Source organism: Raoultella sp. (assembly GCF_039594335.1).
GTDB lineage: Bacteria > Pseudomonadota > Gammaproteobacteria > Enterobacterales > Enterobacteriaceae > Klebsiella.
In genome coordinates, this window is the sequence record NZ_JBCNNS010000013.1 from 1 (window position 1) to 57,671 (window position 57,671).

Annotated in this window: 44 protein-coding genes and 6 pseudogenes (1 of these 50 running past the window's edge); 24 read left to right on the top strand and 26 right to left on the bottom strand. The window is 55.7% G+C overall.

All coding sequences use genetic code 11. The features are described from left to right. The 3 genes from ACZAHD_RS03510 to ACZAHD_RS03520 form a co-directional block, all read right to left on the bottom strand. Positions 1-624: glucose PTS transporter subunit EIIB (locus ACZAHD_RS03510; RefSeq protein WP_462455552.1), on the bottom strand; the 624-nt coding region annotated here is incomplete at its 3' end. Beyond that, positions 611-2,296: a glycoside hydrolase family 13 protein gene (locus tag ACZAHD_RS03515; RefSeq protein ID WP_462455553.1), complete on the bottom strand. Its 1,686-nt coding sequence runs from the start codon at positions 2,294-2,296 to the stop codon at positions 611-613. The genes ACZAHD_RS03510 and ACZAHD_RS03515, both read right to left, overlap by 14 nt. 45 nt (positions 2,297-2,341) lie before the next feature. Further along, positions 2,342-3,340 (bottom strand): LacI family DNA-binding transcriptional regulator, encoded by a 999-nt coding sequence (locus ACZAHD_RS03520; protein WP_462455554.1) that lies wholly within the window; start codon positions 3,338-3,340, stop codon positions 2,342-2,344. Positions 3,341-3,649: 309 nt separating this feature from the next. Here ACZAHD_RS03520 and ACZAHD_RS03525 point away from each other — a divergent pair, with 309 nt between their 5' ends. After that, positions 3,650-3,916: a putative hemolysin gene (locus ACZAHD_RS03525; protein WP_462455555.1), complete on the top strand. Its 267-nt coding sequence runs from the start codon at positions 3,650-3,652 to the stop codon at positions 3,914-3,916. Here the strand turns inward: ACZAHD_RS03525 and hslJ are convergent. The 3 genes from hslJ to ACZAHD_RS03540 all read right to left on the bottom strand — a co-directional run bounded on the left by hslJ (position 3,913) and on the right by ACZAHD_RS03540 (position 6,076). Further along, complete coding sequence (hslJ, locus tag ACZAHD_RS03530) at positions 3,913-4,335, bottom strand: heat shock protein HslJ (RefSeq protein WP_462455556.1); 423 nt, start codon at positions 4,333-4,335, stop codon at positions 3,913-3,915. The genes ACZAHD_RS03525 and hslJ overlap by 4 nt on opposite strands. Before the next feature lie 125 nt (positions 4,336-4,460). Further along, the gene (locus ACZAHD_RS03535; protein WP_462455557.1) at positions 4,461-5,450 is read right to left on the bottom strand and encodes a 2-hydroxyacid dehydrogenase; all 990 of its coding nucleotides are present in this window, start codon (positions 5,448-5,450) and stop codon (positions 4,461-4,463) included. A 146-nt stretch (positions 5,451-5,596) separates the two neighbouring features. Continuing rightward, a complete protein-coding gene (locus tag ACZAHD_RS03540) occupies positions 5,597-6,076 on the bottom strand; it encodes a DedA family protein (RefSeq protein ID WP_462455589.1) in 480 nt (159 codons plus the stop codon). A 233-nt stretch (positions 6,077-6,309) separates the two neighbouring features. Between ACZAHD_RS03540 and ACZAHD_RS03545 the strand changes: the two genes are divergently transcribed. From ACZAHD_RS03545 to ACZAHD_RS03555, 3 genes are read left to right on the top strand one after another with little or no spacing between them, the layout of a single operon-like run. Beyond that, the gene (locus tag ACZAHD_RS03545) at positions 6,310-8,949 is read left to right on the top strand and encodes a YdbH family protein (protein WP_462455558.1); all 2,640 of its coding nucleotides are present in this window, start codon (positions 6,310-6,312) and stop codon (positions 8,947-8,949) included. Continuing rightward, complete coding sequence (locus tag ACZAHD_RS03550; RefSeq protein WP_434645242.1) at positions 8,946-9,131, top strand: YnbE family lipoprotein; 186 nt, start codon at positions 8,946-8,948, stop codon at positions 9,129-9,131. Before ACZAHD_RS03545 ends, ACZAHD_RS03550 begins: the two co-directional genes overlap by 4 nt. A gap of 7 nt (positions 9,132-9,138) precedes the next feature. Then, a complete protein-coding gene (locus ACZAHD_RS03555; RefSeq protein WP_462455559.1) occupies positions 9,139-9,462 on the top strand; it encodes a YdbL family probable chaperone protein in 324 nt (107 codons plus the stop codon). Between the two features lie 92 nt (positions 9,463-9,554). On the opposite strand, the gene ACZAHD_RS03560 is transcribed toward ACZAHD_RS03555, so the two are convergent. The 3 genes and pseudogenes from ACZAHD_RS03560 to ACZAHD_RS03570 all read right to left on the bottom strand — a co-directional run. After that, positions 9,555-9,989, bottom strand: coding sequence for a PTS sugar transporter subunit IIA (locus tag ACZAHD_RS03560; protein ID WP_462455560.1), 435 nt, complete (start codon positions 9,987-9,989; stop codon positions 9,555-9,557). Continuing rightward, positions 9,979-11,444: pseudogene (locus ACZAHD_RS03565) on the bottom strand (sugar porter family MFS transporter). The gene ACZAHD_RS03560 and the pseudogene ACZAHD_RS03565 overlap by 11 nt, the downstream one beginning before the upstream one ends. Before the next feature lie 980 nt (positions 11,445-12,424). Next, positions 12,425-12,658 (bottom strand): annotated as a pseudogene (locus tag ACZAHD_RS03570) (helix-turn-helix domain-containing protein); the annotation flags it as partial. A 75-nt stretch (positions 12,659-12,733) separates the two neighbouring features. Between ACZAHD_RS03570 and ACZAHD_RS03575 the strand changes: the two are divergent. The 3 genes and pseudogenes from ACZAHD_RS03575 to ACZAHD_RS03585 all read left to right on the top strand — a co-directional run. Further along, a complete protein-coding gene (locus tag ACZAHD_RS03575) occupies positions 12,734-13,462 on the top strand; it encodes a hypothetical protein (protein WP_462455592.1) in 729 nt (242 codons plus the stop codon). Between the two features lie 122 nt (positions 13,463-13,584). Beyond that, a complete protein-coding gene (locus ACZAHD_RS03580) occupies positions 13,585-14,475 on the top strand; it encodes an oxidoreductase (RefSeq protein ID WP_462455590.1) in 891 nt (296 codons plus the stop codon). A gap of 156 nt (positions 14,476-14,631) precedes the next feature. After that, positions 14,632-14,919, top strand: a pseudogene (locus ACZAHD_RS03585) (LbetaH domain-containing protein); the annotation flags it as partial. Positions 14,920-14,944: 25 nt separating this feature from the next. On the opposite strand, the gene ACZAHD_RS03590 reads toward ACZAHD_RS03585, so the two are convergent. Together ACZAHD_RS03590 and azoR are read right to left on the bottom strand one after the other, a co-directional pair. Then, positions 14,945-15,280 carry a hypothetical protein gene (locus ACZAHD_RS03590; protein ID WP_462455561.1) on the bottom strand — a complete coding sequence of 112 codons (336 nt, stop codon included), beginning with the start codon at positions 15,278-15,280 and terminating at the stop codon, positions 14,945-14,947. Between the two features lie 141 nt (positions 15,281-15,421). Next, on the bottom strand, positions 15,422-16,027 hold the full coding sequence (gene azoR / locus ACZAHD_RS03595) for an FMN-dependent NADH-azoreductase (RefSeq protein ID WP_100685176.1): 606 nt from the start codon (positions 16,025-16,027) through the stop codon (positions 15,422-15,424). A 201-nt stretch (positions 16,028-16,228) separates the two neighbouring features. On the opposite strand from azoR, the gene hrpA reads away from it, so the two are divergent. Beyond that, positions 16,229-20,131 (top strand): ATP-dependent RNA helicase HrpA, encoded by a 3,903-nt coding sequence (gene hrpA / locus ACZAHD_RS03600; RefSeq protein WP_462455562.1) that lies wholly within the window; start codon positions 16,229-16,231, stop codon positions 20,129-20,131. Positions 20,132-20,232: 101 nt separating this feature from the next. On the opposite strand, the gene ACZAHD_RS03605 is transcribed toward hrpA, so the two are convergent. Further along, positions 20,233-20,892 carry an O-methyltransferase gene (locus tag ACZAHD_RS03605; protein ID WP_462455563.1) on the bottom strand — a complete coding sequence of 220 codons (660 nt, stop codon included), beginning with the start codon at positions 20,890-20,892 and terminating at the stop codon, positions 20,233-20,235. A 292-nt stretch (positions 20,893-21,184) separates the two neighbouring features. Further along, a complete protein-coding gene (locus ACZAHD_RS03610) occupies positions 21,185-22,459 on the bottom strand; it encodes a Glu/Leu/Phe/Val family dehydrogenase (RefSeq protein WP_462455564.1) in 1,275 nt (424 codons plus the stop codon). 393 nt (positions 22,460-22,852) lie between these two features. Here ACZAHD_RS03610 and ACZAHD_RS03615 point away from each other — a divergent pair. Continuing rightward, positions 22,853-23,440 (top strand): annotated as a pseudogene (locus tag ACZAHD_RS03615) (hypothetical protein); the annotation flags it as partial. A 323-nt stretch (positions 23,441-23,763) separates the two neighbouring features. Continuing rightward, positions 23,764-24,564, top strand: coding sequence for a YdcF family protein (locus tag ACZAHD_RS03620; RefSeq protein WP_462455565.1), 801 nt, complete (start codon positions 23,764-23,766; stop codon positions 24,562-24,564). An 88-nt stretch (positions 24,565-24,652) separates the two neighbouring features. Here the strand turns inward: ACZAHD_RS03620 and gap are convergent, their stop codons facing one another. Further along, on the bottom strand, positions 24,653-25,651 hold the full coding sequence (gene gap, locus ACZAHD_RS03625) for a type I glyceraldehyde-3-phosphate dehydrogenase (protein WP_462455566.1): 999 nt from the start codon (positions 25,649-25,651) through the stop codon (positions 24,653-24,655). Positions 25,652-25,901: 250 nt separating this feature from the next. Between gap and ACZAHD_RS03630 the strand changes: the two genes are divergently transcribed. Beyond that, the gene (locus tag ACZAHD_RS03630) at positions 25,902-26,237 is read left to right on the top strand and encodes a gamma-glutamylcyclotransferase family protein (RefSeq protein ID WP_462455567.1); all 336 of its coding nucleotides are present in this window, start codon (positions 25,902-25,904) and stop codon (positions 26,235-26,237) included. Positions 26,238-26,304: 67 nt separating this feature from the next. On the opposite strand, the gene ACZAHD_RS03635 is transcribed toward ACZAHD_RS03630, so the two are convergent. After that, positions 26,305-27,333: an LLM class flavin-dependent oxidoreductase gene (locus ACZAHD_RS03635; protein ID WP_462455568.1), complete on the bottom strand. Its 1,029-nt coding sequence runs from the start codon at positions 27,331-27,333 to the stop codon at positions 26,305-26,307. Positions 27,334-27,634: 301 nt separating this feature from the next. On the opposite strand from ACZAHD_RS03635, the gene ACZAHD_RS03640 reads away from it, so the two are divergent. The 4 genes from ACZAHD_RS03640 to ACZAHD_RS03655 all read left to right on the top strand — a co-directional run bounded on the left by ACZAHD_RS03640 (position 27,635) and on the right by ACZAHD_RS03655 (position 31,738). Continuing rightward, on the top strand, positions 27,635-28,489 hold the full coding sequence (locus tag ACZAHD_RS03640) for an AraC family transcriptional regulator (protein WP_462455569.1): 855 nt from the start codon (positions 27,635-27,637) through the stop codon (positions 28,487-28,489). A 54-nt stretch (positions 28,490-28,543) separates the two neighbouring features. Then, entirely contained in the window at positions 28,544-28,954 is a 411-nt protein-coding gene (locus tag ACZAHD_RS03645; RefSeq protein ID WP_462455570.1) for a DUF2000 family protein, read from the top strand. A 384-nt stretch (positions 28,955-29,338) separates the two neighbouring features. Beyond that, positions 29,339-30,145 (top strand): M14 family metallopeptidase, encoded by an 807-nt coding sequence (locus ACZAHD_RS03650; RefSeq protein WP_462455571.1) that lies wholly within the window; start codon positions 29,339-29,341, stop codon positions 30,143-30,145. 903 nt (positions 30,146-31,048) lie between these two features. Then, on the top strand, positions 31,049-31,738 hold the full coding sequence (locus ACZAHD_RS03655; protein ID WP_462455572.1) for a VIT1/CCC1 transporter family protein: 690 nt from the start codon (positions 31,049-31,051) through the stop codon (positions 31,736-31,738). 129 nt (positions 31,739-31,867) lie between these two features. On the opposite strand, the gene ACZAHD_RS03660 is transcribed toward ACZAHD_RS03655, so the two are convergent. Beyond that, positions 31,868-32,923 carry an SDR family oxidoreductase gene (locus tag ACZAHD_RS03660; RefSeq protein WP_462455573.1) on the bottom strand — a complete coding sequence of 352 codons (1,056 nt, stop codon included), beginning with the start codon at positions 32,921-32,923 and terminating at the stop codon, positions 31,868-31,870. A gap of 97 nt (positions 32,924-33,020) precedes the next feature. Here ACZAHD_RS03660 and ACZAHD_RS03665 point away from each other — a divergent pair, with 97 nt between their 5' ends. Continuing rightward, the gene (locus tag ACZAHD_RS03665; RefSeq protein ID WP_462455574.1) at positions 33,021-33,908 is read left to right on the top strand and encodes a LysR family transcriptional regulator; all 888 of its coding nucleotides are present in this window, start codon (positions 33,021-33,023) and stop codon (positions 33,906-33,908) included. A gap of 45 nt (positions 33,909-33,953) precedes the next feature. Here the strand turns inward: ACZAHD_RS03665 and ACZAHD_RS03670 are convergent. The 5 genes and pseudogenes from ACZAHD_RS03670 to ACZAHD_RS03690 all read right to left on the bottom strand — a co-directional run. Beyond that, positions 33,954-34,292 (bottom strand): annotated as a pseudogene (locus tag ACZAHD_RS03670) (DUF1294 domain-containing protein); the annotation flags it as partial. Positions 34,293-34,595: 303 nt separating this feature from the next. Then, positions 34,596-34,868: a hypothetical protein gene (locus ACZAHD_RS03675; RefSeq protein WP_032717374.1), complete on the bottom strand. Its 273-nt coding sequence runs from the start codon at positions 34,866-34,868 to the stop codon at positions 34,596-34,598. Between the two features lie 88 nt (positions 34,869-34,956). Further along, positions 34,957-35,133: a YnfU family zinc-binding protein gene (locus ACZAHD_RS03680; protein ID WP_462455575.1), complete on the bottom strand. Its 177-nt coding sequence runs from the start codon at positions 35,131-35,133 to the stop codon at positions 34,957-34,959. Positions 35,134-35,414: 281 nt separating this feature from the next. Further along, positions 35,415-43,997 carry a GH36-type glycosyl hydrolase domain-containing protein gene (locus tag ACZAHD_RS03685; RefSeq protein WP_462455576.1) on the bottom strand — a complete coding sequence of 2,861 codons (8,583 nt, stop codon included), beginning with the start codon at positions 43,995-43,997 and terminating at the stop codon, positions 35,415-35,417. Between the two features lie 157 nt (positions 43,998-44,154). Then, positions 44,155-44,319: a YnfU family zinc-binding protein gene (locus ACZAHD_RS03690; protein ID WP_462455577.1), complete on the bottom strand. Its 165-nt coding sequence runs from the start codon at positions 44,317-44,319 to the stop codon at positions 44,155-44,157. A 557-nt stretch (positions 44,320-44,876) separates the two neighbouring features. Between ACZAHD_RS03690 and cybB the strand changes: the two genes are divergently transcribed. The 4 genes from cybB (at position 44,877) to ACZAHD_RS03710 (ending at position 47,504) form a co-directional block, all read left to right on the top strand. Next, positions 44,877-45,404, top strand: coding sequence for a cytochrome b561 (gene cybB, locus ACZAHD_RS03695; protein ID WP_462455578.1), 528 nt, complete (start codon positions 44,877-44,879; stop codon positions 45,402-45,404). A gap of 102 nt (positions 45,405-45,506) precedes the next feature. Then, the gene (locus ACZAHD_RS03700) at positions 45,507-45,980 is read left to right on the top strand and encodes a GNAT family N-acetyltransferase (RefSeq protein ID WP_462455579.1); all 474 of its coding nucleotides are present in this window, start codon (positions 45,507-45,509) and stop codon (positions 45,978-45,980) included. A gap of 105 nt (positions 45,981-46,085) precedes the next feature. Beyond that, positions 46,086-46,361, top strand: a complete 276-nt coding sequence (locus ACZAHD_RS03705; protein ID WP_004861424.1) for a metal/formaldehyde-sensitive transcriptional repressor — start codon at positions 46,086-46,088, stop codon at positions 46,359-46,361. A 24-nt stretch (positions 46,362-46,385) separates the two neighbouring features. Further along, entirely contained in the window at positions 46,386-47,504 is a 1,119-nt protein-coding gene (locus ACZAHD_RS03710; RefSeq protein WP_462455580.1) for an S-(hydroxymethyl)glutathione dehydrogenase/class III alcohol dehydrogenase, read from the top strand. 84 nt (positions 47,505-47,588) lie between these two features. Here the strand turns inward: ACZAHD_RS03710 and ACZAHD_RS03715 are convergent, their stop codons facing one another. From ACZAHD_RS03715 to pcaH, 4 genes are all read right to left on the bottom strand, one after another. Beyond that, positions 47,589-49,961 (bottom strand): membrane-bound PQQ-dependent dehydrogenase, glucose/quinate/shikimate family, encoded by a 2,373-nt coding sequence (locus ACZAHD_RS03715; protein ID WP_462455581.1) that lies wholly within the window; start codon positions 49,959-49,961, stop codon positions 47,589-47,591. 319 nt (positions 49,962-50,280) lie between these two features. Further along, positions 50,281-51,204, bottom strand: coding sequence for a LysR substrate-binding domain-containing protein (locus ACZAHD_RS03720; protein ID WP_462455582.1), 924 nt, complete (start codon positions 51,202-51,204; stop codon positions 50,281-50,283). A gap of 169 nt (positions 51,205-51,373) precedes the next feature. Further along, the gene (pcaG, locus tag ACZAHD_RS03725) at positions 51,374-51,994 is read right to left on the bottom strand and encodes a protocatechuate 3,4-dioxygenase subunit alpha (protein WP_462455583.1); all 621 of its coding nucleotides are present in this window, start codon (positions 51,992-51,994) and stop codon (positions 51,374-51,376) included. Further along, positions 51,991-52,731: a protocatechuate 3,4-dioxygenase subunit beta gene (pcaH, locus tag ACZAHD_RS03730; RefSeq protein ID WP_462455584.1), complete on the bottom strand. Its 741-nt coding sequence runs from the start codon at positions 52,729-52,731 to the stop codon at positions 51,991-51,993. The genes pcaG and pcaH overlap by 4 nt, the downstream gene beginning before the upstream one ends. A 242-nt stretch (positions 52,732-52,973) precedes the next feature. Here pcaH and hglS point away from each other — a divergent pair, with 242 nt between their 5' ends. After that, positions 52,974-54,317, top strand: coding sequence for a 2-oxoadipate dioxygenase/decarboxylase HglS (gene hglS, locus ACZAHD_RS03735; protein WP_462455585.1), 1,344 nt, complete (start codon positions 52,974-52,976; stop codon positions 54,315-54,317). Positions 54,318-54,373: 56 nt separating this feature from the next. Beyond that, positions 54,374-55,882: a carboxylesterase/lipase family protein gene (locus tag ACZAHD_RS03740; protein ID WP_462455586.1), complete on the top strand. Its 1,509-nt coding sequence runs from the start codon at positions 54,374-54,376 to the stop codon at positions 55,880-55,882. On the opposite strand, the gene ACZAHD_RS03745 is transcribed toward ACZAHD_RS03740, so the two are convergent. Further along, a complete protein-coding gene (locus tag ACZAHD_RS03745) occupies positions 55,869-56,717 on the bottom strand; it encodes a LysR family transcriptional regulator (RefSeq protein WP_462455587.1) in 849 nt (282 codons plus the stop codon). The genes ACZAHD_RS03740 and ACZAHD_RS03745 overlap by 14 nt on opposite strands. A 185-nt stretch (positions 56,718-56,902) precedes the next feature. Between ACZAHD_RS03745 and ACZAHD_RS03750 the strand changes: the two are divergent. Together ACZAHD_RS03750 and ACZAHD_RS03755 are read left to right on the top strand one after the other, a co-directional pair. Beyond that, a pseudogene (locus ACZAHD_RS03750) lies at positions 56,903-57,122 on the top strand (hydrolase); the annotation flags it as partial. 284 nt (positions 57,123-57,406) lie between these two features. Beyond that, a protein-coding gene (locus ACZAHD_RS03755; protein ID WP_462455588.1) for a methionine aminotransferase crosses the window boundary here: on the top strand, positions 57,407-57,671 show its 5' end (the start). 905 nt of this gene lie beyond the right edge of the window; only the first 265 of its 1,170 coding nucleotides appear in the window; its start codon is at positions 57,407-57,409; its stop codon lies off the right edge, out of view.

Consider the following 57,671-nt stretch of genomic DNA (forward strand, 5'->3'; position numbering starts at 1 on the left):
CGAGGTATGTCCATACGCCACGTCATAGGCATTGGGGAGTGCCGGAGAGACCAGCATCAGGCCAATGAGAAAGCCGATAATCGGCGTGCCGCCAAATTTCTTGAAGGCCGACCAACAAATAAATGCGGCGAGAAAAGCAAACGCGGTGTCGCACAGTACCGTCGTCAGGGTCTTGAGATAAACGGGAATATCCTGCACGCTACTGCCAAAAAGAGACAGCACGGTATCATTAAACATGACCCCTTTCAGCCCCAGAAACAGCCCGGTGGCACCCAGTATCGGCACGATGGGAACAAAGACGTCAGAAAGGTTTCTGATCCCTCGCTGTAGTCTCCCGGCGTGCTGTCGGGTCATTTCGTCTTTACTGACCTCCGCCACCTGAAATTCGGCCATAAATGCCTGATAAACTTTATTGACGATGCCGGTACCCAGGATGGTCTGATACTGGCCGGAATGGTAAAAGACACCTTTCACTTCACTAATATTACGTATTTTTTCATCATCAATACTCTGGCGATCCTTTACCTGTAAGCGCAAACGTGTCGCACAGTGGGTCGCCGAAGCGATGTTATCCTTGCCAATCGTATTGACGATATCAGCAGCGATATTTTTATATTTGCTCATTTTTAGCATGTACCTTAATGAGAAGGGTCTGGTAGGGTTGCAACGGAGAAGTCATATTGTCGTTATTGCTGAGTAAAATTTCGCCGTCAGGTAAGGCAAACGGCTGCGCTTTGCTGCTCAGATTAGTGATGCACAGAATACGCGCGTCGGCGGAACATCGCTCATAAGCGATAATGTCATCGGCAACGTTGTTCAGCGGTGTAAACTGGCCATAAATAAGCGTCTCGGGAAACGCGATATTTCTCAAGGCAATCATGCGCTGATAAAACGAAAAAACGGAGTTTTCCCGCGAGGTCTGCTCTTGCGCATTCAGCGAAAAATCGTCGGATGTAAACGCCAGCCACGGTTTAGCCCCTTGATTAAACCCGCCGTTGCTGCCGTTGGACCACGGAAATGGCGTGCGCGCATTATCCCGCGAACGTTGGTTAATAAACGCCATTGCCTCATCTGCACTAAAGCCTTCCGCCAGAGAACGGGAGTAGTTGTCGAGGCTGGAAATATCATCAAATTCGCTAATATCTGTGCGGCTGAAGTTTTTCATCCCCAGCTCCTGCCCCTGATAGATAAAAGGCGTGCCGTGCATAAAAAAGTACATCGCCGCCAGCGCCATGGCGCCGGTGTCATTCTGGTAGTTAACGTCCTTGACCAGCTTAGACAGAGCGCGAGGCTGGTCATGATTTTCGATAAACGAGGTACCCCATCCCGCGCGGATAAACGCAAGCTGACTGGCGAACAGGGTTTCTCTGAACTCTTTGACACCCCAGTCGCATTGCCGGAACCATTCAGAACCATTTTCCACGTCGATATCGGCGGCATGAAAATCAAAGATCATGTCGAAATATCCTTCGGGCCCGATAAAGCGCTCGTACTCATCCAGCGGCACGCCAGGCGCTTCCCCAACGGTTACGCAATGATATTTTCTGAAGGTTTTTTCTTTTAGCTCGTTCAGGAAAATCTCAATTCCCGGTCTGTTACGGGTTTTATTTTTGATGGAGACGAGGCCATCGATACCATCCGCCGGAAGAGAGCCGAAATCCTGGTCCTTTTTGATAAAGGTGATTGCATCGATGCGAAAACCCGCGATCCCTTTATTCAGCCACCAGTTAATCATTGCATAGATATTTTCACGTAATGCCGGATTTTCCCAGTTCAGGTCAGGTTGCTTTTTATGGAAAACATGGAGGTAGTACATCGCTTCGCCGGGGACTTTTTCCCACGCGCTACCGCCAAAAATGGAACGCCAGTTATTGGGTGGTGCGCCGTTAACCTCGGGTTTAAAGATGTAATAGTCGCGATAGGGTGAATTAGGATTTGCCAGCGCCTGCTGAAACCAGGCGTGCTCGTCGCTGGTATGATTGACGACCAGATCAATCATCACTTTTATGCCCATTTCTCCCGACCGGGCGATCAGTTCATCGACATCCTCCATGCTGCCAAAGTCAGGGTTCACAGCAAAATAATCGGCAATATCGTATCCGTTATCCGCCATCGGCGAGCGATAGAACGGTGATACCCAAATCACAGTGATACCTAGCGTCTTGAGATAAGGCAGTTTCTCGATGATGCCGCGAATGTCGCCGACCCCATCATTGTTGCTGTCATAAAAACTCTTTGGATAGATCTGATAGATGACAGATTCCTTCCACCATGCGGATTGCCGGGGAATATTCATAACTTCTCCTTGATATGAAATCGATACCATATTGAGATAAAAAAATTAAGCGGACGCTCTGATAATCAATTCAGATTGCAGATCTTTTTCATCGTACTGATAACGCGTGCCGTTAATGAGCGAAAGCAGACGCTCAATCGAAATTCGCCCCAGCTGCTCCACAGGCTGGCTGACGGTGGTGAGAGGGACGTTAATCATTTCCGCGATCGGTAAATTATCGAAACCCATTACCGCAAGATCGGTCGGAACCTTAATACCCCTGGCGGTCAGATTGGCAATTAAACCGCACGCCACCTCGTCACTGCCGGCAAAGATGGCATCGGGACGTTTATCGATATCCATCTGCATAATGTTATCGGCAAGACGCTGCCCGTCTTTATAGGTATGCATCTGGCGGAAAATCAGCGCGGGATCAATAGTCAGCTTGCCCGCCTGCATGGCTTCACTAAAGCCGTTATTTCTTCTGCTGCCGTGACCTTTTTGTTGAAACGCGCCGCCGGTGGAGTAGGCGATTTTTTTATAGCCTTTGTTAATCAGGTACATCACAGCGTTATAGGTCGCCTGGCGATCGTCAACTTTTACTACCGGCAGGCTGATATTATCAACGCTGGTATTACACAGCAGGATCGGGCCATATTGCTGATATTTTTCCAGCACATTTTTATCGTTTTCGACGGCGCATAAAATAAGGCCATCGATAATTTTCTTCTTCAGCAGATCGAGGCAATTCTTTTCTTCACCCGCGCTGTCGTGGTTTTGCACGATCAGTACCGAATAGCCGTTTTTGCGCGCGGTGACCTCCAGCGCGTCGACCAGGCTTGCGAAAAACGGGTTAGTGATCCGCGAGATAAGCACGCCGATACGGTATGTTTTTACCCCACGCATCTGCTGGGCAACAGTACTCGGCTCGTAATCAAGCGCCTTCATTGCCGCCAGAATCTTCTCTTTTTTATCATCGGAGATATAGGGATGATTATTCAGGAAGCGGGAGACCGTCGTGACGGATAGTCCTGCTTTTTCTGCTACGTCTTTTATCGTTGCCATATGAATTTATGAAATCGTTATCATAGTGTCGTAAGCTATTTTCAGCAGTTGATTAAGTCAACAACCTTTTTTAAAACATGATCGGCTTCACAACAAAATTCACGCTGCGGGTCTCTACGATAGCCGCTCATCTTCGACGCGTTTTCTGGAAACGGGTTAGCCCCCGACGAGATCAACATTTGGGCGGAAAATTTGCTAAAAAATGTTAACAAGACGCATAAATACGTACTTCGCCTCTCGACGCGGCGCGCTGAGCTGCCTATTATCCCTAGGCTTGTTCATTTTAAGATATATCTGAGGGGAGAGACGATGCGAGCTGCGTTTTTAGTAGGGTGTGCCGCGTTATTATTGTCGGCCTGTAGTAGCGAACCTGTTCAACAGGCGACAGCGGCACACGTGTCGCCGGGAATGCGTGCCGCGATGAGCAGCTCAGGGCAGGCGAACTGCGCGATGATTGGCGGCTCATTGTCCGTGGCACGACAGCTTGACGGTTCGACGATCGGCATGTGCGCGTTACCTAACGGCAAGCGCTGCAGCGAGCAGGCGTTAGCGGGTGGAAACTGCGGTAACTACTAGTTAACCAGGTCGGCGAGTTTATACACCAGGGTCCGATCGGCAGTGGCCAGCGTCAACTGATTTTCCGTCAGATCAACCTGTGCGCCATCATGCAGCATTTTGCTCAGCCCATTATCCAGCGTATTCAGCTGAGAATCGGTGCACAGCATACGGGTCATCGCCAGCGTTTTGACCTTCAGCTCGCCGCCGTTGATTTTGCCTTTACCGCTAAAGTGGTTGCACATATTCCCTGACACATACATATCTTCGCCAAAACTCAGCTCTAGCGGTTTGGTTCCCGCCTTCAGGGCCTGGCCATTCACGCTGGTCAGGACGAAACGATGGTGCTGAAGTTGCTCCGCGCCGGTGGAGACCTTGCTGTTGTAGACGCAGCCAGATAACAGTACTCCTGCCGCCAGCAGTGCAGCATACTTGTTCATTTTTCCTCCAAAACTATTTATCACATCTGTTAAATACGCACAGTTTAACTTTACTGCAGGCAATTTCTGTGGGGGTTATCTGAATGTGCCCCCCGTGGAAGGAGGGCACAAAAGGGGAAGAACGATCAGACCAGCGCGTTCGGGCAGGTTTCGCCAGCATCGACCTGGCGCAGGTTATCCAGGGTCGTTTGCGAAATGCTGATCAGCGCTTCGGCGGTGAGGAATGCCTGGTGCCCGGTGAACAATACGTTATGGCAAGCAGAGAGGCGACGGAAGACGTCATCCTGAATCACGTCATTGGACTTGTCTTCGAAGAACAGATCGCGCTCGTTCTCATATACGTCCATACCCAGCGCCCCGATTTTCTGGTGTTTCAGCGCATCGATCGCCGCCTGAGAATCAATCAACGCTCCGCGACTGGTGTTGATCACCATCACACCGTCTTTCATTTGCGCAAATGCCGCATGATTCAGCAGATGGTAGTTCTCTTCCGTCAACGGACAGTGCAGAGAGATAACATCGGACTGGGCATACAGCGTCGGCAAATCGACATATTCCACGCCAATATCCAGCGCTGCGGCGCTTGGATAGGGATCGAACGCCAGCAGGCGCATGCCAAACCCTTTCAGAATACGCAGCGCGGCAACGCCGATTTTGCCGGTCCCGATCACCCCGGCGGTTTTACCGTGCATGGTAAAGCCGGTTAAGCCTTCCAGTGAGAAGTTAGCATCGCGGGTACGTTGGTAGGCGCGGTGAATGCGGCGGTTCAACGACATCATCATGCCGACAGCGTGTTCAGCCACGGCCTCCGGCGAATAGGCGGGAACGCGGACAACGCGCAGACCCAGCTCTTTGGCCGCATCCAGATCGACATTGTTAAAGCCGGCGCAACGCAGGGCGATGTACTTCACGCCGTGTGCTTTTAGCTCTTCCAGGACCGGGCGGCTGCCGTCATCGTTGACAAATATGCACACGGCTTCACAACCGTTGGCCGTTTTCGCGGTTTTTTCAGTTAACAGGAAGTCGAAAAATTCGAGTTCAAAGCCATATGTATTATTAACATGCTGAAGGTACTTTTTATCGTACTGCTTTGTACTATACACAGCGATTTTCATAAGACTTTTCTCCAGTGATTATACCGTCACGGTAGCATATTTAAAATAATCGTACAAATTTTAAAAAATATTTTAACCTGGCGGATATAACATTAATTCTAGAGCATATCGCTGGGTTGAGGTATCTCTTTAAAACACAATGTATTTTACCAAAAACTGAAGCTGAAAGCACCGGGAGCCAGCAGGAGCAGCGGCCAGAGAAGCCCCGAGCTGACATTGGCCAGTTGAAAACGCCAGAATGGGGTGCCGCTGACGCCACTGACCAGCGGAAGGGTGGCGCGAAGCGGAGAGAGAAAACGTCCGAAAAATACCGCCCATTCGCCGTGGTGATGGAGAAATGCCAGGCTACGAGCCAGTCGCTCGCCACGCAGCCAGCGAAGCCGTAGCAGACGATGCTGGTGGCGCTGCCCCAGCCACCAGGAGATCCAGAATCCGCCGATTGCCCCCAGACTGGCGCTGAGCCACATAAATAAGAAGTGATTCAGGCTGGCGGAGGCGAGCGGGCCGAGCATCAGCAGTCCGGATGTGCCTGGCACCACCAGGGAAATCAGAGCACAGGATTTGCTGAAGGTCAGCAGGAAGACCAGCAGCAGCAGGAATGAATAGTGGCGCTGGGCATAGTCCATAAGTGAAACCAAAAATTCCACGAGATCCCCCTACTTGGTTGATCGATTCCGGCGAGTGTGACAGGGGCTGGCTAAATGGCGGTTAAATAAGCGAATGGCAAAAATTCACCCTAACGATGATGTCGCAGCAACTATTCTTAGGCAGGATAGAAACTTTCACTCACTGGTCGAACGTGCCACAATACACGCCACTTTCGGCTTTTACTTTTGTTGAATCAGGATATTAACTGCCCATGAAGGGTAAATATAAAGCCGCCATCGCGCTATTGTTAGCATTCATTCTGCTACCGCTGGCCTTGTTGTCGACGCTTACCCATTGGGTTCCTACCCTGGCAGGGATCTGGCTGCCTGAGGGAACCCGCATTGCGCTGCATGACAGTCCGCGCCTGACGCGTTCTGCGCTGCGCATTCCCGATTTACGCTATCTGGTTGGCGACTGCGAGCTGGCCCGGATAACCAACGCCCGGCTCTCCCATCCCAGCCGCTGGCGGTTGCAGGTTGACGAACTTGATATCAACAGCGCCTGCCTGAGCAAGCTGCCTGAAAGCGAACCGGCGTCCGGCGCGCCGCGCACGCTGGCGGAATGGCAGTCCATGCTCCCCTATAGCTGGTTAACGATTGAGAACCTGCGTCTCTCACCGTGGGAAAAGTGGCAGGGGCGGCTGGTCATGTCCTTAACTCCGCAGCAGCAGGATATCAGCTACAGCGGTAAAGAGCTGACACTCCAGGCGCGCCTGCGTGGCCAGGCGCTGACGGTGAGCGACTTTTCCGCGCAACTGATCGAAGGACAGGCGCCGGTGCAACTGGTGGGCGAGTTTCATATGCCGCTGGTGCCGGACGGTTTGCCGGTCGATGGCCATCTGACTGCCACGCTCGAATTCCCGCAGACGGCAGGGCTGGTTGATGCGGAACTGGAGTGGCAGAAAAACCGTGGACAGCTGCTGGTTACGCCGCGCGGCGATGTTCAGCCGATGCTCGATTTGCCCTGGGAAATCACCCCGGACCGTATTGCTATCAGCGATGGCCGCTGGAGTACCGAATATGCCGGGTATCCGCTAAGTGGCCGCGTCGCACTTTCGGTGGGCAACTGGCAACAGGGTACCGAGCAGATGCAGGTCAGTGGTCGTCTCAACGTTCTTACCCACGGGGATGCCGGGAAGGGGAACGCCGTGCTGACGATCGGTCCTGGCAAACTGAGCATGGACAACAGCGACATGCCGTTGCAGTTAACGGGCGAAGCCAAGCTCGGCGATCTGATTGTGTATGCCGTGCTGCCGGCGAACCTGAGCGGAGCGCTGACCGCGCCGGCGTTGACGTTCCATCCCGGTGCGCTGCTGCGTTCCCGCGGACGGGTCATTGATTCGCTCAATATTGATGAAGTTCGTCTGCCGCTGGCCGGAGTAAAGGTTACTCAGCAGGGCATAGACGGTCGTCTACAGGCCATTCTGCGCGCCCACGAACAGCAAATGGGCGACTTCACGCTGCATCTTGACGGTCAGGCCGACAACTTTATGCCCGATAGCGGCCGCTGGCAGTGGCGTTACTGGGGAGAGGGCCGCTTCACGCCGATGCAGGCGAAGTGGGACGTCAAAGGGGCCGGGGCGTGGATGGACAATTCGATTGTACTGAACAGCCTGTCGACGGGCTTCGATAAGCTACAGTACGGCACGATGCTGGTCAGCACACCGCGGTTAACCTTAGACGAACCCGTTCACTGGATGCGCGGCGAACAGCACCCTAAACTGACCGGCGCGCTATCGTTGGACGCGGGGAAAACCAGCTTTAGCAGCGGCAGCGAACTTCCTCCCTCCACCTTAAAGTTCAAGATCGACGGACGGGATCCCACCTGGTTTCAGTTCAACGGGACGCTCCACGCCAATAAGATCGGTCCCGTGCGGGTCACCGGGCGTTGGGATGGTGAACGTCTGCGGGGCCAGGCCTGGTGGCCGAAACAGTCGTTAACCGTGTTTCAGCCGCTGGTGCCGCCAGACTGGAAAATGAACCTGCGTGAAGGCATTTTGTATGCTCAGGTGGCTTTCTCTGCGGCGGCAGACCAGGGTTTTGAAGCCGGCGGTCACGGCGTCTTAAAAGGCGGCAGCGCCTGGATGCCTGACAATCAGATTAATGGCGTAGATTTTGTTCTGCCTTTCCGCTTTAGTCAGGGGACCTGGCGACTGGGGACCCGGCGTCCGGTATCGTTGCGTATAGGCGAAGTCGTCAACCAGGTGACGGCGAAAAACCTCTCGGCGGATCTGCAGGGCTCCTGGCCCTGGAGCGAGAGCGAACCGCTGCAACTGAGCAACGTCAGCGTGGATATTCTTGGGGGTAAGGTGACCATGCAGCAGCTGCGGATGCCGCAGCATGACCCGGCGCTACTGCGTTTACAGCACATCTCCAGCAGTGAACTGGTGAGCGCGATAAATATCAAGCAGTTTGCCATGTCTGGCGCCTTTAACGGCGCGCTGCCGCTGTGGCTGAACAATGACAAATGGATCATTAAAGACGGCTGGCTGGGTAACCCGGGACCGATGACCTTACGTCTTGATAAGGATATGGCGGATGCGATGGTCAACGACAATATTTCCGCCGGCGCGGCGATTAACTGGCTGCGCTATATGGAGATCTCCCGCTCATGGACGCGCATCGATCTCGATAATTTGGGCATGCTGACGCTGAAGGCAACCATCAGCGGAACCAGCCGCGTCGGGGAGCAGAGTAATACGGTGCATTTAAACTATTCTCATCAAGAGAATATTTTTGACCTGTGGCGCAGTTTACGTTTTGGCGACAATTTACAGGCATGGTTTGAGCAAAATGCCGTGCTCCCCGTGCGCAGCTGTACGGACAGTAAAAAGTGTAAGGAACAACAATGATGAAATTGCTAACGCCGGTACTGATGACGATGCTGCTGGCAGGCTGTACCCCGCGCATTGAAATCGCGGCGTCAAAAGAGCCGATCACCATTAATATGAATGTCAAAATTGAGCACGAGATTCATATCAAAGTGGATAAGGATGTTGAAGCATTACTGAAGTCGCGTAGCGATCTATTCTGAGGTGGCGATGAGAAAACGACTGTTAACGGCGGCGTTGGCGCTTGGCCTCCTCAGTTCATCGGCACTGGCGCTGACGCTAGGCGAGGCGCGGGAGCAAGGTCGGGTCGGTGAAACGTGGGATGGCTATCTGGCGCCGCTGCGTCAGGACAAAGAAACGCTGGATCTGGTCAAACGGATCAATGCGGCGAGGAGTGAAAGCTATCAACAACTGGCGGATGATAATAACCTGCCGGTTGATGAGGTGGCGAAAATGGCCGGACAAAAACTGGTCTCCCGGGCGCAGCCCGGTGAATATGTTCAGGGACTGAATGGCAAATGGTTGCGAAAATAGCGCGCCCACTGCTTTTGCCCGGCAGCAATGGCCGCTGATGAGAGGCCCTTTCATCAGCGGCGGAGAGGTCAGATGACGATCAAACGTTAGGGCTAGCGGTGTTGTTGGAGTATCGTCAAAAAGTCCTGCTTGCTGGAGATCAATGACAGCGCATTCGCAATGATTTCATCACTGAAAATAGAGGCGATGTCCTTCAGAACATCAATATGTTCCTTCTCTTTGGCAATCACGCCAATAGCGATAAACATGACGTTGCTTCTGTCCCAGATGACCCCGTCCGGGAACTGAAATATCTCTATTCCGGTTTTGAGGATGATATGGGTCGCGGATTTCGGCAGGTGCGGAAGGGTAATGCCATTGCCTAAAAAGGTGGAAACCTGACGCTCCCTTTCATCGAGAAAAGCGACGCAGTCTGCGCTGACGTAGCCTTTCTGTTTAAATTCCGCGCCGAGCAGGGCGAGGACTTCAGCCTTATTTTTTGCCTTGTAGCCAAGGTGAAGATTCTCTTGCGTAATATTAGCGATCATTGTGAGCGACCTCCGCGCCGTTATTCACCCGCGTATCATATTTATTAGACGATAGCTCTTCTTCTAATTGTTCCAGCGATTTGTTTGCGGTTTCCGGGAGCGCCGTGACCACAAAGATAATTGCTATATAGTTAATGGCCGCAAAAATCAGGAATACGGGGCCAAGGCCGAGTTTGGCCTGCAGCAGCGGAAACAGGTAGCTGACAATGGCATTCATGATCCACATGAAAAACACGGAAATCCCCATCGACAGGCCGCGGAATTTCAGCGGGAACAGTTCGGCCAGTACCACCCAGGTAATAAAGCCCATCGTCCCTTGCATGACCCCGACAAACATCGCGCCAAGCAGCCAGATGGCCGTCGCTTTGACATCGCCAACCAGCGTGTAATCAACACCGGCAATAATCAGGTGCAGCGTCGCCATAATCGCAAAGCCGTAAATAATGATGGTCTTGCGTTTAAAGCGGTCAACAAGGAAAAAGACCCCAACCAGCATTCCGCCCACGGAGAAGACGCCGTTGAGCACATTGCATATTAAAGAGGTTCTTTCTGAGAACCCGGCGGTACTGAGGATCTCGGTGCCATAGTACATAATGACATTGACCCCGGGGTCTGCTGCAACGCGGCCCAAATGATGCCCACCAGCAGTAATTTAAAAATCCACGGCGTAGTAAGAAGGGTGACAAATGCGCTTTGCGTACTGAATTTACGATCGGCTTCGACTTTAATAAGAGTAGAAATATCGGCAAATTCTTGCGCTGCACGTTCCGGCGAGCGGATCTGCTTTAAGACTTCCAGCGCTTCCTGGTGACGGTTTTTGCTGACCAGCCAGCGCGGACTTTCCGGTGAACGCAACATTCCGACAAATAAACAGATGGCCGGGATAGCCTGGACCATTAACATATATCGCCAGACTTCGGGGAGGTGGCCCCAGATGATGCCAATCACGGCGTTGATGGCAAATGCGGCAAGCTGCCCGATAACAATGGCGACCTCATTTAGCCCCGTGAGTTTACCGCGCATTTCAGTGGGAGCAACTTCAGAAATAAAGGTCGGTGCCGTGACGGAAGCGCCACCTACGGCATACCCCAGTAGAAAACGGGATATCAGCAATACGGTGATATTCGGCGCGAGGGCTGACATTACTGCCCCAATCAGGAAAATAAATGACAGACAGAGCAGATATTTTCGTCTGCCAAAATAATCGGCGAGGGTACCGCCAAAAACGCTGCCAATAGCCGCGCCCACAAGCAATACGCTCATGACCAGACCTTCCGTCGTCGGCGTCAGGCTCATATATTGCTTCAGTGAAGAAAATGCACCATTAATAACCCCGGTGTCATAGCCGAAAAGCAGGCCACCAAATGTTGCCACGAGCGTTATTTGGTGAAGCCGTTTTCTTTGCTGTACGTTCAGTTTCATGATAGCTGACATTTTCATCCCTTTTATTTTCATCAACAGCACCGGTTATTCTGTTTCTCTTCGCCACGGTTACAGTTTTATCCTGTCGAACGATGACGGTGGAAGCCAGACGGGTGGTGCGATTTTTCGTCTTCATCGCCATATGCCGATCAGCAACGGGCGATGAGACGTGTTTTTGATTGACGGTGTGTTATCAGTGTCTCTGGGTGGTGTATGGCATCTGTGATGCATGTCTGTCGATCTTCACACGGTTACCCGACAGCGCTTTTGCACAGAGCGGGCTGTGCGAATCCGGCACCGTGTTTGGTCTTGGCGCATAAAGCGAGGAAAGCCAACCTGCGCTACGGGGGAGTTTGCCGACGCCCCGTTGTTTTTCGTCGCCGGTGCTCCTTTCTGTGGAGAAACCGTCGTGCCCACAACGTCGTCAATGGCATGACCACGTTTCCTGTTGTCTGACGGGATAAATCTTGTTTCTGTTTCCTTCATGGTCTCCTCCGTGCTTGCGGGTTTGTGTACCGCAGAGAGTGGACAGATTGCGTTTATCGAAGAGTAATATGACACCCCAAAATGAAATAAAATCACAAATAGATCACATATTGGAAGTTTAATTTCATTTTGTTTGTTGGAGGTGAAAAGAATTCTGTCTTTTGAGTGAAAAAGATCTCATTTTATGCTATTGATATTTAATGATAATTTACGAATGGATTTGCGGGGTTTGCCAAAATAAGCTATTGAATTAAAAGTTAACCATTTGATAAGATTCACGCTTTTAACACCATGTGCTTATTAATGAAATTAAAATTCCATATTATGTTTTTTTATACGCTTTTGTTTTTAGGGCCAGAATCTGGTCTGGCGGGAACAGGGGCGAAATGCGCTGGATGAGGCTAGCGGCAACCTCAACGGTGGGCTCAGCAGCGGATAAAGCTATTTGCGCGGTGGTCTCAGAAGGAGACCGCTGTCAGAAGCGGGTGCCAGCTATGGCGGGTTTACGGCCCATTACCGTATAAAAATCAGCGGCAGCGCTTACGATATTCCCCAGGCGACACGCCAAAACGCTGTTTGAAGGCGGTAGAGAAGTGGCTGTGGTCGCTGAATCCCCAGCTATAGCCAATTCCTGCCAGCTTTTCGTCATCGCGGGCATTGCGCAGCGCCTGCGCGCAGAGATCGAGACGCCGGTTCGTAATATATTGTGCGACCACCAGACCCTTGTCGGCAAACAGCCGGTACAGGCTGCGAACCGACAAGTGTTGGTTTGTCGGCGTGCATGCTGATGTCGGCGGCGACTACGCGCAGTGCGGATTATCGGACATCACTCTGCAATGGATAATGGCAGAGGCCGGTGGACTGGGACTTACGCTGCTGCCGGGTATCGACGCTCAACTGGCTCCCGCCCTCATGGACTGCCGCATGATTCGGCCACCGGCATTTTTAAACGGCTGCATACCTGCCCGTGCAGCGTACCGCGGATTGTCGCCGGAAGTCCCGATGTCGATGCCAGCGTGATACAGCAGCAAAGTCGGCCGATGCTGCTCCACGGTCGTTACCGACCGCTCACCGATGTGACGGCAGAACACCCGGCGACCTTTGACGTTTTTGCGCGTGAGCGCTGGAATGCAACGGGGATCTGGTTTGAGGCGGGTGTTGAGTATCGCTTTATGTCCACCGGCAAATGGGGGGATGGCTCGGTGCCCTGCGATGCGGGCGGGACCGATGACGGTAAGTTTTATCCCGGCGAGGCCACGCAAATTATGGCTTCCGTTTCTGACAAACTGGAAGCGTTGTGGAAAGGGGGAAGCAAAAACCAGGATGTGGATTTTTGGCTTAGCAGACGCGTCGGTACGGCGCCATGGTTTGCGCTGATTGGCGTGGTTGCCAATCACGCGGATCCCGCGCCCGACGCGCCTGAGCCACGGCATGAGCTCGTTATTATCGGTAGCGGATGTCGGTTCACACCGTCTAAAAGCGGCTATTTTTACGCTTACGCCAACGATGCGTGGCAAATGTACGATAACAATCGCGGCAGCATCTCCCTGACGATTTCCCGCTAAATATGACAGGGCCGCGTACCCGTCGTTATCCGCGAACAGGGGTTGCTGAATCAGCGCATTTATCGCTACTGTTAATGCCTTCCCGCCATGGTGGCGGAGCTTATCATCAGGAGGCGGATATGATGTTGAAGGAGCCTGCCGTTGCCCTTCTTGGCCCCGGGGCGATTGGCACCACGATAGCCGCAGCGTTACATGAGGTGGGGCGCACGCCGGTGGTGTGCGGGCGAACATCTCATGCGCAGCTGCTGCTCAAATTCGATGGCGGAGAGATTACGGTCCCCGGTCCGGTACTGACCGACTCCACGGCCATTGTGCGGCCGTTTTCGCTGGTTTTCGTTGCGGTCAAAGCGACCCAGAACCCCGATATTGCCCCGTGGCTGACCGCGTTGTGCGATGAAAAAACGGTGGTGTGCGTGTTGCAAAATGGCGTCGAACAGCAGGCGCAGTTTGCCGATCACGTCGCGGGAGCGACGGTGTTGCCCGCGGTGGTGTGGTTTCCGGCGCAGCGCGAACCCGACTCCTCTGTCTGGCTGCGAGCGACGCCCCGGCTGACCTTGCCGGATCTGCCGCAGGCCCGGCTGGTACAGCAAACGCTGCAAGGCACCCGCTGCGCGGTGGAGCTGGCCGATGACTTCACCACCGTCGCCTGGCGTAAGCTGCTGCAAAATGCGGTGGCTGGTCTGATGGTGCTGACGGGCCGTCGGGCCGGTATGTTCGCCCGTGACGATATCACCGACATCGCGCTGGCCTATTTACGCGAATGCCTGCTCGTCGCGCGCGCGGAAGGCGCCAGGCTGAGCGACAGCGTGCCGCAGGAAATTGTCGACGGATTCCATCGTGCGCCGCCCGATCTCAGTACTTCGATTTTGATTGACCGCGAAAGCGGGCGGCCGCTGGAATGGGCGATTCGTAACGGCGTGATACAGCGCCGTGGGCGCCTGCACGGCATTGCGACGCCGCTGAGCGATCTTATTGTACCGCTGCTGGCGGCCGGCAGTGACGGGCCCGGCTGACGGGTAAAACGGCAGCGAGGATCTGGCGCTTCAAAATGCGCAGGTCCCGATTAACCTGACCAATCTTATCCCGGTGACCAGCGCGTATTGCCACCGTACCCGGCTCCCGGAGACAGTGGTGCTTTCAGCCGCCGGATAGCAGGCGGCATTCCGCGAGGCTTGGGCGCGGTGATGATCGACGGTGCGACCATCGGCGAAAACAGCATTGTCGGCGCATCGGCGTTTGTGAAGGCGAAAGCCGAGATGCCCGCCAACCATCTGATTGTCGGCAGCCCGGCAAAAGCGATCCGCACCCTGAGCGAGCAGGAGATCGCGTGGAAAAAGCAGGGGACGCGGGAGTATCAGGTGCTGGTTGAACGCTGCCAGCAGACGCTGCGTCAGGTGGAGCCGCAGAGAAAACGGCTGGCGTTTGATGAAAACCTGCGGCCGAAATCATCATCCTGAATCAGAGCCCTCCGGCATTGAGGGCCTAATATTTAGCCATCTCGCGAAAGAGTGCCGGGTTGGCCTGAATCGCCGCCAGCACTTTTGCCGCATGTCCCGTTGGGTTACGTCGGGCTTTTAATGGTACCCACGCTGGTTCTCTGCGGTTGCGAGGAAATAAATCACCCTCGCGCTGCCGCTTTTCCCCTGAGCACCTGTCGCCATCCTGATTTTCCGTAGCCCCCGTATTCTGGATGATATCCCCGGCATCCGGATTGCCAATGCGTTCTTTCTGCAGCGCCCGAAGCTCATCGTCAGTAGCAAGCGGTTTTATCTGCCGGGTAACCAGCGGCGTTTCGATAAATTCAATCGCACAGCACATGAGTAGGCCTCAAGCCGTGAGCGCTATCGTATATGTTGGAGGGTTTACAGGCAGATTGGGCTGCTGATTTTACGAGGCGTCGCGTAAGGTGGGTGACGGGGAGAAGAAACTCCCACCGGGCGGTGGGAGTGGCAATCTATATTACGCGGCAACCACGCTGTCGATGGCCGCTTTGGCATCGGACTGTGCTTTGGCTGCGACTTCCGGGCCGTAAGCAATGCCTTCGGCGAAGACAAAGTTCACATCGGTGATACCGATGAAGCCGAGGAAGGTAGACAGGTACGGCGTGACCAGGTCGGTCGGGGTATCTTTATGGATACCGCCACGGCTGGTCAGCACCACCGCACGTTTACCGGTCACCAGACCTTCCGGTCCTTTCTCGGTGTAGCGGAAGGTCACGCCGGCGCGAGCCACCAGGTCGAAGTAGTTTTTCAACTGGGTCGGGATGTTGAAGTTATACATCGGCGCCGCAATGACAATCACATCATTCGCTTGCAGCTCGGCGATCAGCTCGTCAGACAGCGTCAGCGCTTCCTGCTGGCGCGGAGTCAGCGGCGTGTCGCTCGGACGCAGCGCGCCAACCAGTTCACCATCCAGTACCGGAATCGGATTGGCTGCCAGGTCACGCACGGTGATCACATCATCAGCGTGCTGCTCACGCCATTGTTCAACAAAATAGTCGGACAGCTGACCAGATTGTGAGTACCCTGCCAGAATACTGGATTTCAGTACTAATACTTTACTCATGGGTGTTTCCTTATATGAGATTGACGGGTCGATACCCTGGTGCTTGTTGACACTGTATTCACAATCATGCCACAGAGAAAGCGCAATAAATCGAACTCTGTATTCAATTTTTTTGAACAAGGCATGCGATTCGCAGATGTGGTAATATACAGCAATACATCAAAAGAGATTTTTCCCGGCAGTGCACTGCCCGATAACGCTATGACAGAACAACAAAAGTTCACCTTCTCTCTGCTATTCCAACAGCTTGATGGCTTAATGCTGCGTGATAAGTCACGCTTTTCCCGTCGCCTGCATGGCGTGAAGAAAGTTAAAAATCCTGAAACCCAGCAATCCATTCTTCAGGAGATGGCACAAGAGATCGAACAAGCCGCAGGGAGAGTCCTGCTGCGTGAGGCATCGCGCCCGACGATTACCTACCCGGAAAATCTGCCGGTTAGCCAGAAAAAACAAGAGATTCTCGAAGCCATACGCGATCACCAGGTGGTGATTGTGGCGGGCGAAACCGGTTCGGGTAAAACCACCCAGTTGCCGAAAATCTGCATGGAACTGGGGCGCGGGGTGAAAGGGCTGATTGGCCATACGCAGCCGCGTCGTCTGGCGGCGCGCACCGTGGCGAACCGTATTGCCGAAGAGCTGCAAACGGAGCCGGGCGGCTGCATCGGCTATAAAGTTCGCTTTAGCGACCACGTCAGCGATAACACCATGGTTAAGCTGATGACCGACGGTATCCTGCTGGCGGAAATCCAGCAGGACCGGCTGCTGATGCAATATGACACGATCATCATCGATGAAGCGCACGAACGTAGCCTGAACATCGATTTCCTGCTGGGCTATCTGCGCGAGCTGCTGCCGCGTCGCCCGGACCTGAAAATTATTATCACCTCGGCGACCATCGACCCGGAACGCTTTTCGCGCCACTTTAACAATGCGCCGATTATCGAAGTGTCCGGGCGGACTTATCCGGTGGAAGTGCGCTATCGGCCGATTGTCGAAGAGGCGGATGATACTGAACGCGATCAGTTGCAGGCCATTTTCGATGCTGTGGATGAGCTGAGCCGTGAAAGCCTCGGAGATATCCTGATCTTTATGAGCGGCGAGCGTGAAATTCGCGATACCGCCGATGCGTTGAATAAGCTCAATCTGCGCCATACCGAAGTGCTACCGCTGTATGCGCGGTTATCGAACAGCGAACAGAACCGCGTCTTCCAGTCCCATAGCGGGCGGCGGATCGTGCTGGCGACCAACGTGGCGGAAACCTCGCTGACGGTCCCGGGCATCAAGTACGTTATCGATCCCGGCACCGCGCGCATCAGCCGCTACAGCTACCGTACCAAGGTGCAGCGTCTGCCGATTGAGCCGGTGTCTCAGGCCTCCGCTAACCAGCGTAAAGGGCGCTGCGGGCGTGTTTCCGAAGGGATCTGTATTCGTCTCTATTCCGAAGACGATTTCCTCTCGCGCCCGGAATTTACCGACCCGGAAATCCTGCGTACCAACCTGGCGTCGGTTATTCTGCAAATGACCGCCCTCGGGCTGGGCGATATCGCTGCGTTCCCGTTCGTCGAAGCGCCGGATAAGCGCAATATCCAGGATGGCGTGCGTCTGCTGGAAGAGCTGGGGGCGATTACGACCGACGAGCAACAGACCGCGTATAAGCTGACACCGATGGGCCGTCAGCTCAGCCAGTTGCCGGTTGACCCGCGTCTGGCGCGGATGGTGCTGGAAGCGCAAAAACACGGCTGCGTGCGTGAAGCGATGATCATCACCTCGGCGCTGTCGATTCAGGATCCGCGCGAGCGCCCGATGGACAAGCAGCAGGCCTCCGATGAGAAACATCGCCGCTTCCATGATAAAGAGTCCGATTTCCTCGCGTTTGTTAACCTGTGGAACTACCTCGGTGAGCAGCAAAAGGCGCTCTCCTCGAACCAGTTCCGTCGCCAGTGCCGCACCGATTTTCTCAACTATCTGCGGGTGCGCGAGTGGCAGGATATCTATACCCAGCTGCGCCAGGTAGTGAAAGAGCTGGGGCTGCCGATTAACAGCGAACCGGCGGAATACCGCGAAATCCATACTGCGCTGCTGACCGGCCTGCTGTCGCACATCGGGATGAAAGATGCCGATAAGCAGGAGTTTACCGGCGCGCGTAATGCTCGCTTCTCTATTTTCCCCGGTTCCGGGTTGTTTAAAAAGCCGCCGAAATGGACGATGGTCGCCGAACTGGTGGAGACCAGCCGCTTGTGGGGACGCATCGCCGCACGGATCGATCCGGAATGGATAGAGCCGGTGGCGCAGCATCTGCTTAAACGGTCATACAGCGAACCGCACTGGGAACGGGCACAGGGGGCGGTGATGGCGACGGAAAAAGTGACCGTCTACGGCCTGCCGATCGTCGCCGCCCGCAAAGTGAATTACAGCCAGATCGACCCGGGATTGTGCCGCGAGCTGTTTATCCGCCACGCACTGGTGGAAGGAGACTGGCAGACTCGCCACGCATTCTTCCGCGACAACCTTAAGCTGCGCACAGAAATCGAAGAGCTGGAGCATAAATCGCGCCGTCGCGACATTCTCGTCGATGACGAAACGCTGTTTGAGTTCTACGACCAGCGCATTAGCCATGACGTGATCTCCGCGCGCCACTTTGATAAATGGTGGAAAGCGGTCAGCCACGAAACGCCGGATCTGCTCAACTTTGAAAAGAGCATGCTGATTAAGGAAGGTGCGGAGCAGGTCAGTAAGCTCGACTATCCGAACTTCTGGCATCAGGGCAACCTGAAGCTGCGGTTGACCTATCAGTTTGAACCGGGCGCCGATGCCGACGGGGTGACGGTACATATTCCGCTACCGTTGCTTAACCAGGTGGAAGAGGCCGGGTTTGAGTGGCAGATCCCCGGCCTGCGCCGCGAGCTGATTATTGCGCTGATTAAATCGCTGCCGAAACCGGTGCGGCGTAATTTCGTGCCGGCACCGAACTACGCTGAGGCTTTTCTGGGCGGCGCGACGCCGCTGGAGTTACCGTTGCTGGATTCGCTGGAGCGCGAGTTGCGACGGATGAGCGGCGTCACCATCGACCGCGATGCCTGGCAGTGGGATCAGGTGCCCGATCACCTGAAAATCACCTTCCGGGTGGTGGATGACAAGAACAAAAAACTGGCGGAAGGGCGTTCGCTGCAGGATTTAAAAGAGACGTTGAAAGGCAAAGTACAGGAGACGCTTTCTGCGGTGGCTGACGATGGCATCGAGCAGCGCGGGCTGCACATCTGGAGTTTCGGCCAGTTGCCGGAGAGCTACGAGCAAAAACGCGGCAACTATAAAGTGAAAGCCTGGCCGGCGCTGGTGGATGAGCGCGACAGCGTGGCGATCAAGCTGTTTGATAATCCGCTGGAACAGCAGCAGGCGATGTGGCAGGGGCTGCGCCGTCTGCTGTTGCTGAATATCCCGTCGCCGATTAAGTATCTACATGAGAAGTTGCCGAATAAAGCCAAGCTGGGGCTCTATTTTAACCCTTACGGCAAAGTGCTGGATCTGATTGATGACTGTATCTCCTGCGGCGTCGATAAGCTGATTGATGAGGCAGGCGGCCCGGTGTGGAGCGAAGAGGCGTTTGCCGCGCTGCATGAAAAAGTGCGCGCCGAACTGAACGAAACGGTGGTGGAGATAGCCAGACAGGTCGAACAGATTCTGACCGCGGTGTTTAACATCAATAAGCGGCTGAAAGGGCGCGTCGACATGAGCATGGCGCTGGGACTGTCGGATATTAAGGCGCAGATGGGCGGGTTGGTCTATCGCGGTTTCGTTACCGGCAACGGTTTCCGTCGGCTGGGGGATACCCTGCGCTATCTGCAGGCGATTGAAAAACGGCTGGAGAAAATGGCCATCGATCCGCACCGCGACCGGGCGCAGATGCTGAAAGTGGAGAACATTCAGCAGGCCTGGCAGCAGTGGTTAAATAAGCTGCCGCTGGGGCGTCGTGGGGATGCAGATGTGCAGGAGATTCGCTGGATGATTGAGGAGCTGCGCGTCAGCTTCTTCGCCCAACAGCTCGGTACGCCGTATCCCATTTCCGATAAGCGGGTGCTGCAGGCAATGGAGCAGATCGTCGCGTAAGTGACGATCTGAAAGCGGCGGACTTTCCTGCTGGCGCGACGCTGAGTGGGCGACAAGGGTTAAGCGATCGGCTTACCCTGTTGCCTGCGCTGCGCGGACGTTTAGCCGTTCACCCACGCCAGCGTAAACCCATCCCAGCCTTTGCTGCCTACCGTTTGCAGCGCCGTGACCGTCAGACGCGGATCGCGGGCCATCATCTCGATAAAGCGTCGCACCCCCAGCACGCGATCGTCCTCGCTGTGCGGGTTGACCACCTCGCCATCGCGTACCACGTTATCGCCGATAATCAATGTTCCTGGTCGGGAATAGTGCAAGGCCCAGCGCAAATAATCGGGATTACTGGGTTTGTCGGCATCAATAAAAATCAGATCAAAAGGCGGGCGATCGCCGAGGGACTCCAGAGTCTCCAGTGCCGGACCTTCCCGCAGCGTAACCTGCTTATTGACCCCCGCCAGGCGTAGATTTTCCCGAGCCACCGCGGCATGGTGCGGGGAGGCTTCCAGGGTCAGCAGCTCGCCATCTTCTGGCAGCTCACGGGCCATCCAGATGGAGCTATATGCACCGAGCGTGCCGATTTCCAGCACCCGCTGCGCCCGCACCATGCGCACCAGCAGCGCCAGAAACTGCCCCTGATTGGCGGCGACGTCGTGAGCGGGTAGCCCGGCGCGCTGATTGTTCGCCAGCACCTGTGCGAGCAGCGGATCGTGGGGAATTAAAGCATCAACCAGATAACTGTCAACGGCAGACCATTTTTGTTGCATAAGCGATTTCCCGCGTTACATCCCTGATGAGTCAGACCCGCCGACTTCCAGCGACCGGTATCAATCCATCCGCGCCTGCTGCAGATTGTTTTTCACCTGCACGACGCTCATTTGCGTGGCGCCAGGTGTCGAGATATCCACCCAGGCATTGGCGGTTGAGGAACGACGCAAGAATGCTGTCGCCCAGGCTCCATAAGCGTAGCGGATTATCGGGCAGAGGGAGGCCAGTGGAATGCCCGGGCGCACGGGCAAAAAAAGCCCGGGCCATCGCCCGGGCGGTGGTCGCTGCATCTTAACCCGGATAGATACCGCGATCTTTACGCGCCATCAGGATACGCTCACAGGCGACGATATAGGCTGCGGTACGCAGCGAACACTCTTTGTCAGCGGCTTTCTCGCAGACATGGATGATCGCGTCCGTCATGATGCGGTCCATTTTGGCGTTGATCTCCTCTTCGCTCCAGAAGAAGCTCGCCATGTCCTGGACCCATTCAAAGTAGCTGACGGTCACACCGCCGGCGTTACAGATAACGTCCGGAACCACAATGACGCCACGTTCGGCAAGGACATCGTCCGCTTCCGGATAGGTCGGCCCGTTCGCCCCTTCCAGCACCAGCTTACAGGTCAGTTTTTCTGCGCGCTCGCGCGTGATCTGGCCTTCGAGCGCGGCGGGGATCAGAATGTCCATCTGGGTGGTCCAGAAGGCATCTTTGTCAATTTCGCGGGCACCCGGGAAACCGGCAATCTGTTTCTTCTCCGTCTGCCATGCGCTCAGGGCCGCCATATCAATGCCCCCTTCGTTATACAGGGTGGCGGTGTGGTCCTGAATCACCACGATACGCGCGCCCACCTCGGCGAACAGACGTGCGGCTTCGCTACCGACGTTACCGAAACCTTGCAGCGCCACTTTCGCGCCTTCAATTTCAATTCCGCAACGCCCAGCCACTTCACGGCCGGTAATAAAGACGCCGCGACCGGTGGCTTTTTCACGTCCCAGCGAACCGCCGAGGTGAATCGGCTTGCCGGTTACCACGCCGGTAATGGTGGTGCCATGGTTCATGGAGTAGGTATCCATCATCCACGCCATCACTTTACCGTTGGTGCCGACGTCCGGGGCCGGAATATCTTTTTGCGGCCCGATAATCAGGCCGATTTCGCTGGTATAGCGGCGGGTCAGACGTTCCAGCTCACCTTCTGACAGGCTGAACGGGTCGACGCGTACGCCGCCTTTCGCACCGCCGTAAGGAATATTGACCGCGGCACACTTGATGGTCATCCAGGCAGAAAGTGCCATCACTTCATTCAGGTCAACGTCTGGATGGTAGCGAACACCACCTTTACCCGGTCCGCGCGATAGATTGTGCTGGACGCGATAACCTTCAAAGTGGCGGATAGTACCATCATCCATCTGCACCGGAATGTCGACAATCAGCGCGCGTTTGGGGTGACGCAGAGTTTCCACCCAGTAGGCGAGATCGCCCAGATAAGGTGCGACGCGGTCGATCTGACGCAGGTAGGTTGTCCATGGAGATGTATGACTTTCAGATGCGTAAGATAACTTTTCCATAAGAGTCCTGTTCTCAATGTTATTTATGTCGTGTGAAACCGTGGAATAGGTACAGCAGTAAACTCTGTGTAATGAATGTTATCACCAATTTTATAAACCGGTATTTGATGGCTATTCCGAATTTTAAATTTTTGTTAGAAATTTGGTTTTTTGATTGCATAACTACGCAGCGAAAAACGCGCCCACGCCGTGCATTTATATGCATATTTTATGCAGTAAAGTGAGTAGTAAAGTAATTTTTTAATATTTATCATTATATTGATGATATTCAAAAAGTGAATAAAATGATAATGCTGGTCTTGACTTTGTGACATGACAGGGCCCAGCATGAGAGCACTTAATGCACAAGGTATTAACTGAGAGTTAACAAATACCCCTGTAAAATGTACTGGTGGTTTTTTTACCTATATGGTCATGCGGGCCATGGGCGAGGTGCTGCTCACCCGGCTTGATTACCGTTCTTTCGCCGATTTCGTCGGCGATTACCTCGGTCCGCAGGCCAGCTTCTATTTAGGCTGGACCTACTGGCTGAGCTGGGTGGTGACCTGTATCGCCGACGTGGTGGTGTGCGGCAGCTATATGCAGTACTGGTTTTCGCAGATGTCAGCCTGGATGCCGGCGCTCAGCACCCTCGGCATTCTGTTCCTGGTACCGAACGTGATGACGCTGTTTACCATTGTGTCGACACTGGCGGCAATTATGGTGGTATTCAGTTGGGGGATGATTCTGGTGGCTTATCTGGTGTACCGCTACAAGCGTCCGGATCTGCATGAGCAATCGACGTTCAAGATGCCGGCAGGTGTTGTCATGAGCGGGATCTGCCTGCTGTTTTTCGCCTTCTCGTTTTTTATGATGATTTTCGATCCGGACACGCTGAAAGCGTTGATGGCGACGCCGCTGTGGTTTGTGGTGCTGTGGCTGTTCTGGACGTTAAAACGGAAGCGGGAAGGGCGAATACAGCTGGAGAAGCTGAACGCCTGATCTGACGCCGACAGCCACGAGTCTGCTGTCGGCGTCGTCTTAACCAATCAGCATCCGCCTGAGTAGCCATCGTTCCAGCCAGATACCGGTCGCCGTCCCGCGCGCCTTTTGTCGAGATATCACGCGGTCAAAATGATTATTAGTGAGCCCAGGCGCTCATTAATGGCATCATTACGCTGAACGATTCAGGTGCAAGCCAATCGGTTTAGCTATGGTGGATTCTTTATCGTGACGAATTACCATTGATGACCCGGCGCCGTGGACGACGGTTTATGCCATGGTCGGACGTCCGTGATAGATGAGATGGCACGAAAGGAGCGAGTATGACTGAGTATTTCCCATCCCTGCCGGATGCCACGCTGGCGGCAGCCAACCGCCTGGGTCAGTGGCTGGCGTTGGATGATTTTACCGCCGAGGCGCCGAGGCCAGCGGTGGATATTGTGGTGTTGGCGGGCAATGCAGTGATCCCGACCATTGACGCGGCCTGTCGGCTGGCGGCGGACTCCGGGGTTCCGCTGCTGATTAGCGGCGGCGTTGGTCACTCCACTGTCTTTCTCTACGACGCGGTACGTCACGATCCGCGCTATCGGTCGCTGCCGGTTGACGGGCGCCCGGAGGCGCATATCCTCGCCGATATTGCCCACCGTTTCTGGCAGATCGCTCGCGACATGATCGTGGTTGAGGACCATTCCACCAACTGTGGTGAAAACGCGAGCTTTACCCGTGAGATGCTGGCGGCGACGGGATTGGCTCCTCGCGCCGGCGTGGTGCTCCAGGATCCGACGATGCAGCGGCGGACCATGGCGACCTTCGCCCGCGTCTGGCAGGGAGAGGCGGTTGTGCCGCAATGGTACAGTATGCCGGGTTGCGCGCCGCTACTGGGCAATACGGAAAACGGGCTGGCTTTTCGCGGTGACTCTGCCGGACTGTGGCCGGTCGGACGTTATCTGTCGCTGATCCTTGGAGAGCTGCCGCGGCTGCTGGATGCGCCACAGGGATACGGCCCGCGCGGAAAAGATTTTATCGTCCATGTGGATATCCCTGCGGAGATCCTTGACGCCGGACAACGGCTGAGTGAAGACAGCCTGCTGAGCGACGCGCTGAATGCCCGGGCGCCTGGCTGAGGGGCGTCCGTTTACACATCAGCGCCGGATGTTGGCCGACAAAAAAGCGGATAGCCGGGCTACCCGCCTGGTTTCGCCGCCGCGATGGCTAGCGGGCAAATTTATCCAGCACGCGGATTAGCTGGGTGACAAAACCGTACTCGTTATCGTACCAGGCCACGGTTTTGACCAACTGCAGGTCACCGGCTTCAGCGACTTCAAGCTGGGTGGCATCGTAAATAGAGCCGAAGTGGCTGCCGATAATGTCGGAAGAGACGATCTCTTCTTCGGTGTAGCCGAAGGATTCGTTGTTCTCCGCCGCTTTCTTCATCGCCTGATTGACCTCATCGGCGGTGACTTTTTTCTCCAGGATGGAGACCAGTTCAGTGACTGAGCCGGTTTTGGTCGGCACGCGCTGGGCGTGACCCTTTAGCTTGCCGCTGAGCGCAGGAATCACCAGCCCGATGGCTTTCGCCGCCCCGGTGGTGTGCGGGATGATGTTTTCCGCTGCCGCGCGCGAGGCTCGTAAATCTTTCCCCCGCGGGCCGTCTACCAGCGACTGAGTGCCAGTGTAGGCATGAATGGTGGTCATGGTGCCGATTTTAATGCCGAAGGCGTCGTTGAGGACTTTGGCCATCGGCGCGAGGCAGTTGGTGGTACAGGAGGCGACGGAAATGATGGTGTCATCGTCAGTCAGGGTATCGTCGTTGACGTTATAGACGATGGTCTTCATGTCACCGGCAGGGGCGGAGATCAGGACTTTTTTCGCTCCGGCATCAAGGTGAGCCTGTGCCTTCTCGGTTGACGTGTAGAAGCCGGTACACTCGACAATCAGTTCGGCACCCACCGCTTTCCACGGAATATGCCCGGCTTCTTTCTCGGCATAGACGGTAATTTTTTTGCCGTTAACAATCAGCGCATCTTCCGTAAAATCAACGCTCCACGGGAACGGTCCGTAGTTCGAATCATGTTTTAACAAATAGGCCAGCACCTTCGGCGAGGTCAGATCGTTGATTGCCACCACTTCAAGCGGGCTGTTCACTTCCAACAAACGGCGTAGTACCAGACGTCCGATACGACCAAAGCCATTAATCCCGAGTTTGCTCATGTAAAGCCTCCGGTAGGATGGTGAGTGAGGTTGTGGGTATAAGACACTCCAGGCATACTCTACTGATGGCGAATCAGCAACCCGGAAAGCCTCCCTATCCGCTAAGCGGTTGAAAAACACTGCAGAAAAATTAATCACTTCTGCGGGGCGGGTTATCCATGTTTCCAGCGTCTTGCTAACTGTCGTGTTCCCTCGTATTTTGAACCTTTGTACCGCCCGTTGGGCACGAGTGACTTTGCGACGAGGAATCATGGAACGCTTATTTGTCTACGGCACGCTGCGGCCGGGCCATGAAAATGCCCCCCTTCTGGAAAGTATCGGCGGCGAGTGGTTGCCGGGTTGGGTGCACGGCACGTTTTATGCGCGCGGCTGGGGAGCCGCTGCCGACTTCCCGGGTATCGTTCTCGATAAACACGGTCCCCGGGTCGACGGTTACCTCTTTATATCGGATAAACTTGCCGCACACTGGCCCATGCTGGATGAATTTGAGGAGGGCTACGACCGCGTGGCGGTCGAAGTGACGACAGCAGAGGATCAGCGCGTGACCGCGTGGATCTATCAGCTTCAGCCGCCGACCCGCTCGTAAGCCATCCCGCTGGCCCAGGCTAAGCGCCCCGCCCGTTGTTAACGGACAGGGCGTTGACATCGCTCACTTATTTGTCGCGCCAGCCCATCGCTGGCGCAACATGCTGCAGTATGGACTCGATGACGTGCACGTTGTAGTCGACGCCGAGCTGATTCGGCACGGTCAGCAGCAGCGTATCCGCCTCGGCAATCGCCTCATCCTGTTTCAATTGGGCAATCAGCTTGTCAGGTTCGGCGGCATAGCTGCGACCAAAAATGGCGCGGGTTTTCTCATCAAGGAAACCGACTTTATCGCCGTCGTCATGGCTGGCGCCAAAATAGCGCCGGTCCCGATCGTCCATCAGGGCAAAAATGCTGCGACTGACGGAGACGCGCGGCGTGTGCGCATGCCCGGCTTGCGCCCAGGCGTCGCGATAGACCCGGATCTGTTTCGCCTGTTGAATATGGAACGGCTCGCCGGTTTCATCGTTTTTCAGGGTTGAGCTTTGCAGGTTCATGCCCAGTCTGGCGGCCCACTCCGCCGTCGCATTCGAACCGGCCCCCCACCAGATGCGGTCGCGCAGTCCTGCGGAATGGGGTTCCGGGCGCAGCAGACCCGGCGGGTTCGGGAACATCGGCTGCGGACTGGGTTTTGCAAAACCTTCGCCGCGTAAGACGTCCAGCAGCACCTCAGTATGCCGACGCGCCATATCGGCGTCATTTTCCCCTTCGGCAGGGACGTAACCGAAATAGCGCCAGCCATCGATCACCTGTTCCGGGGACCCCCGGCTGATACCCAGTTGCAGGCGTCCGCCGGAGATCAAATCCGCCGCGCCGGCCTCTTCGGCCATGTACAGCGGGTTTTCATAGCGCATATCGATAACGCCGGTGCCTATCTCAATATGCCGGGTTCTGGCACCGATCGCCGCCAGCAGGGGAAACGGCGAGCTGAGCTGGCGAGCAAAGTGATGCACTCTGAACCAGGCGCCGTCAGCGCCCAGCTCTTCCGCGGCAACCGCCAGGTCGATGGATTGCAGCAATGCGTCAGCGGCAGAGCGGGTTGCGGACTGCGGCGAGGGCGTCCAGTGACCAAATGACAAAAATCCAATCTTTTTCATGACGTCTTTATCCTGGTTTGCAGGGAAATGTTCAGTTGACGGCACCGGGCTTAATGAAGCCTGCCGGTAACCGTTTGGCATAATCACTACTTTACGTATTCCCTGAGCAGAATAAATAACGGTTGTTTAACATAATGCATCAAATAAATTGATTGAAACGGGGGCCGGAATCTCCACCCGGCAGAGACAGGTGGGGACGATGCGCCGAGGATCGCCGATAATGTGTGGCGCATTTTAGGCCAATGCGCTGCTCCGTTCCCTGTTAAGCTTATTGTCCCGCCAACGCTGTCAGAGTGTGATTATGTCAGGAAAAACGGAGCCGGCGACATCCGGCGATTGGCTCGACTTTCGCCGGGATGCCGTCACGGGTATTGAAAGCGTCAACGCGCACTTTAAAGGCCATGCCTACGACAGCCATGACCACGAGGAGCTGCTGCTGGGGGTAACATTGCAGGGGGCACAACGGTTCAACTGCCACCGTGTGGTGCATACCAGTACGCCGGGGAAAGCGATCCTTATCGAGCCGGGGGCAGTACATGATGGCCATGCCCCGCAGCCCAGTGGATTCACCTATGCCATGCTTTACATCCCGCAGCGCTGGATGGCTGACAGTCTGCGTCAGCGCGGTATGGGCGATATTTCTCTGGTGGAAGCCGCTTTTCGTCATACGCTGACCGACGATCGCGCATTGATCATTGCCATCTCGCAGGCCTTTGCTGCCCTTCATCAGGGTGAAGGTCGGCTGGCGTGTGATGAGAACCTGGATCGTCTGGTGGCGCATCTGACTCCCCATGTTGCCGTGAGACCGGCGACGGTGATGACCGATTCACTGATCAGGATGAACCGGATCCGCGATTATCTGCATGACCATCTTGCCTGGAATACCGGCCTCGATGAGCTGGCAGACATCAGCGGTATCGACCGGTTCCGCCTGAGCCGGCAATTTAAGGTGGCCTTTGGGCAGACGCCTCATGCCTATCTGGTCAGTCTGCGCCTGCGTACCGCACGACGACTGCTGGCAGGGGGGCTCGCTGTGTCGCAGGTTGCGTCAGAGACCGGTTTTGCCGATCAGAGCCATTTAGGTCGCTGGTTCAAACGCGCTTACCGGATGTCTCCGGTTGCCTTTCAGAGCCGCTGCTCAAACGTTCTATACTGATGCCCCGCGCTTGCGCGAAGATACTTTTTTCGCCGAACCGAGAGGAGTATTTTGATGACGTTTGACACAAAGATTGCCTATATCGTGCGGGATGATTTAGCAACATGGCAGCGGCTGAATGTGGTGGCGTTTCTGGCGACGGGGATTGCCTCGGCGGCCCCAGAGATCCTTGGCCAACCCTATATCGATTCGCTGGGAAGACAGTATGGCAATATGTCTGGCCAGCCGATGCTGATCTTTGAGGGTGGGCTGGAAAAACTACAGGTCGTTCATCGCAAAGCGCTTGAGCGGGAAGTGACGATCATTCCCTACATTCACGCCATGTTTGCTACCGGGCATGATGAGGCCAATCGTGAGGTGTTTATGGCCGCCGATGCACAGAATCTGGATCTGGTCGGGCTCGGGATCCGTGGTCCGAAAAAAATGGTCGATAAAGTGATCAAAGGGTTATCACTTCACGGTTAGTTTATCTGCTATTGATTCGGGGGCGGATTGCCCTGGTCGCTGCCGACCAGGGCGGCAGGCACAGCGTCCGACCTCGTATTCATCCTGCTTCGCCGGGGCGGAAGTGTTGATCTGTCTGCCACCGCTGTTGTTCTTGCGGCAATGTCTGCTTTCATTCTGAGATGGCGCGGTAAGCCAACGGCATGATTGCCCGACATGTTTGCATTGACACTTCCAGGTGGTACGCTGCATATCTTTTCCCGCATCCAATACTCTCTTTTTTCTGAGTGAAATATGAGCCTGAATCCGTTTTATCCAATCGGTACCCCAGGGCAACCCTGGACAGCAGACGAAATACAACAGTGGCGGCAGAATCAGACCCGATCCAGGAGCTACCAGCGCGATGTGTCAGAGGTCCTCGATAGCCTGAAGCACCGCTACGATGTCGTTCAATATGGCGAATTGCGTTACGCCGATGATGTTTATTCGTTGAGAGCGGTAAAATCAAAAAACTGGGATGAGACTCAGCCGGTGGCTCTCGTTACGGGCGGCGTCCACGGGTATGAAACCAGCGGCGTGCTGGGCGCCCTGACGTTTTTAGCTGAGTGTCAGAATGAATATGCGGGAAAAATCAATTTACTGGTTGTTCCCTGCGTCAGCCCCTGGGCCTATGAACGTATTTCCCGCTGGAACTATGATGCCGTCGATCCTAACCGGCAATTTTTCCCGGAGGGCGCAGCGGAGGAGTCCCTGGCATTGATGAGGCTCATTTCGCCATTGAAAGGTCGGTTCGCCGTTCACGTTGATTTGCATGAAACGACCGATACCGACGAGAGTGAGTTCAGCCCCGCGCGGGCGGCCAGAGACGGCGTGGCGTATACACCGGAGAATATTCCGGATGGTTTCTATCTGGTTAGCGACGAGCGCAATTCAAGGCTGGATTTCCAGAGCGCGTTGATTTCCGCGGTTGCGCAGGTGACGCACATAGCCCCGTCAGTACCCGGGGAGACCGTACTCGGTTATCCGGTCATCGGTCATGGCATTGTTGAGTATGACAATAACGCCTGGCACCTGTGCTCGACCATGACCGGCGCGCCGTTTACCACCACCACCGAAGTCTATCCCGATAGCGCGAAAACCTCCCCGCAGGAGTGTACCCGGGCGCAGGTTGTCACCGTCCGTCGGGCCATTGAATTTGCATTATCGCAGTGAGTTATCAGACCGGGCAGATACTGCCCGGTCTGCCTGCGGGTCTTCTGAATCGTATTTATCGAACGGTCGTTTCGCAAGTTACCTATGGTCATCGCAAAAATAAATTTGTCATTATAATAATCGTTTGCTATTTGATATGAAATCAAACAGTGGCTTTGACTATCACGGCAGGGCGGTTGTTTAAGTCAACCCTTAAACGTAATAAAAAAGATAATGAGTTATGATTTCGGACGTTCATACTGCTGTATTTTACAGTTTATTTTTATTGTCCCGATTAATTTTTTCATCACATGGGACGGTTGGCGGTTGGGTGATTTATTATACGCATTAATCGGCGTCGCTTTGTCTACTGTCGGCGTAGCCATTTCTATACGTGCGCTGCGCTTGCTAATTCCCTCCCGGCAGGAGGATTATCCTTATGCAAAAGATGGAAGGCCGCCATATCCCGGCATCCACGGCCATCAGCCTCATTCCGCGAATCATTGAAGCACCATTCTCGTATCGCCTGTGGCGGTAGGTGGTAATAGTGGTCACTCTCCGAGGGTTTACGGCTCTTTCTATTTGCCAGCAGCACAACAAAATCTGCCACTCAATCAGAAAGAGAGTGAATATCATCGGCTATTAAATTTTGAGGGCCGGAAAATAGACTGCTCGGCATTTGCATGGTGACAAAAAATATTAACCCGTGCGCTGATTAATGTTTTTTTACACGATTTTTGAACGTTCATGATACCCATTATCATTTCGCATAAAACAGTTCGTTAAAAAATAACTTCAGGTGCTGGATGGCACTGGCGCAATCTTAATGTAAGGTTAATGATGAAAGAATAAATTACGGATTAAGTGATTTATATATATCGGTCATGCCGGGATGACTCATTTCCTGATCAAAAGGAAAACAACATGCATCTGGAACGACACAGTATCGGCAAAGTAGGCTGGCTGAGAGCGGCAGTGCTGGGGGCGAATGATGGCATCGTGTCGACCGCCAGTCTGGTCCTCGGGGTCGCGGCGGCGGGCACTTCGCCGTCGGGGATCTTACTGGCCGGCGTGGCCGGACTGGTTGCGGGCGCTATGTCGATGGCAACCGGCGAATATGTTTCTGTCTCATCGCAGGCGGATAGCGAAAACGCGGCGCTCAGTCAGGAAAAAAGAGAGCTTGCCGCAAATTACGAGGAAGAGGTGCAGGAACTGGCTTCGCTGTACAGACAGCGCGGACTGGATCCGGCGCTGGCGCACCAGGTCGCGGAACAGCTTATGGCGAAGGATGCGCTGGATGCTCATGCCCGGGAAGAACTGGGGCTGACAGAGACAAATTCGGCACAGCCGCTGCAGGCAGCGATGTTTTCAGCGTTCAGCTTTTCCGCCGGGGCGCTGTTGCCTGTCATCATCGCATGGCTAGCGCCATCAAGGCTGGTTTTCACGTTGGTTATTCTCTCCACGCTTTTTTCGCTGGTTATTCTTGGTTATATCTCATCGGTTGCGGGTCATGCGTCACCAATGAAAGCAATAATAAGAATCACTTTCTGGAGCGCAATGGCCATGGCTTTATCCATAGGGGCCGGTTCTCTCGCCGGTCAGGCAATGGCCTGAATGAGCCTGAAACGATATCCGATTGAAACAGCGATTGTCCCGGGGGAGCATCGGGCACATCTCCTCCGGTGGTTTTTTTTGCCGCAACAGGCTGGCGTGTTGCGGTTTTTATTTCTACCCTACGCGCGTTCAGGGGATAATGCGCGCCTCTCTCAGTTGCGAAAACAGGCTGAAAAACATTTCGTCGGTTGCCTGCATCCGAGGGAAGCCCGCGCGGCGCAGTTTGCTGCCATCGCCAAACATGTCGTAGTTCCAGCTAAAGACGAAATCAGCAAAATTGCCGTCGCTGAGCCGTACAAGCTCCGACTCCACCAGTCGCTGTCCGGCAAGGTCGCGCCATTGCGCGGCATAGTCCTTAAATAACTGCTGAAAAGAGAGACTGACCGGCGGGGCAACCTCCAGCGCGAACCAATGTGCGATCAGCGGCCACAGTTCGCTCCAGCGCCAGATGTCGCCGTTATTGACGTTGAAAGCCTGATTCTGTGCCGCCGACGAGGTGGCGGCCCACAGGGTCGCCTCTGCCAACAATCCGGCATCCGTGAAATCGACGATGCTGTGCCAGGTCTGGGATGACCCGGGAAAACGCAGCGGCAGATTCAGAGCCTGGCACAGCGAGGCGTACAGGGCGATGCTCAGCGCGAGATTCATGGTATTGCCCGGGACCGCACTACCTACCACACCAGGCCTGATGGCATTCCAGTGCCACGTTTTACCCCGTTGAAAATGGCTGAGCCACGCGAGCTGGGCGGCGTTGAATTCAGCGCCAGGGACGCCAGGATCGCTTTCACGCGCCGGAGTTTTAAACGGCCCAAGATGCGCGCCATAGACCTTGTATCCTTGCATCAGACTGACTGCTTGCAGCGGAGCCCTGTGCTCGATTTGACTGACCAGATTACGCAGCATAGTGACGTTCGGGGCAACCATCTCCGTCCAGTTTGCGGCATTCACCCAGGCGCTGTAAAAAATATGGGTGATATCGCTAAGGGGCCGCAGCGCCCGCGCGCTGCCTGCGGCATCGAGTAAATCAACCTCGACCATCGGAATGCCGTCAGGGTGGGAGAGGGCATGACGGCTCAGTCCGATGACCTCCCACCCATTGCGCAGAAGCGTTTTGACGAGTTGGTTGCCGATAATGCCGTTGGCGCCGGCGACCAGCGCGACTTTCTGTTGCTGTGTTTTATTCATCGTATTTCTCCGGGGAAGGTGACAGAAACAGTGTGATATATTATTTTTTTCACATATATCCCCTGAAACTGATGGTACTTATAAGCAGAATCATTAAATGAATAATAAGCTCACTGCCATAACGACTTTTTTACGCGTGGTCGAAGCCGGTTCCTTTTCTGCGGCTGCCCGCCAGAGCGGGATGAAGCAATCTGCCGTCAGTCAGCAGATTGCGGCGCTTGAAGAGGAACTCGGCGTGGTCTTGCTGCGTCGTACCACGCGAGTGATGGCGCTGACTGAGCAGGGAGAACGTTACCGGCGTGATATGCAGCTTGTGCTCGAGGCGATGGGGGAGGCGGAAAGGCGGTTAAACCCTGCCGATCATCAGTTTCAGGGCCAGGTACATGTGCAGTTGCCGAGCGGACTGGGACAGATTTTTATGCCACACCTGCTGGCGCTGCAGAAAGGGAATCCAGGCTTGAATCTGATGCTGTCACTGGATGACCGCATCGCCGATCTGGTTACTGAAGGGGTAGACGTCGCGCTGCGGCTGAGCCATGAGCCGCCGCAAGCGCATGCGGCGCGCGTGCTGGCGCGTATTGAAACGGCGCTCTTTGCCGCACCTGATTTTACACCGCTGCATTCCGTCAGCGAGCTGGCGATGCATCCGCACGTGCGGTTCAGCGCTATCCCGCTGGAAGCACCGCTCCGCCTGGTCTCGGGTCAGGACGTTGTCGATGTGAAAGTAAATACCGTTTTCCGGGCCAACACCAGCGAGGCGCTGCGACAGGCGATTGAATCAGGCCTCGGTATCGGAGGCATGCAACTCCCGCTGGCGGCCAGGGCGGTGCAATCCGGCAGGTTGGTGCCGGTATTACCTGCCTGGCGTTTACCCGATCGCTTCCTTTACGCCGTCTATCCCGACGCCCGCTTTATCCCCCAAAGGGTCAGAAGCATTATCAGCGCCATCGAATCCTTACTGCCTGATATTACGGGAAAAATCTGAAGGCGAGACACTCGCACTGGGGAAAACCGAACGGGAAGCGGTCGAAGAAGAGAACGGAGAGAACTGATACACCGCCAGTGTCGCGAGAATACTCAATATCACGCTGATGATGAAGTAAGTTTTAAAGGGCTGTTTTTGCGTTTTATGGCGGAACAACTGTTGACCGGCCATCGCGCCAGGCCATCCGCCCACCAACCCGAATACCAGCAAGGTCGATTCTGGCACCCGACGCCAGGCCTTGCGTGCCGCCATTTTATCCATGCCATAAATCACCAGCGTCAGTACGCTGACCAGCAGGAACCACGTGATATAAGGATGCGGAGTAAACAGACTCCCGCTCGCCGCGCAGACGAGGAGTAAATAACAGAAGCGATTGAGATTCATACCAGTAGCCAGCAGCGATCGGTGAACGTTGAGGGCGAATTATACGCATCACGCGGCCAGAAGAAACATTTGCGGATGGCCTTCACCGCAGGTTGTCTCTCTGGACATCAGTCAGCGTCACAAACAGGATTCCTCCTTTCAACCAACGCGTTAAGGTGATTCAGACAATTTATGCACTCAGTCAGGCCGAGGGACGGCCGCGGCGCCGGGTGAACCCGGGCGGCAAAAACGGAGGACTCAGTGTCGGTTTAATGGCACCTGTTTACAGCGCAGATGTTATTTCTGGTAACGGCTTCATTAATATCAAAAATATTCAATAAATTGCCTGGCGGATTCTTTTTCATCAAGATATTCAAAGCCGAGCAAACGAATTTTCACACGGTTGTAAAACCATTCGTTCCCCTGCCGTTGAATCATTTCTCCTGGAAGGAAACATAGCCCTGTCGCTGCCCGAATAATGGCATATTTACCATTGTTAAACCTTACCCTATGGATGCAGAAAGGCTGGTTCACTTCGCCAGGATGACGGCTGGCAAGAATATCACCTTCAATAAAAACATCTTTTCTGGTTTTCATAAGCCTTTCCTTTATTACGCTATTACGCTGGTAAAACAGATATGTTGCTGTTTTTAAAGAGTTGCGCTTTAAAGTACTGGTGTGCTGCTCAGCCGCCAATACACCAACTCTCTGAGGGGCGGAATAATAAACCGCATTGCGGGCATTGCAGAATCGCATCTTTGCGTAATTTACCGGCCTTCTGGTCTGCGATGCAGGAACAGGCCGGGCAAGTGACATGCACCGGTCTTTCTTTGAAATGTCTGATTCCACTGCTGTCAGACATAAATTAATTCTCTGAGGTCGGTGTTATTTATTATACGCCTTTGTTGACTATTATTCTTTTTATTATATTTCTCTGCTGCAGAGGGTAAAAGCGAGCCGTTAACGCATATTGGTACAGCAACACGCGGTGGGGAGGAGTTTATAAGGAAATCATATTGTCTCACCGCCGTTAACCAGGTTACCAAATAACAACCGGATAATTTCTCGATTCAGCGCGCGATGAATAAGGGCAAAAATAATTCGCGCATTAACGACAGGCGTTAATGCGCGGGTTAATTGGCGTCAGTTCTGAATGATATCAAGGGTGTGGGACTGTCCGTCATCCAACAGCGGAATGGAATCGTCCGCGAGGAGGAGGCCATCCAGCGTGGCCTGATATGGCCCGACGCCACGTGAGACGGTAATACGATACTGACTCTCGCGGTATTGATAGGTCAAGGTAAAAGAGGGCCAGCTGTCAGGCAGCAGCGCGTGAACGGTGAAGGACGTCGCGCCGCGTTTTATCCCCAGCAGCTCCTCTGTCAGCAGACGATATGCCCAGCCCGCTGAACCGGTATACCAGCTCCACCCTGCCCGGCCGGTATGCGGGGCGACACTGTAGACATCCGCACTCATGACATAGGGCTCCGCCTTATATTTTTCCACGCCATCGGCATCCAGCGCGTGGTTTATCGGATTGATCATCGACCACAGCTGCCACGCGCGTTCTGCGTTCCCCATTCGGGCAAACGCCATCACCGCCCAGATGGCGCCGTGAGTATACTGCCCTCCGTTTTCCCGCACGCCGGGCAGGTAGCCCTGAATGTAGCCCGGATTAGGGCCGTGGCCGTCGAACGGCGGGGTTAAGAGTTTGATTAATCCACCCTCGTTATCCACCAGGTACTTATCCAGCGCCTGCATCGCCAGGTCGCTGTGCGCCCGGCTGACCGCGCCAGAGAGTACCGACCAGCTCTGGGCAATGGCATCAATCCGGCAGTCCTGCGCAGCTTTTGACCCCAGGGGGGTCCCATCGTCAAAATATCCTCGTCGGTACCATTCACCGTCCCATGCGGAGACGTCGAGACTGTTTTGCAAACGCAGCGCCTCGCGACGACACAGGGACGCGACAGCGTCATCCTGCCGCCGATCGGCAAGGGAAGCGAAGCGTTGTAAAATATCGTACAGGAAGAAGCCCAGCCAGACGCTTTCACCTTTACCCTCAATGCCAACCCGGTTCATCCCGTCATTCCAGTCCCCCGCGCCCATCAGCGGGAGACCGTGCTGTCCGGACTGTAATCCGTGCTCAATGGCTTTGACGCAGTGTAACCAGAGCGTCTCTTCGCTACTGCTCTGGACCGGGGTATCGTAGACCGACTCTTCGCCAGCGGGGAGTGGGCGCCCCTGTAGATAAGGGATATTCAGGTCCAGTATTTCCGGGTCGCCGATCGTTTCGACATAGTGACAGACGGCAAACGGGAGCCAGAGGTAGTCATCAGAACAACGTGTCCGTACGCCGTTACCGTGCGGGGGATGCCACCAGTGCTGCACATCTCCTTCAATAAACTGCCGGGAGGCGCAGAGTACAATTTGTTCACGTATTTTTTCCGGCGCGGCGTGACTGAGAGCCAGCGTATCCTGCAGCTGATCGCGAAAACCAAATGCGCCGCCGGATTGATAGTAGCCGCTACGTGCCATAAGGCGACAGGCCATCGTCTGATACAGCAGCCAGCCGTTGACCAGTAAATTCACGGTGGTATCCGGCGTCGTCACCACGATTTTATCGAGCGCGTTATGCCAGTAGCGGTGAACATGGTTCAGTTCCTGACGGACGGTATCTTCATTCAGATAGCGGGCCAGGGTTTCCTGAGCCCGGCTATAATTTTCTTCCGCGCCAAGGACGAAGATAAACGTCCGCTGATCGCCATCAATTAAGGTCGCCGCGGATTGTACTGCGGCGCAGGGATCCAGGCCGGCGCCTGTTTTACCCGAGAGCCTGCGCAGTGCCATCGCCTGCGGATTTTGCAATGAGCCATTGCGTCCAATAAACTCGCGGCGGTCGCCGGTCAGCGAGCAGTAAGAACCGCTGACGGCAAAGAATGCCGTGCGCTCGCCGCCGTTAGCGCCGTAAAAATTATTGGCCATCACCCCGCAACCAGCGGAATGGTTGACGGGATACGTCACGATATGGGAGGCGGTGCGGGTTCGTAAATCTCCGAGCGTCCATTCAGCATAGCCGGTGACCGACAGTTTACGTGTTCGCCCCGAGTTGTTGCTGAGCGTCAGGATCGCCAGTTTAACCGCAGCCTGTTCGGCGACCAGTACCGTCAGCTCACTGTCTATACCGCTTTCGCGATGGGAAAACACGCTGTAGCCAAACCCGTGGCGGGTGAGGTAATCACCGTGCCCGCGAACCGGCAATACCGTCGGCGACCAGCATGCGCCGCTCTCTTCATCGCGCAGATAAAAGGCTTCGCCGCTGCGGTCGCTTACCGGATCGTTCTCCCACGGCGTTAACCGGTACTCATGAGCATTCTCATACCAGCTGTAGGCTTGCCCCGCCTCCGAGATAACGCTGCCAAAACCGGGATTAGCCAGTACATTTGACCACGGCGCTGGCGTCGACTGGTTTTCGCTGAGGACAATCTGATACTCCCGACCATCTTCTGAAAAACCTCCGAACCCGTTGAAGTGGCGTAACTTATCGCTATCCGGTGTCCAGTCGACGTGGTGGTTTTTCTGTGCCACCGCGTGGGCAATGAATAAGCGGGTCGGCGGGGTTAACGTATGAATGCGCTGGTTAAGCTGTTCACTGAGTCCGCCTGCGCGATCATCAAGATACAAACAGGCCACGCTCATCAGAAGCTGCTTATCTTCGGCGGAGAGATGTTCGCCATTACGGACAAAAATGCCGCCCGACTTATCCAGCAGGCTGGCTCCTGAGCGGGCATAAATTAAATCCATAATCTGGTTCTGCAGGATCTGCTGATAGCCGCCGGGACTCTCATTGAGGATCACCAAATCAACCTCCAGCCCTTTCTGACGCCAGTATCGGTGCGCCTGTACCAGGGTGGTGACCGAGGCGATACTCTCTTCGCTGGTGATGCTGAGCAGCACTATCGGCAGATCGCCTGAAATGGCCCAGCCCCACAGGCCGGACTGGCCTCGCCGGTTACGGCTGATAATCTGGCCGTCGGCCCGCAGTTCCTGACAGGGATACAGCACCGCGCTGGCGAGACGGTTAAACAGCGTGGCATCATCTTCACTGGCATTCATCTGGCGTAATACCACCAGGCTATGGGACCACGCCAGCTCAAAGATACGGTCAGCAATGGGGTGATCTCGATATTTTTCCAGTAACGCCAGACTTTGCTGGCGGCTTTCGCCGATGCCATACACGATATCAACCGTGACCGGTTGTCCCGGCAGCAGGGTAATCGCGTGGCGTATCGCCAGAATCGGATCCAGTACCGCGCCTGAGGTATTGCTGAGTGCGCCACTTTTCCCGGCTGTCTGCGCATCTGAAGGGGTTTTGCCGCGACCCAGAAACAGGGCTCTGTCAGTTTCAAACGAGATACTCTTACTGCTGTTACCATGCACAACCACCATGTGCAGCATGCAGGGGGTTTGTTCATCCGGCGAGCGCGGGCGGCGATGACACAGGATCGCGTCACGATCGGGGTTAATCTCCGTCTGAATAAACAAGTTGCTGAATGCCGGATGCGTCCGATCGCTGGCATCAGGGGCCAGCACCACTTCGCAATAGGTTGTCAGTTCAAGCTCTCGGGGCAAGCGTCCTCTGTGTACCAGGGTGAGCCGCCGCAGTTCAATATCATCTTCCGGAGAGACCACAATCTGAGTTCTGACGCTCAGCGATCCGAAAGTACGGCGGAACTCAGCGCCGGCATCGGTAAAGATCGCTTCGTCGCCGCCATCGGCATCTGTGCCGACAGGATGCCAGGTATTGCTCCAGACTTCGTCCGTTTGCGCATCGCGGATATAGCAGAATGCTCCCCAGTTATCCCGGGTCGTATCGCTGCGCCAGCGCGTGAGGGCAAGATTGTTCCAGCGGCTGTAACCGCCGCCGCCAGGGGTCAGCATCAGATGGTAATGGCCGTTGGACAACAGCTGCACTTCAGGGATCCGGGTATCTGCTCCGCTGAAAATACGCGGTTCATAGCGAACCGGTTTGACCCTCCCTTCATGGGATTCGAAATGACGGCGCGGGCTGTAAAGATCGACCGCATCCGGGACGCGTTCCTGCAACAACAGGCTCGCCGAGCGGAAGGCGGTACTGGACATGAATCGCTCTGTCATCGGGGCGTTGAGCAGCACGTGAGCCAGCGCCTGAAATGCCATCCCCTGATGATGCGCCATCCAGGACTGAACGACGGCATACAGTTGCCCGGTTGCGAGGCGGGAGGGAGTATAGTCCAGCGCTTCATAAAAACCGTATTCGCCGCGCGCGCCGTTTTTTTCCAGACTGAGCAAATTGTCGCAGGCTTTGTGTGGGGAGACCATGAGAGCCAGCAGCGTTGCGTACGGGGCGATCACCATATCATCGGCCAGACCTCGCCGCAGACCGAGGCCCGGTACGCCAAATGCCTGGTACTGATAATTGTGCTGAACATCAAAAGCATGATAGCCGGACTCCGAGACCCCCCAGGGCACGCCACGCTCTTTGCCCCAGTGTATCTGACGTTTCACCGCTGACTGGCTCATCTCATCAAGAAGAGAGCCGGGCCAGGTGGGCATCACCAGATTCGGCATCAGGTATTCAAACATCGAACCGCTCCATGACATCAGTGCGGTTTCATGATCAATGGTGGTGAACAACCGTCCCAGGGCATACCAGCTTTTTAACGGTAGCTGATTCGTCGCGATGGCGAGAAAACTGGTCAGGCGGATTTCAGAGGGCAGCAGATCGTAATGGCTTTTATCCGCGGTATTGGTATCACAGTTATAGCCGACGCTGAGCAGACAGGTTGCTTCGCTGTACAGAAACGCAAAATCCATTCTCGCATGATCGTTCAGTCGCTGTTCAAGTTCAGTGATAATCTTCAGCCGCATGCGGGCCAGCGCCGTAACCGATGCCGGAGGCGTTCCTTCGCCGCGATAGCTCGCGCTGGCGAGCCAGCTCAGCGTCGGTAGCTGCGGTTGGTTATACGCCTGGGGTAACCAGCCCAGTAGATGCGACCATTCATGGCACAGCTGCACCAGCTGATGTTCAAGGTGCGCTGTCCAGCGCACCACCAGCGGGTTTTCCTGAGCACACTGTGTCGTCAGATGGTTACACTGGGCGCGCATTTTCTTCAGTTCGCCGAACAGCTGCCCCGCGGGCAACGACACCGCGTTCAGGCAGTGTTTGCGCAGCAGTCGCAGACCGGTTGGCGCGTTTTGGCCCCAGTATTTTTCCAGAATAATCAGCGTGTCGTTCAGCCCCGCCAGCAGCTGCTCGCTGTTCAACACCGGCTGATAACGCATCGCGGACAGGCCTTCGCGTAATGTCAGTAAATGACCCGCCATATTGCCGCTGTCAACGCTTGAGACATAGCGTGGGTTGAGGGGCGCGAGGGTGCGGGTGTCATACCAGTTAAAGAGGTGGCCGCGGAAGTGTTCCATTTTATCCAGCGAGTCGAGCGTCAGCGTCACGCGTTGCAAAACCTCACCCCCGGGCAGGTAGCCAAAATCCCAGGCGGTCAGGTTGGCCATCAGGGAGAGCCCGATATTGGTGGGGGAGGTACGATGTGCGACGGTGGGCTGCGGTATTTCCTGATAATTATCCGGGGGAAGCCAGTTTTCTTTTGCCGTGGCAAAGGTCTCAAAGAAGGCCCAGATTTCGCGGCTCGTCTGACGCAGCAGCTGCTTCTGGTCCGCATTCAGTGATACCGTCCTACGCGCAGGCTGGCGGCTTAACCAGCGCATCATCAGCGGCGCCAGACACCACAGAATCGTGACGGGCAGGGCGATAGCCAGCAGTGGTGGGGTAAAATGATACGTCATCATCGTCAGGGCGACCCCGGTGACCACATTGAGCCACATCGCCCGATAAAAACGCAGCACCGAAAGGTTGGACTGCGGGCTGTCCGGCGCGTGGCTGGCCCACTGGATGAGATTGCGCTGACTGATACCAAGACGCCAGAGCGTTACGGCAATGGCATAGCATGAATATCCGGCCTCGTGCGGCAGTATCACAAAATTGAGTGCAATACGGGAGAGCCGCTTCAGCGCTCCGGCGGCGACAAGCGGAAGATGTAGCCGCAACGGGCGACGAGAGGGTTTATGAAGAAGGTCGTGAAGAATACTCAGGGCTGCAGGCAATAACCACACCAGCGTCAGCGCGCCAAGCCAATAGAGCGGATTGGGAACCCAGAGCAGGGAACAAAAAAGAAGTACCAGTAAAGAGGGGGCGACCAGGTTACGGCGTAAATTATCAAATAACTTCCACCAGGAGAGCGGGGATAACGGATTTTTATCCCGCGTTCCATCCGCTTTTCTGACGTACGGGCAGAGCCAGTTAAGCAGCTGCCAGTCGCCACGGATCCAGCGCGTACGACGCGCAACGTCTGACAGATAGTTGTTTGGGTATTGTTCGTAGAGTAAGACTTCACTGAGTAGCCCGGACCGGGCATAGCACCCTTCGAGTAAGTCATGGCTGAGAACCAGATTTTCCGGGCAGGCGTTGGCTGTGGCCTGGACAAAGATATCGACGTCATAAATCCCTTTGCCAACGAACGACCCTTCGCCGAAGAGATCCTGATAGATGTCCGAAGACATCATTGAATAGGGATTATTACCCGGTACGCTGCTGCGCAGGGCAGCATAGCGCCCCTGTCCGTTGCGCGGCATCTCCTCAGCCAGTCCGGGCTGCAAAATACCATACCCTTTGACGACTCTCTGTCGCAGCGGATCATACACGGGCTGGTTCAGCGGGTGCGCCATGGTGGCCACCAGTTTATGTGCGGTGTCGCGTGGCAAAACCGTATCGCTGTCCAGGGTTATGACATATTTAATCGGGCCCGGCAGTTGGTGCGCGGGCAGCCCGGCGACACTGGAAAACTGTGTTGCCGGATGGCGCAACCAGTTGTTCAACAATGCCAGTTTTCCCCGCTTACGTTCATGCCCCATCCAGGTTTCCTGCGCCGGGACCCATTCAGGCTGTCGGTGCAGAAGATAAAAGCGTGGGCGGCTGGCTGGATAACGTCGGTTAAGCGCCTCTGTTTCCGAGATGGCCTGCCTGAGCAGCAGGACGTTTTCTGGCGGATTTTCAACTGTTGAATCAGCAAAATCGGTGAGAAGAGCGAAGCGGAGGTGTTCATTCTGATTGCCCAGCCAGCATACTTCGAGACTAGTGAGGAGCTGACTGATGCCTGCGTGGCTGGTCAGCATACAGGGGATCACTACCATCGTCGCACAGTCAGCGGGAATCCCCGCTGAAAAATCCATTCGTGGCAAAGGGCGGGGAATGCGAAAACGGGTGGTCGCTTCGCTTAGTAGATCGCTAATTAACTGGCTGACCGCCACAATAAGCGGTAAAGCCAAAAGTATCAGTATCCAGCCCATTCCCTGTTGCGCTGTGGCGTGCAGGATTCCGGCCGTAACGGCTGCCGTCAACAGGCTGAGACTGCCGAGCCATGACAACAAGGGGATTTTGTTGAAACTGTGCCGCAGCCGGATAAGTCCAGGGGTGTCAGCGCAGAGTTGCACTTCCAGCTGCTCGCGGCCTTCACCTGCCAGATAATAACCCACATGATATCCCGGCGTGGCGGGCGGGTTTTCCAGAGAAAGCGCCAGCACCCGGCTGGCAACCTCTGGCTCGCTGAACCGACTGTCTCTGGCCAGAATCTCGATGACATGCCGGTAATGATCCCGGGTATCAAAGTGCATCCGGGAATAGGTAGCGGCCGGGTCAAGACGCAATGTCTGTTCCACAACGCTGATCGTCTCGGCAAAATCGGCCCAGTTTGTTTCGCTCAGCAAACGTAAACCCGCGATGCTGTTGCTGACAGAAAGCTGGCTGGCGGCAAGCTGTTGATTGAAGCGGTGAATGAGAACCTCGGTCGTCACGCCCTGTTCAGCAAGGCGCTGGTCCACCCAGGTCAACGGCAGCGCCAGTGCATTGCCATGACCCTGCAGGCGGCGGACCAGTTCTGCGACAAACGCACTGCTGAGCGGCGGGCGGGCGCGCGCCATGTCGGCCACCACCATGATTAAATCGGCGGGCGTATTGTCCGCACATTCGAAAATCCGCGTGAGCCATGTGTCCGCCAGGCTGCGCTCTTGCTGCGCTTTTACTACCTCGATACTGACACGACGCAGGTTTTCGATCAGCGACAGACGCAGCATGCCCGGTAAAGCCCAGACCTCACCTAACGTCAGCGGCGTCACCTGCTGATAGGCGGCGATATAGCTGGTGAGGCTGGCTACGTCCCAGCGTCCGTCTCCGTGGGCAATCGCTTCAGAGGCGATATCGTAAATGCGCGGGCACTGGTGGGGTGAAATCAGGGCGGGGAGACCTTTGCCAAAGCTTTTCGGCAAGTGCTGGCGGACAATACGAATTTGCTCCTCAATCAGGTAATAATTATCAAGAAGCCACTCGCCTGCGGGCATGATACTCGATTTTTTCCCGGCATTGAGCGCATAACAGTTATGGGTGATCATGGCCTCGTTGTCCCCAAGCCGCTTGAGAAGATAGTAAGGCAGTTTGTCCGGCGACAGCTTATGAGTATGCGCCAGTTTCTGGCCGTAACGTTCCATCTGGAGGGCCGAAAACAGTTCTGGCCGCAGACTATTTTCACCGGTCGGGTCGTTGGCCGGGAAGGGTTCCCGTCCAGGGGTTTTCGTAAAGGGATGAGCGCGGCTAAACCATGCTCGGGGATTCATTTTCATAGCGTTGCTCTGATGCGACATTAACGCGCAGGAGCAGTTGCGAAATCAGTTCAGAAACGTTCTCTCAGGATGGGCGTGAGGCATCAGGGATTTAACAGCTGCCGGTCTTTATTCACTATAGAACACGGGGTTTAAGTGGGTCGGTGTATGAAGCTGGCTAGCGTGTCGGGACAAAAATAGCCTTGCATCCAGGGCACAGCATGGTCTGTTTTAAGCGAATCTTAGAGGTGGACTGGGTTGATGATAAGCCACAGACGGGGCAGGTGATTGTGGAGGTCGAGGCACCCCCGATGAACTTCATTGCGTAATCGAGAAAAGACATGATGATTAACCTTTCAATGAATGTGTTTCAGTGTACCACGTATGGCTAAAATTTAATCTGTTTAAATGTGGCCCTGCCCGGTATGGATGATTTCTGAAGCCGGCCTGGCTACCACATTGTTTTTAATCTCCGGATTGCCGCCGGGCCGACAGCTCTCTCAGTCTGCCGTCGTCACAAGCAAAAACCATGACATCAGCCGCCGGACGCTGGCGCGGTGTGTGACGTTGTCACGTAAAGCGAGACGGGCCTGGCTGCAATATCAAGACCTGAAACGGCTAAATCCGCCGGCACATCAATATGTTGCGGAATAAATTAAAAAGAGATCGGGCTATTTATGGGGGAGATTAGGTGATAAAAGCGGGAGTGGGAGCAGGTTTTGGTGCGCTTAAATGGCGGCAAAGAGCCTGCAACAGGTCATGGGAAACAGGAGTAACCCATTGCTTTTACTGAGAATAGAGGCTTAACGGCAATTGTTTTTTATAAGTACGTAAAAGTTAATGAATTTTTCAGGAAAGGTCGTTATGTTGTCGGCATCACAGTTTTGTTAAGGGTTTAACATGCGCGATAAATACACTGGCCTGCAAATAGGTATCCACTGGCTGGTCTTTTTATTGGTGGTTGGCACCTATGCCACCATGGAGCTTCGCGGTTTTTTCCCCCGCAGCGACCGTCCGCTCATTAATATGATTCACGTTTCCTGCGGGGTGGCCATTCTCGTGTTGATGGTTGCGCGCCTGCTGGTCCGACTGAAGTCCCCGGCGCCGCCGATTGTACCGAAACCGTCAGCGATGATGACCGGTTTTGCCCATCTGGGGCATCTGATTATCTATCTGCTGTTTATCGCCCAGCCGATCGTTGGACTGGTGATGATGTATTACCGTGGCAATCCGTGGTTTGCCTTCGGCCTGACCATGCCGTTTGCGGCGCAAAGTCAGTTTGAGCTGGTGGATACGCTGAAGGGCGTACATAGCCTGCTGGCGAATACCGGTTACTTTATCATCGGCGCGCACGCGCTGGCCGCGCTGCTGCACCACTATCTGTGGAAAGATAATACGCTGCTGCGGATGATGCCACGTAAGCGCTAATCACTCCCGATCTCCTGACCCCGCCGCCGAGCGGGGTTTTTTTATTCCTTCCGCTGCCGGTTGTGGTAGATCTGATACGGACTGAGGAAAAAGGAGTCCAACATGAAAGTCAGACTTGCCGTGCCGGATGAGGCACCTGCGCTATGGAACATCCGCAATCAGGCCATTCGCAACGGCTGTCGTGAGAGCTACGCAGCCGCGGTCCTCGAGGCCTGGACGCCGGATACGATGCCGGAAGGGTATCGCCATGCGGTGCGCGACAATCCCTTTTTTGTCGTTGAGGAAGAGAGCGGGCGCCCGGTGGCGACCGGCTTTCTTGATCTCCGCGCGGCCAGCGTGGAAGCCATCTTTACGTTGCCCGAATGGGGCGGAAAAGGTTGCGCCGGAATGATTTTGACGACCATTATCGCCGAAGCGCGGCGGCGGAATCTCCCGCGCCTGACGCTGGAAGCGACGCCGAATGCGGCCGGGTTTTATCGGCGCCATGGTTTTGTCGCCGTGCGCGAAAAGCTGCTGCCGTCAAAGCTGGCGAAAGCGGATTTACGCTGCGTGGAAATGGCGCTCCAGCTCAACTGACCTCAACCGCTTGTCGCTGCGCTACGGTTTAAAGCGGCGTTTCAGTTTGCCACTTTACTGAATAAAATATAGTATACCCCCCTATATAATATTGAGGGTGTCGCAGTGCCACATTCACCTGAAGACAAAAAACGCGCGCTCAGCCGCGTACGTCGTATTCGTGGGCAGGTTGAAGCTCTGGAAAGGGCGCTGGAGTCCGGCGAATCCTGTATGTCGATTCTGCAGCAGATTGCCTCTATCCGCGGGGCAACCAACGGCCTGATGGGCGAAATGGTCGAAATTCACCTCCAGGATGAGCTGGTCAGCGGCGAAACCACCCCGGATCAGCGCGCTGCCAGAATGGCGGAAGTCGGCCATCTGCTACGATCCTATTTAAAATAAATCACCACGAAGGAAGAGACGGTTATGAAATCACGTGCAGCTGTCGCGTTTGGCCCAGGCCAACCGCTGAAGATTGTTGAAATTGACGTTGCTCCGCCGAAAAAAGGCGAGGTACTGGTCAAAATTACCCATACCGGCGTCTGTCATACCGATGCGTTTACGCTGTCTGGTGACGATCCGGAAGGCGTATTCCCGGCCGTGCTGGGTCACGAGGGCGGCGGTATCGTGGTCGAAGTTGGTGAAGGCGTCACCAGCCTGCAGCCAGGCGATCACGTTATCCCGCTGTATACCGCAGAGTGCCGCGAGTGCAAATTCTGTAAATCCGGCAAAACGAACCTCTGCCAGGCGGTACGCGCCACTCAAGGGAAAGGTCTGATGCCGGACGGCACCACCCGTTTCTCCTACAACGGCGAGCCGATTTACCACTACATGGGCACCAGTACCTTCAGCGAATACACCGTGGTAGCCGAAATTTCACTGGCGAAGGTCAACCCGCAGGCGCCGCTGGATAAAGTCTGTCTGCTGGGCTGCGGCGTAACGACCGGTATCGGTGCCGTTCACAACACGGCGAAGGTCAAAGAGGGCGATACCGTGGCGGTCTTCGGCCTTGGCGGGATTGGCCTGGCGGTCATCCAGGGCGCGGTACAGGCGAAAGCCGGGCGTATTCTGGCGGTTGATACCAACCCGGAAAAATTCACCCTCGCCAAAGAGATGGGCGCGACCGATTTTATCAACCCGAATGATTATGATAAGCCGGTTCAGGATGTGATCGTTGAGCTCACCGATGGCGGCGTGGACTTTAGCTTCGAATGTATTGGCAACGTCAACGTGATGCGCGCGGCGCTCGAGTGCTGTCACAAAGGCTGGGGCGAGAGCGTGATTATCGGCGTTGCCGGTGCGGGCCAGGAGATCAAAACCCGTCCGTTCCAGCTGGTGACCGGGCGCGTATGGCGCGGTTCGGCGTTCGGCGGGGTGAAAGGGCGTACCCAGTTGCCGGGGATGGTTGAAGACGCGATGGTCGGTAAAATCGACCTCGATCCGTTTATTACCCATCGCCTGCCTTTGGACCAGATTAACGAGGCTTTTGATCTGATGCATGAAGGGAAATCGATTCGCACCGTTATTCATTTCGGCGAGAATTGATGGGTCGGCGTCCGCGGTCGTCAGACGGTAGTCGCCGGTTTGAAATGAAAACCCAACCCCCGGTGGAGGTTGGGTTTTTTGTTTTTATTTCTGGTCAGGTAACGCGTAGGCGATGATGTAATCACCGCGATCCGGCGACTGACGCGCGCCGCCGGCGTTGATGATAATGTATTGTTTGCCGGTTTTTGGCGAAACGTAGGTCATCGGGCCGGACTGACTGCCGACCGGCAGACGAGATTTCCAGATCTCCTTACCGTTGGCGGTATCAAACGCGCGCAGATAGAAGTCCTGAGTCCCGGCGAAGAACAGCAGACCGGACTGGGTTGACAGCGATGCGCCCAGAGTCGGCATCCCGATAGGGATCGGCATATGCATGCGAATACCCAGCGGGCCGGTATCTTCAACGGTGCCTACCGGTACCTGCCACACCAGTTTACCGCTCTTCAGATCCACGGCGGACATCGTACCGAACGGCGGTTTCTGGCACGGAATACCCAGCGGCGACAGGAAGCGCTCACGCATTGCGCCGAACGGCGTCCCTTCCATCGGCACAATCCCCATCTCAATACCGCTGGCATTTTTGGCGACTTTTTCACGCGGAACCATATAGTTCGCCAGACCAAGGCGCATATCGTTGACGAACATCAGGCTGTTGTTCGGATCCACCGAGACGCTGCCCCAGTTCATGCCGCCCAGCGAGCCCGGATACTGCAGCGAGCGGTCTTCGCCTGGCGGTGTGAAGATGCCCTGATGACGCATGGCTTTAAAGGCGATTCGGCAGATCAGCAGGTCCACTGGCGTCGCACCCCACATATCCGACTCTTTCAGCGTGTCATTGCCAATCATTGGCATGCCTACGGAGTAGGGCTGCGTCGGAGAGTAGCGTTCGCCTTTAATTGTCCCGGCTGGAACCGGACGCTCTTCGACTTTCGCCACCGGTTCCCCGGTCGCGCGGTTGAGCATAAAGATCATCCCCTGCTTGCTGGTCTGCACCAGCACCGGCGTGGTGCCGCCTTTCCCGTCGGGAAGGTCGTACAACAGTGGCTGTGACGGCAGGTCGAAGTCCCACAGATCGTGGTGGGTGGTCTGGTAGTGCCAGCGCACCTGGCCGGTCGTGGCGTCAACGGCGACGATTGAGGAGCTGTATTTGTCATCCAGCGCGGTTCGTTCACCGCCGAAGAAGTCCGGGGTGGCGTTGCCGGTTGGCAGATAGATCAGATTCAGTTTCGCGTCATAGGACATTGCCGACCAGACGTTTGGTGTGCCGCGGGTGTAGCTCTGGCCTTCCGGCGGCAGACCGGTCAGGTCCGGATTACCCGGATCCCACGCCCAGGCCAGTTTACCGGTGTGGACATCGTAGGCGCGGACCACGCCAGGAGGCTCGCCGGTGGAGAAGTTATCCGCCACGCGGCCGCCGACAACGACGACGTTACCGGCAACCAGCGGGGTAGAGGTTTGCTGATAGTAGCCCGGTTTGATTTCACCCATCCCGACGCCCAGATCGACGGTACCGCGATCGCCGAACGCCTCACAGGTTTTGCCTGTATCGGCGTCAAGCGCGATCAAACGGGCATCGGTGGTCGGCAGGAACAGACGCCGGGCGCAGGCGGCAGGATGAACGTCGCCCGCCGTGGTGGCCTGTACCTGGCGGTCTTCGTAATAGCCAAGGCCGCGGCAGCGCTGCCAGTTCGGCGCCGTGGCTTTTGAATCATAGCGCCACTTTTCCTTTCCGCTATCGACATCCAGCGCCAGCACTTTGCTGTACGGCGTGCAGACGTACAGCGTGTCGCCGATTTGCAGCGGGGTGTTCTGGTCTTCCGCGCCGGAACCGTTGCTTTGCGGGATATCGCCGGTATGGGCGACCCAGGCCACCTGCAACCGGTTGACGTTCTGCTTGTTAATCTGGTCGAGGGCGGCAAAGCGGTCGCCGTGGGTGGTGTTACCCCAGTGCTCCCAGTTCTTCTGCTGTTCATCCGGGGCAACCGGTTTGACCGGTACGTCTTCCGTGGCACTGACCAGCGGCTGTGATTTGAACATCCAGCCAAAGCTGGCGGCCAGCACCACGGCCAGCACCGCGGCCAGGCCAAACGCCGGGCCTTTCTTCGCCGATGGGGCCGAAAGATATGGCCAGACGAGAGCCGAGAGCAGCGCCAGCGCGCCGAACGCGAACAGGCGTGAAAAGAGCGGCCAGTAGGTCCAGCCCGCATCGCCGATCGCCCAGACGACAGAGGCGATGAACGCGATGGCATACAGCACAATACCGACGCGACGATTGCCGAAGATAAGCACGGCGGCGATAACCATCGCCAAACCCATGATTGCGAAATAGAGGGTACCGCCCAGCGTGGCGAGCTTGACCCCAAGAACACCGATAGCCAGGCCGATGATGAGCATCAGCCCGGCGAGAAGCCACTGCAGGATCCGGGGAAATCCTCGCGGCACGTTGCCAGTTGCCATTTTGTCTCCTTAAACCTTCCATTGCCAGACGCGAACCAAATGAATCAAAAAATACGGGTATGCTTTTGAGTGAAGGATGGCATACCTTCATGTCCGCGGTATTCACAAGTAGTATTGATTTCGAATGAACCATTTGGTGAAATCAGGGCAATGATAAATCTGTTAATGAAGTTTGCGCAATTGTTAATAAACAATATCGCATTAATTGATTAGCCCACTGATCTTCCCGTTGGTGACGGCGGCAAAAAGCCTGGTTGCGGGCGGGAGAGAAGGGCTTAGAAGTGCCGGACATGGCGTCAGGTGCCGTATCCGGCGTTCATTATGTCGGCATGGATTTGCGGATGGCGCTGAGTAAGGTTTGTGCGCCAGATGAGAAGGCGGCATCGACGCGCGTTAAAATACCGATCGGTTCCCCCGCGCCCTGGGTGGGCACCGGCAGGGCGGTCAGTAGCCCACGGCGTAAGTCGTCTTTGACTGCGCCGGAGGGGACGAACCAGATGTAGTCATAATCCACGGTCAGCTGACGCGAGAGCGACGCGGAGAGGGTTTCGATACAGCCGGCGGGGATTTTACACCCCTGGCTTTGCAACAGCGTTTCCGCATTCTGCCGCGGAACAGTGCCTTTGGGGGAGACAACGACCGGCCACTCCATTACCCGACTGAGGGTCACGGTTTCCTGCAATAGCGGATGGCCGGGGCGAACCACCAGCTTCAGGGATTCGAGGAACAGCAGCTCGTAGTTGAGGCCGCTCATCAGCTCCGGATCAGACATGCGCCCGATCCCAATATCGATTTCTCCCGATTTTAAGCCCGCCAGCAGCATGGTGTTGTTCATGGTTGCCACCTGCAGCGTGATATCTTTTTGCTGCTTGTGAAACTGGCCGATGACGGTGGGCAAAATACCTAATGCAGCGGTCGGGAGGGCGCCGATGCGCACCACATCGTTATTCAGCCCCTCTTTGCGGTTAAGCGCCTGGCCTGCGGTATTCAGCGCGTCGAGGACCTTAACCGCATGGGTGAGAAACTGTTCGCCGACCAGCGTCAGTTGGGCCCCCAGCCGCCCGCGCTCGAACAGTCGCGTACCGGTCAACTGCTCCAGCTCATTGAGCGTTTTTGATAAGGCAGGTTGGCTTAGATTGAGTGTTTCAGCCGCACGCCCCAGCGTTCCCTGTTGAGCGACGGCCACGAAGGTGTGTAGATGGCGCAAGCGAATGCGCTGACTAAAAAGACCATTTTTTTCCATAGTTGATGTTAAAAACAGAGCGCTGCGAGTGACAAGCGAAGTTATTGAAATTTGATAACCTGATAGCAAAATATTATTAACATTTCACTCTCTTGTATTACAAATTTTTTATTTTGATGAAAAAACAGACGCCCCGACTCGGTCGGGGCAAAATCAGGTGGAAAGTGACTCAGATATCAAAGAAGACGGTTTCGTTCTCACCCTGCAGATGAATATCAAAACGGTAGACGATTTCACTGCCGCGCACTTCGCGTTGGGCAATCAGCGTCTGACGACGCACCTCCCACTCGATCAGATTAAGCACCGGGTCGGCGCGGTTTGCCTCCTGCTCGTCGGAAAAGTACATCCGCGTATTGAGACCAATATTGATGCCTCGCGCCACCACCCATAAATTGACGTGTGGCGCCATCATTCGGCCATCGCGGCCGACCACGGAGCCCGGCTTAATGGTTTCAAAACGCCAGATGCCGGAGGTAAAGTCCGAGCAGCTGCGTCCCCAGCCGCGAAAGGCCGGATCGACCTTTTTGTGCAGCTGGCGATCGTCGGGATGGTGATAGCGCCCGGCGGCATTGGCCTGCCAGAGTTCCAGCAGCACGTCGCGCACCGGCGTCCCGGAACCATCGATCACCCGGCCTTCGATAGTAATGCGCTCACCTTCGGTATCTGGTGTGGTGAGCTGCGGGCCGAAATTCTTTTCAAAAATATGAAAGCCGGCAGCGTCGGGTGCGAGGCCGATATGCACATAGGGTCCGGCGGTCTGCGAAGCGGTTTCGGCTAAATACTCTTTCATCGGGCAGCCCCCTGAGTGCGGTTTTCAAACAGCGTGGCGCGATGGCCGCGCAGCACAAGATCAAAGCGATAGGCGAGACAATCCAGCGGCACGGCGGCACGGGTGTCGAGTTCGGCAATCAGTGTGCGAACCGCATCGTCGTTATTAATGGTTTTGACGATCGGACACTGTTTAATTAACGGGTCGCCCTCGAAATACATTTGCGTAATCAGGCGCTGCGCCCATGCATCCCCGGAGAGGGAAAAGTGAATATGCGCCGGGCGCCAGTCGCTAACCTGATTACGCCACGGATAGGGGCCAGGCTTAATGGTGCGAAAGCAGTAGTAGCCGTTTTCATCCGTCAGCACCCGACCGCAGCCGCCGAAATTGGGGTCGATGGGGGCCAGATACTGATCCTTTTTATGCCGATAACGGCCGCCAGCGTTGGCCTGCCACACTTCGACCAGCGTGTTTTTCATCGGGCGGCCGAAGCCGTCGCGCACGTAGCCGTGCACAATAATACGCTCGCCAATAGGCAGACCTTCTTTGGCGTAATTAAGGATCAGGTCGCTATCCAGCGGCCCGAGATCGTCGTGGCCGAAGATCGGGCCGGTAATTTCAGACAAGGAATTCTGTAGTGAGATCAGTGCATTGCGTGGTGAGCGCAGGACGCTGGTTTTATAGCCCGGCGTAAAGGCGGGCGGGTGACTGCTATAGTCGCGATGCACAACCTCGCGTGGTGACCATTTGTCATTCATAGGGTAGCGGCTCCGTTTTTATCGGTAGAGGGCTTGTTATTGTCATATCGCCAGAAACAGTGTGTGTAAATGTTTTGTTAATTTAAAGTGAAATTAACTGTCGTTTTGCATAACCCACGGTTATGCTCAGAACCGAACAGATGGCGGAGGCAGGTTATCCTCATCACAATTTGTAAATTCTTCCTGCTGTCGCCATGGGCCTTTTCTACACTCCAGGAAGTATTCACTGGAGGTAAGGCATCATGGCGAACACCATCACGGCTGATGAGATTCGGGAAAATTTTTCGCAGGCAATGTCGGCGATGTACCAGCAGGAAGTTCCACAATACGGGACGTTACTGGAGCTGGTGGCGGACGTAAATCTGGCGGTGCTGGAGCATAATCCTGAACTGCATGAGCAACTGGCGAATGCCGATGAGCTGTCGCGGCTTAACGTCGAGCGCCACGGCGCCATCCGCGTTGGCACGGCGGAAGAACTGGCGACGCTGCGGCGTATGTTTGCCATTATGGGGATGTTCCCTGTCAGCTATTACGACCTGTCACAGGCCGGTGTGCCGGTGCACTCCACCGCGTTTCGTCCGGTTGATGACGCAGCGCTGGCACGTAATCCGTTTCGTATTTTTACGTCGCTGCTGCGCCTGGAGTTGATTGCCAACGTTGAGCTGCGCCAGCATGCAGCGGCGATCCTCGCCCGGCGCGATATTTTTACCCCCCGCTGTCGTGAACTTATCGCTTTACACGAAGAGCAGGGCCACTTTTCGCCGGCGCAGGCCCGGGAATTTGTCCGTGAAGCGCTGGAGACGTTCCGCTGGCACAGCCACGCAACGGTGGATGCCGACACCTATCATGCGCTGCATAACGAGCACCGGCTGATTGCCGATGTGGTCTGCTTCCCCGGCTGCCATATCAACCATCTGACGCCGCGCACGCTGGATATCGACCGGGTTCAGGCGCTAATGCCGGGGTGCGGGATTGTGCCGAAGGCATTGATTGAAGGACCGCCGCGTCGTGAGGTGCCGATTCTGCTGCGCCAGACCAGTTTTAAGGCCCTTGAAGAACCGGTGATATTTGCCGGAGAGCATCAGGGAACCCACAGTGCGCGTTTTGGCGAGATAGAGCAACGCGGGATTGCGCTGACACCGAAAGGCCGGGCGTTGTATGATCGCTTGCTGAATGAGGCTGGCGTTGGCAAAGACAACCTCAACCATCAGCGTCATCTGCAGGAGGTGTTCAGCCAGTTCCCGGACAGCGAATTCCTGCTACGTCAGCAGGGACTGGCGTGGTTCCGCTATCGTCTGACCCCCGCCGGGGAAGCCCATCGCCATGCCTTTGGCCCCGGCGACGATCCGCAGCCGTTGATCGAACGTGGCTGGGTAGTGGCGCAACCGATTATTTATGAAGATTTTTTACCGGTGAGCGCGGCAGGGATTTTCCAGTCGAATCTCGGCAATGAAATTCAGGCCCGCAGCCACGGCAATGCCAGCCGCGAGGCTTTTGAAACGGCGCTGGGTTGCGTGGTGCTGGACGAGTTTGCCCTCTACCAACAGGCGGAGGAGCGCAGTAAACGTCGTTGCGGTCTGCTCTGAAACCGGTACTCTGCTGACATGAATCTTTGACGACAGTCAGTAAAAGGAAGCAGGTCATGCAGAACCCGTCAATGCCACTGGTCAACACCCGGCAGGGGACGTTATCCGGCATCACTGAACAGGGCATTCATCTCTGGCGCGGCATTCCCTTCGCCGCGCCGCCGATCGGCGAACTCCGCTGGCGCGCGCCGCAACCGCCCGCGCGCTGGCAGGGCGTCCGCCAGGCCGACACTTTCTCCGCCGCCAGCTGGCAAGATATTGAGTACTGCCGCGAGCTGGGCGGCGGCGATCCCGGTCGCTTCTCAGAGGATTGTCTCTACCTTAACGTCTGGGCACCTGCCGGGCGCACTCAGCCGCTGCCGGTCATGGTCTGGCTGCATGGCGGCGGGTTTACCATCGGCGCCGGCAGCCTGCCGCCTTACGATGGCAAAGCACTGGCGGCCCGCAACATGGTGGTGGTGACCGTCAACTATCGGCTGGGTCATCTTGGATTCTTTGCCCATCCGGCGCTGGAAGGGGAAGATGGCGAGCGGGTCTATAATTTCGCCCTCCTCGATCAAATCGCCGCGCTGCAATGGGTGCAGGATAACATTCATGCTTTTGGCGGCGACGCCACCAACGTCACTCTGTTTGGCGAATCGGCCGGGGCGCGCAGCGTGCTCTCGCTGATGGTATCGCCAAAATCCCGCGGACTGTTCCATAAGGCCATCATCCAGAGCGGTTATACGCTGCCGGATTTACCGCGCGAAAAAGCGCTGGAGAAAGGACGTTTGCTGGCGGAACATTTCTCGTTGCCGGAGGCCAGCGCCGCACAACTACGGGCGATTCCGGCGCAGGCGTTCTGGTCGCTGACCGCGCCGCTGAATACCGGACCGGCGCCGATCGTCGGCGATGCGGTGCTACCGCAGCCGATGCTGGAGGCCTTTTTTGCCGGTCTGCAGCATCCGATGCCGGTGATGGTTGGCTCTAACAGCGACGAGGCCAGCGTGATGGCGGTATTTGGCATCGATATTGCCGGGCAGATCCAAAAACTGCGCCGCGAGCGGCGCTTTGGCCTGGGGCTGATCAAACTGCTCTATCCCGGTGTGAAGGGGGATGAGAATCTGGGGCGCGAAGTGTGCCGCGATATGGCCTTCACCACGGTGGGCTATGTGGTGATGCAGGCCCAGCATCGGCTAGGACAGCCTTGCTGGCGCTACTGGTTTGACTATGTTCCCCGTGGCGCCGATGAAACCTCTCCGCACGGAGCGTGGCACGGCGATGAAGTGCCATATGCGTTTGACACGCTCTCACTGGCCGAGCCGGTGCGCACCTACGCCAGCGAGGAAGATTGCGCGTTTGCTGCTCAGGTTGCCGATTACTGGGCGAACTTCGCCCGCCTTGCCGGGCATCGTTGTAGCGAACTGCCCGGGACGGTACGCTGGCCCGCCAGCCTGCGCGGGCGCGATCGCCTGTTGCGCATCGGGCTCCATAAACGGGCCGGGTTTAAGCTGGAAAACCGCTTTATGCGCGCGCGGCTGGCGCTGTTTCGCCGGGTCATGCGCCACCTCGTTACGTTGGATTAACCAGCTCCTCCCGAAACCGCGCCAGACCGTCGGCTTTGCTTTGCGAGCTGCGGAGCACCAGCCGGTAGCTGGCGCCGGTTTTTACACTTAAAGTGAAAGGGCACACCAGGCGGCCAGCGCGGACATCTTCAGCCACCAGGGTGGCGTCAGCCATGGCGACGCCCAGCCCTTGCATGGCCGCGGTGATCGCCAGATCCATGGTGTCGAAATGCTGGTTTTTACGCATCAGTAGCGGGGCGTCCGGGGAGAATGCCGCCAGCCACAGCGACCAGTCGGTCTTGTCCCGGGTTGGGTGCAAAAAAGTGACGTCGTTTAACCTGTTGTCACCGCTCAGAGCAGCGTTGCAGACCGGTGTCAGCGCTTCTTCAAACAGCAGATCGCCGACGCTGTGGTGAGTCCCGAAGACGATAGCGGCGTCATAGGGTTCGGTCCTGAAATTGACGCTATGCTCGGTGGTGGTGGTCAGCGCGATTTGCAGTTCTGGATGGCGCTGCTCGATGGTGACCAGCCGGGGGACCAGGCAGCGAATGGCGCAGGTCGGCGCCTTCAGGCGTACTACAGTTTGCTGTTGACGGGCCTGCTCAGCCACCGCGAGCAGACGGCCGAAGGCGGACTGCAGCTCGGGATAGAGTGCGCTGCCCTGCGGCGAAAGATGCAGTCCGCGCGCATGGCGGGCAAAAAGCGGGAAACCAAACCACGTCTCCAGCGCCGCTATCTGGCGGCTGACGGCGCCCTGCGTCAGGCAGAGCTCGCGCGCGGCATGGGTTAAGTTAAGGTGCCTGGCGGTGACCAGAAAGGTTTCCACGGCATGAAAAGGCAGGGCGCTTCGCGACATCTCATCTCCAGCTATGCACTTTGATCATGAACAGTATGCCCGCTTTATTCAGGGAATGGGACCTGGCGTGCCACTTTTGCCTGCTTATCCTCAGCCCGCCAGTAAACGATGATGTGGCCTGGAGAGTAAATGTCTGCCGGCACAGAAAGGCTGGCGGGATAAGCCGATGGTTAAATGCGGCGTCAATGACGGCAAAACCCTTCATACGTCTCGCTAAGCGTGAGGCCGAGGTGCTGCCGGTGAAGCATCAGGCAGGACTGTCGTCGCTGGTTTGCATTATCGACCCGCAAAAATTCAAAAACAACGTGCTGGCGCCGGGGGATATGGCTCACTATTTCGGCCTGCCGACTATCCTGCCCACCCGCTTTTAGTTCCGGCCCCTTTAACCCGATTACCCGCGAGGTCGCCTGGGAGTGCATGTGACCGGCCAGCGTGCAGTTAATATTAGCGCCTGGTGTGCGTGAGATCTGCATCGCTGTTCGCCAGCCATCTTCCGGATTACCGCAATCTGATATCCGGCTTTAACACCTTAACCCGTCAGTATTTATCTCGTCCGCTCTGCCGGGGCTGGCCGTCTCTTTTTCTCAAGGTATGATCAAAATGCATGGCTACCATGACAACAATTCGGTTGTCGGCGGGTAGCGCATTGGATTGAATGGTTATGCAAATAAAATGAGAAAGGATTAACTATGAGTCTCAGTACCCCGGTGACCATATGCTCCAAACTGCCGGATGTCGGCACGACTATTTTTACCGTGATCGGTCAACTTTCCGCTCAGTATGATGCCATCAACCTTTCTCAGGGGGCGCCGAATTTTGCCTGCGATACCCGGCTGGTTGCCGGGGTCACGCGGGCGATGGAACAGGGGCATAACCAGTATGCGCCGATGACCGGCCTGCCAGCGCTGAAGGAGCGCATTGCCGGGAAGGTGGCAACCCTGTACGGCACGCGCT

Excerpts from the sequence above, each read along its gene's own strand:
- ACZAHD_RS03515 (WP_462455553.1), bottom strand. The coding sequence starts at position 2,296 with ATGAATATTCCCCGGCAATCCGCATGGTGGAAGGAATCTGTCATCTAT.
- ACZAHD_RS03520 (WP_462455554.1), bottom strand. The coding sequence starts at position 3,340 with ATGGCAACGATAAAAGACGTAGCAGAAAAAGCAGGACTATCCGTCACG.
- ACZAHD_RS03525 (WP_462455555.1), top strand. The coding sequence starts at position 3,650 with ATGCGAGCTGCGTTTTTAGTAGGGTGTGCCGCGTTATTATTGTCGGCC.
- hslJ (WP_462455556.1), bottom strand. The coding sequence starts at position 4,335 with ATGAACAAGTATGCTGCACTGCTGGCGGCAGGAGTACTGTTATCTGGC.
- ACZAHD_RS03535 (WP_462455557.1), bottom strand. The coding sequence starts at position 5,450 with ATGAAAATCGCTGTGTATAGTACAAAGCAGTACGATAAAAAGTACCTT.
- ACZAHD_RS03540 (WP_462455589.1), bottom strand. The coding sequence starts at position 6,076 with ATGGACTATGCCCAGCGCCACTATTCATTCCTGCTGCTGCTGGTCTTC.
- ACZAHD_RS03545 (WP_462455558.1), top strand. The coding sequence starts at position 6,310 with ATGAAGGGTAAATATAAAGCCGCCATCGCGCTATTGTTAGCATTCATT.
- ACZAHD_RS03550 (WP_434645242.1), top strand. The coding sequence starts at position 8,946 with ATGATGAAATTGCTAACGCCGGTACTGATGACGATGCTGCTGGCAGGC.
- ACZAHD_RS03555 (WP_462455559.1), top strand. The coding sequence starts at position 9,139 with ATGAGAAAACGACTGTTAACGGCGGCGTTGGCGCTTGGCCTCCTCAGT.
- ACZAHD_RS03560 (WP_462455560.1), bottom strand. The coding sequence starts at position 9,989 with ATGATCGCTAATATTACGCAAGAGAATCTTCACCTTGGCTACAAGGCA.
- ACZAHD_RS03575 (WP_462455592.1), top strand. The coding sequence starts at position 12,734 with ATGGATAATGGCAGAGGCCGGTGGACTGGGACTTACGCTGCTGCCGGG.
- ACZAHD_RS03580 (WP_462455590.1), top strand. The coding sequence starts at position 13,585 with ATGTTGAAGGAGCCTGCCGTTGCCCTTCTTGGCCCCGGGGCGATTGGC.
- ACZAHD_RS03590 (WP_462455561.1), bottom strand. The coding sequence starts at position 15,280 with ATGTGCTGTGCGATTGAATTTATCGAAACGCCGCTGGTTACCCGGCAG.
- azoR (WP_100685176.1), bottom strand. The coding sequence starts at position 16,027 with ATGAGTAAAGTATTAGTACTGAAATCCAGTATTCTGGCAGGGTACTCA.
- hrpA (WP_462455562.1), top strand. The coding sequence starts at position 16,229 with ATGACAGAACAACAAAAGTTCACCTTCTCTCTGCTATTCCAACAGCTT.
- ACZAHD_RS03605 (WP_462455563.1), bottom strand. The coding sequence starts at position 20,892 with ATGCAACAAAAATGGTCTGCCGTTGACAGTTATCTGGTTGATGCTTTA.
- ACZAHD_RS03610 (WP_462455564.1), bottom strand. The coding sequence starts at position 22,459 with ATGGAAAAGTTATCTTACGCATCTGAAAGTCATACATCTCCATGGACA.
- ACZAHD_RS03620 (WP_462455565.1), top strand. The coding sequence starts at position 23,764 with ATGACTGAGTATTTCCCATCCCTGCCGGATGCCACGCTGGCGGCAGCC.
- gap (WP_462455566.1), bottom strand. The coding sequence starts at position 25,651 with ATGAGCAAACTCGGGATTAATGGCTTTGGTCGTATCGGACGTCTGGTA.
- ACZAHD_RS03630 (WP_462455567.1), top strand. The coding sequence starts at position 25,902 with ATGGAACGCTTATTTGTCTACGGCACGCTGCGGCCGGGCCATGAAAAT.
- ACZAHD_RS03635 (WP_462455568.1), bottom strand. The coding sequence starts at position 27,333 with ATGAAAAAGATTGGATTTTTGTCATTTGGTCACTGGACGCCCTCGCCG.
- ACZAHD_RS03640 (WP_462455569.1), top strand. The coding sequence starts at position 27,635 with ATGTCAGGAAAAACGGAGCCGGCGACATCCGGCGATTGGCTCGACTTT.
- ACZAHD_RS03645 (WP_462455570.1), top strand. The coding sequence starts at position 28,544 with ATGACGTTTGACACAAAGATTGCCTATATCGTGCGGGATGATTTAGCA.
- ACZAHD_RS03655 (WP_462455572.1), top strand. The coding sequence starts at position 31,049 with ATGCATCTGGAACGACACAGTATCGGCAAAGTAGGCTGGCTGAGAGCG.
- ACZAHD_RS03660 (WP_462455573.1), bottom strand. The coding sequence starts at position 32,923 with ATGAATAAAACACAGCAACAGAAAGTCGCGCTGGTCGCCGGCGCCAAC.
- ACZAHD_RS03665 (WP_462455574.1), top strand. The coding sequence starts at position 33,021 with ATGAATAATAAGCTCACTGCCATAACGACTTTTTTACGCGTGGTCGAA.
- ACZAHD_RS03675 (WP_032717374.1), bottom strand. The coding sequence starts at position 34,868 with ATGAAAACCAGAAAAGATGTTTTTATTGAAGGTGATATTCTTGCCAGC.
- ACZAHD_RS03680 (WP_462455575.1), bottom strand. The coding sequence starts at position 35,133 with ATGTCTGACAGCAGTGGAATCAGACATTTCAAAGAAAGACCGGTGCAT.
- ACZAHD_RS03685 (WP_462455576.1), bottom strand. The coding sequence starts at position 43,997 with ATGAAAATGAATCCCCGAGCATGGTTTAGCCGCGCTCATCCCTTTACG.
- ACZAHD_RS03690 (WP_462455577.1), bottom strand. The coding sequence starts at position 44,319 with ATGTCTTTTCTCGATTACGCAATGAAGTTCATCGGGGGTGCCTCGACC.
- cybB (WP_462455578.1), top strand. The coding sequence starts at position 44,877 with ATGCGCGATAAATACACTGGCCTGCAAATAGGTATCCACTGGCTGGTC.
- ACZAHD_RS03700 (WP_462455579.1), top strand. The coding sequence starts at position 45,507 with ATGAAAGTCAGACTTGCCGTGCCGGATGAGGCACCTGCGCTATGGAAC.
- ACZAHD_RS03710 (WP_462455580.1), top strand. The coding sequence starts at position 46,386 with ATGAAATCACGTGCAGCTGTCGCGTTTGGCCCAGGCCAACCGCTGAAG.
- ACZAHD_RS03715 (WP_462455581.1), bottom strand. The coding sequence starts at position 49,961 with ATGGCAACTGGCAACGTGCCGCGAGGATTTCCCCGGATCCTGCAGTGG.
- ACZAHD_RS03720 (WP_462455582.1), bottom strand. The coding sequence starts at position 51,204 with ATGGAAAAAAATGGTCTTTTTAGTCAGCGCATTCGCTTGCGCCATCTA.
- pcaG (WP_462455583.1), bottom strand. The coding sequence starts at position 51,994 with ATGAAAGAGTATTTAGCCGAAACCGCTTCGCAGACCGCCGGACCCTAT.
- pcaH (WP_462455584.1), bottom strand. The coding sequence starts at position 52,731 with ATGAATGACAAATGGTCACCACGCGAGGTTGTGCATCGCGACTATAGC.
- hglS (WP_462455585.1), top strand. The coding sequence starts at position 52,974 with ATGGCGAACACCATCACGGCTGATGAGATTCGGGAAAATTTTTCGCAG.
- ACZAHD_RS03740 (WP_462455586.1), top strand. The coding sequence starts at position 54,374 with ATGCAGAACCCGTCAATGCCACTGGTCAACACCCGGCAGGGGACGTTA.
- ACZAHD_RS03745 (WP_462455587.1), bottom strand. The coding sequence starts at position 56,717 with ATGTCGCGAAGCGCCCTGCCTTTTCATGCCGTGGAAACCTTTCTGGTC.